The organism is Pseudomonas sp. XWY-1, from assembly GCF_002953115.1.
GTDB classification, from domain to species: Bacteria; Pseudomonadota; Gammaproteobacteria; order Pseudomonadales; family Pseudomonadaceae; genus Aquipseudomonas; species Aquipseudomonas alloputida.
In genome coordinates this window covers 3924582-3982252 of sequence record NZ_CP026332.1, presented here as the reverse complement: position 1 = coordinate 3982252, position 57671 = coordinate 3924582, and the positions used below count along the sequence as shown (strand labels likewise).

At 61.6% G+C, this 57671-nt stretch carries 45 protein-coding genes, 2 tRNA genes, 3 rRNA genes and 2 pseudogenes (2 of these 52 cut by a window edge); 29 read left to right on the top strand and 23 right to left on the bottom strand.

From position 1 onward, the window contains the following. The 3 genes from PRJ_RS18475 to yegQ all read right to left on the bottom strand — a co-directional run. Window positions 1-555, bottom strand: partial view of a copper resistance protein B gene (locus PRJ_RS18475; protein WP_104962176.1) — the 5' portion only. It extends 330 nt beyond the left edge of the window; only the first 555 of its 885 coding nucleotides appear in the window; it begins with the start codon at window positions 553-555; the stop codon falls past the left edge of the window. Then, the gene (locus PRJ_RS18470) at window positions 548-2245 is read right to left on the bottom strand and encodes a copper resistance system multicopper oxidase (RefSeq protein WP_371920363.1); all 1698 of its coding nucleotides are present in this window, start codon (window positions 2243-2245) and stop codon (window positions 548-550) included. The genes PRJ_RS18475 and PRJ_RS18470 overlap by 8 nt, the downstream gene beginning before the upstream one ends. Before the next feature lie 81 nt (window positions 2246-2326). Further along, a complete protein-coding gene (gene yegQ, locus PRJ_RS18465) occupies window positions 2327-3661 on the bottom strand; it encodes a tRNA 5-hydroxyuridine modification protein YegQ (RefSeq protein ID WP_049587511.1) in 1335 nt (444 codons plus the stop codon). Window positions 3662-3793: 132 nt separating this feature from the next. Between yegQ and PRJ_RS18460 the strand changes: the two genes are divergently transcribed. Then, entirely contained in the window at window positions 3794-4858 is a 1065-nt protein-coding gene (locus PRJ_RS18460; RefSeq protein ID WP_010953190.1) for an AI-2E family transporter, read from the top strand. A 785-nt stretch (window positions 4859-5643) separates the two neighbouring features. Here the strand turns inward: PRJ_RS18460 and phnX are convergent. After that, window positions 5644-6471 (bottom strand): phosphonoacetaldehyde hydrolase, encoded by an 828-nt coding sequence (phnX, locus tag PRJ_RS18440; protein ID WP_003250077.1) that lies wholly within the window; start codon window positions 6469-6471, stop codon window positions 5644-5646. A 34-nt stretch (window positions 6472-6505) separates the two neighbouring features. After that, window positions 6506-7612 (bottom strand): 2-aminoethylphosphonate--pyruvate transaminase, encoded by a 1107-nt coding sequence (locus PRJ_RS18435; RefSeq protein WP_014591727.1) that lies wholly within the window; start codon window positions 7610-7612, stop codon window positions 6506-6508. 112 nt (window positions 7613-7724) lie between these two features. Here PRJ_RS18435 and PRJ_RS18430 point away from each other — a divergent pair, with 112 nt between their 5' ends. The 13 genes from PRJ_RS18430 (at window position 7725) to PRJ_RS18370 (ending at window position 22968) form a co-directional block, all read left to right on the top strand. Beyond that, complete coding sequence (locus tag PRJ_RS18430) at window positions 7725-8588, top strand: LysR substrate-binding domain-containing protein (protein ID WP_010953192.1); 864 nt, start codon at window positions 7725-7727, stop codon at window positions 8586-8588. A gap of 200 nt (window positions 8589-8788) precedes the next feature. Further along, window positions 8789-9811, top strand: a complete 1023-nt coding sequence (locus tag PRJ_RS18425; RefSeq protein ID WP_104962171.1) for an AraC family transcriptional regulator — start codon at window positions 8789-8791, stop codon at window positions 9809-9811. Between the two features lie 145 nt (window positions 9812-9956). After that, complete coding sequence (locus tag PRJ_RS18420) at window positions 9957-14402, top strand: NEL-type E3 ubiquitin ligase domain-containing protein (protein WP_104962170.1); 4446 nt, start codon at window positions 9957-9959, stop codon at window positions 14400-14402. Window positions 14403-14524: 122 nt separating this feature from the next. Next, entirely contained in the window at window positions 14525-16171 is a 1647-nt protein-coding gene (locus PRJ_RS18415) for an acyl-CoA synthetase (RefSeq protein ID WP_104962169.1), read from the top strand. Between the two features lie 13 nt (window positions 16172-16184). Next, on the top strand, window positions 16185-16952 hold the full coding sequence (locus tag PRJ_RS18410; RefSeq protein WP_003250091.1) for an SDR family NAD(P)-dependent oxidoreductase: 768 nt from the start codon (window positions 16185-16187) through the stop codon (window positions 16950-16952). 11 nt (window positions 16953-16963) lie between these two features. After that, a complete protein-coding gene (locus tag PRJ_RS18405; RefSeq protein ID WP_010953196.1) occupies window positions 16964-18157 on the top strand; it encodes an acetyl-CoA C-acyltransferase in 1194 nt (397 codons plus the stop codon). A gap of 8 nt (window positions 18158-18165) precedes the next feature. Further along, complete coding sequence (locus PRJ_RS18400; RefSeq protein ID WP_104962168.1) at window positions 18166-19293, top strand: acyl-CoA dehydrogenase; 1128 nt, start codon at window positions 18166-18168, stop codon at window positions 19291-19293. Between the two features lie 13 nt (window positions 19294-19306). After that, window positions 19307-20080, top strand: a complete 774-nt coding sequence (locus PRJ_RS18395; RefSeq protein WP_003250095.1) for an enoyl-CoA hydratase — start codon at window positions 19307-19309, stop codon at window positions 20078-20080. A 701-nt stretch (window positions 20081-20781) separates the two neighbouring features. Continuing rightward, window positions 20782-20967, top strand: a complete 186-nt coding sequence (locus tag PRJ_RS29865) for a hypothetical protein (protein ID WP_158682568.1) — start codon at window positions 20782-20784, stop codon at window positions 20965-20967. Between the two features lie 198 nt (window positions 20968-21165). Next, window positions 21166-21570, top strand: coding sequence for a TraR/DksA family transcriptional regulator (locus PRJ_RS18385; RefSeq protein ID WP_003250099.1), 405 nt, complete (start codon window positions 21166-21168; stop codon window positions 21568-21570). Between the two features lie 178 nt (window positions 21571-21748). Next, entirely contained in the window at window positions 21749-21943 is a 195-nt protein-coding gene (locus PRJ_RS18380; protein ID WP_012271507.1) for a hypothetical protein, read from the top strand. Between the two features lie 345 nt (window positions 21944-22288). Further along, window positions 22289-22759, top strand: a complete 471-nt coding sequence (locus PRJ_RS18375; protein WP_014591718.1) for a hypothetical protein — start codon at window positions 22289-22291, stop codon at window positions 22757-22759. Next, window positions 22756-22968 carry a hypothetical protein gene (locus PRJ_RS18370; RefSeq protein ID WP_010953202.1) on the top strand — a complete coding sequence of 71 codons (213 nt, stop codon included), beginning with the start codon at window positions 22756-22758 and terminating at the stop codon, window positions 22966-22968. The genes PRJ_RS18375 and PRJ_RS18370 overlap by 4 nt, the downstream gene beginning before the upstream one ends. Window positions 22969-22980: 12 nt before the next feature. On the opposite strand, the gene PRJ_RS18365 is transcribed toward PRJ_RS18370, so the two are convergent. The 7 genes from PRJ_RS18365 to PRJ_RS18335 all read right to left on the bottom strand — a co-directional run bounded on the left by PRJ_RS18365 (window position 22981) and on the right by PRJ_RS18335 (window position 30139). Then, on the bottom strand, window positions 22981-23346 hold the full coding sequence (locus PRJ_RS18365) for a Na+/H+ antiporter subunit G (protein ID WP_003250107.1): 366 nt from the start codon (window positions 23344-23346) through the stop codon (window positions 22981-22983). Next, window positions 23343-23621, bottom strand: coding sequence for a K+/H+ antiporter subunit F (locus tag PRJ_RS18360; RefSeq protein WP_003250109.1), 279 nt, complete (start codon window positions 23619-23621; stop codon window positions 23343-23345). The genes PRJ_RS18365 and PRJ_RS18360 overlap by 4 nt, the downstream gene beginning before the upstream one ends. After that, the gene (locus PRJ_RS18355) at window positions 23618-24106 is read right to left on the bottom strand and encodes a Na+/H+ antiporter subunit E (protein WP_014591717.1); all 489 of its coding nucleotides are present in this window, start codon (window positions 24104-24106) and stop codon (window positions 23618-23620) included. The genes PRJ_RS18360 and PRJ_RS18355 overlap by 4 nt, the downstream gene beginning before the upstream one ends. Next, a complete protein-coding gene (locus PRJ_RS18350; protein WP_104962167.1) occupies window positions 24103-25782 on the bottom strand; it encodes a monovalent cation/H+ antiporter subunit D in 1680 nt (559 codons plus the stop codon). Before PRJ_RS18350 ends, PRJ_RS18355 begins: the two co-directional genes overlap by 4 nt. After that, a complete protein-coding gene (locus PRJ_RS18345; protein ID WP_003250128.1) occupies window positions 25779-26123 on the bottom strand; it encodes a Na+/H+ antiporter subunit C in 345 nt (114 codons plus the stop codon). The genes PRJ_RS18350 and PRJ_RS18345 overlap by 4 nt, the downstream gene beginning before the upstream one ends. Continuing rightward, a complete protein-coding gene (locus PRJ_RS18340) occupies window positions 26123-29038 on the bottom strand; it encodes a monovalent cation/H+ antiporter subunit A (RefSeq protein ID WP_104962166.1) in 2916 nt (971 codons plus the stop codon). The genes PRJ_RS18345 and PRJ_RS18340 overlap by 1 nt, the downstream gene beginning before the upstream one ends. A 150-nt stretch (window positions 29039-29188) precedes the next feature. Continuing rightward, window positions 29189-30139 (bottom strand): DMT family transporter, encoded by a 951-nt coding sequence (locus PRJ_RS18335; protein WP_020191580.1) that lies wholly within the window; start codon window positions 30137-30139, stop codon window positions 29189-29191. Window positions 30140-30223: 84 nt separating this feature from the next. Between PRJ_RS18335 and PRJ_RS18330 the strand changes: the two genes are divergently transcribed. Next, window positions 30224-30787 (top strand): helix-turn-helix domain-containing protein, encoded by a 564-nt coding sequence (locus PRJ_RS18330; protein WP_177413618.1) that lies wholly within the window; start codon window positions 30224-30226, stop codon window positions 30785-30787. Between the two features lie 48 nt (window positions 30788-30835). Here the strand turns inward: PRJ_RS18330 and PRJ_RS18325 are convergent, their stop codons facing one another. Beyond that, a complete protein-coding gene (locus tag PRJ_RS18325) occupies window positions 30836-31384 on the bottom strand; it encodes a cysteine hydrolase family protein (RefSeq protein ID WP_020191578.1) in 549 nt (182 codons plus the stop codon). Window positions 31385-31466: 82 nt separating this feature from the next. Here PRJ_RS18325 and PRJ_RS18320 point away from each other — a divergent pair, with 82 nt between their 5' ends. Next, window positions 31467-32459 (top strand): GlxA family transcriptional regulator, encoded by a 993-nt coding sequence (locus PRJ_RS18320; RefSeq protein ID WP_104962164.1) that lies wholly within the window; start codon window positions 31467-31469, stop codon window positions 32457-32459. Window positions 32460-32540: 81 nt separating this feature from the next. After that, window positions 32541-32921, top strand: coding sequence for an antibiotic biosynthesis monooxygenase (locus tag PRJ_RS18315; protein WP_010953211.1), 381 nt, complete (start codon window positions 32541-32543; stop codon window positions 32919-32921). Here PRJ_RS18315 and PRJ_RS18310 read toward each other — a convergent pair. Beyond that, window positions 32900-33670 (bottom strand): S9 family peptidase, encoded by a 771-nt coding sequence (locus PRJ_RS18310; RefSeq protein WP_104962163.1) that lies wholly within the window; start codon window positions 33668-33670, stop codon window positions 32900-32902. The two genes, PRJ_RS18315 and PRJ_RS18310, sit on opposite strands and share 22 nt — an antisense overlap. Further along, a complete protein-coding gene (locus PRJ_RS18305; protein ID WP_104962162.1) occupies window positions 33654-34772 on the bottom strand; it encodes a DUF3182 family protein in 1119 nt (372 codons plus the stop codon). The genes PRJ_RS18310 and PRJ_RS18305 overlap by 17 nt, the downstream gene beginning before the upstream one ends. Before the next feature lie 220 nt (window positions 34773-34992). On the opposite strand from PRJ_RS18305, the gene PRJ_RS18300 reads away from it, so the two are divergent. Next, window positions 34993-36801, top strand: coding sequence for an aminopeptidase P family protein (locus PRJ_RS18300; protein ID WP_104962161.1), 1809 nt, complete (start codon window positions 34993-34995; stop codon window positions 36799-36801). 39 nt (window positions 36802-36840) lie between these two features. On the opposite strand, the gene PRJ_RS18295 is transcribed toward PRJ_RS18300, so the two are convergent. Both PRJ_RS18295 and rhtA read right to left on the bottom strand, forming a co-directional pair. Beyond that, window positions 36841-37122, bottom strand: a complete 282-nt coding sequence (locus PRJ_RS18295; RefSeq protein ID WP_014591706.1) for a hypothetical protein — start codon at window positions 37120-37122, stop codon at window positions 36841-36843. A gap of 198 nt (window positions 37123-37320) precedes the next feature. Then, window positions 37321-38208 (bottom strand): threonine/homoserine exporter RhtA, encoded by an 888-nt coding sequence (gene rhtA, locus PRJ_RS18290; RefSeq protein ID WP_010953215.1) that lies wholly within the window; start codon window positions 38206-38208, stop codon window positions 37321-37323. Window positions 38209-38682: 474 nt separating this feature from the next. Between rhtA and PRJ_RS18285 the strand changes: the two genes are divergently transcribed. The 6 genes from PRJ_RS18285 to PRJ_RS18260 all read left to right on the top strand — a co-directional run bounded on the left by PRJ_RS18285 (window position 38683) and on the right by PRJ_RS18260 (window position 46034). Continuing rightward, window positions 38683-40219, top strand: a 16S ribosomal RNA gene (locus tag PRJ_RS18285). An 85-nt stretch (window positions 40220-40304) separates the two neighbouring features. Continuing rightward, window positions 40305-40381 (top strand) — tRNA-Ile (locus tag PRJ_RS18280). A gap of 24 nt (window positions 40382-40405) precedes the next feature. Beyond that, window positions 40406-40481: transfer RNA gene (locus tag PRJ_RS18275), tRNA-Ala, on the top strand. 243 nt (window positions 40482-40724) lie between these two features. Beyond that, a 23S ribosomal RNA gene (locus tag PRJ_RS18270) occupies window positions 40725-43617 on the top strand. Between the two features lie 131 nt (window positions 43618-43748). Continuing rightward, window positions 43749-43864: ribosomal RNA gene (rrf, locus tag PRJ_RS18265) — 5S ribosomal RNA — on the top strand. The 16S, 23S and 5S rRNA genes sit together here with 2 tRNA genes alongside, the layout of an rRNA operon. 361 nt (window positions 43865-44225) lie before the next feature. Next, window positions 44226-46034 (top strand): ABC transporter ATP-binding protein/permease, encoded by a 1809-nt coding sequence (locus PRJ_RS18260; protein ID WP_064491543.1) that lies wholly within the window; start codon window positions 44226-44228, stop codon window positions 46032-46034. Window positions 46035-46125: 91 nt separating this feature from the next. Here the strand turns inward: PRJ_RS18260 and PRJ_RS18255 are convergent, their stop codons facing one another. Then, on the bottom strand, window positions 46126-47325 hold the full coding sequence (locus tag PRJ_RS18255) for an MFS transporter (protein WP_104962160.1): 1200 nt from the start codon (window positions 47323-47325) through the stop codon (window positions 46126-46128). A gap of 430 nt (window positions 47326-47755) precedes the next feature. Between PRJ_RS18255 and PRJ_RS18250 the strand changes: the two genes are divergently transcribed. Both PRJ_RS18250 and PRJ_RS18245 read left to right on the top strand, forming a co-directional pair. Beyond that, window positions 47756-49990, top strand: a complete 2235-nt coding sequence (locus PRJ_RS18250; protein ID WP_104962159.1) for a TonB-dependent siderophore receptor — start codon at window positions 47756-47758, stop codon at window positions 49988-49990. A gap of 126 nt (window positions 49991-50116) precedes the next feature. After that, window positions 50117-50656, top strand: coding sequence for a histidine phosphatase family protein (locus PRJ_RS18245; protein WP_104962158.1), 540 nt, complete (start codon window positions 50117-50119; stop codon window positions 50654-50656). 3 nt (window positions 50657-50659) lie between these two features. Here PRJ_RS18245 and PRJ_RS18240 read toward each other — a convergent pair whose 3' ends face one another. Both PRJ_RS18240 and PRJ_RS18235 read right to left on the bottom strand, forming a co-directional pair. Then, window positions 50660-51445: a sulfite exporter TauE/SafE family protein gene (locus PRJ_RS18240; protein ID WP_104962157.1), complete on the bottom strand. Its 786-nt coding sequence runs from the start codon at window positions 51443-51445 to the stop codon at window positions 50660-50662. Between the two features lie 124 nt (window positions 51446-51569). Beyond that, window positions 51570-52163: a helix-turn-helix domain-containing protein gene (locus tag PRJ_RS18235; RefSeq protein ID WP_010953221.1), complete on the bottom strand. Its 594-nt coding sequence runs from the start codon at window positions 52161-52163 to the stop codon at window positions 51570-51572. Between the two features lie 115 nt (window positions 52164-52278). Between PRJ_RS18235 and PRJ_RS18230 the strand changes: the two genes are divergently transcribed. The 3 genes from PRJ_RS18230 to PRJ_RS18220 all read left to right on the top strand — a co-directional run bounded on the left by PRJ_RS18230 (window position 52279) and on the right by PRJ_RS18220 (window position 54982). After that, on the top strand, window positions 52279-53415 hold the full coding sequence (locus PRJ_RS18230) for an FAD-binding oxidoreductase (RefSeq protein ID WP_104962156.1): 1137 nt from the start codon (window positions 52279-52281) through the stop codon (window positions 53413-53415). 12 nt (window positions 53416-53427) lie between these two features. Further along, window positions 53428-53805, top strand: coding sequence for a RidA family protein (locus PRJ_RS18225; RefSeq protein ID WP_010953223.1), 378 nt, complete (start codon window positions 53428-53430; stop codon window positions 53803-53805). Between the two features lie 112 nt (window positions 53806-53917). After that, on the top strand, window positions 53918-54982 hold the full coding sequence (locus tag PRJ_RS18220; RefSeq protein WP_104962155.1) for a hypothetical protein: 1065 nt from the start codon (window positions 53918-53920) through the stop codon (window positions 54980-54982). A 53-nt stretch (window positions 54983-55035) separates the two neighbouring features. On the opposite strand, the pseudogene mcpA (PRJ_RS30730) reads toward PRJ_RS18220, so the two are convergent. The 3 genes and pseudogenes from mcpA (PRJ_RS30730) to PRJ_RS18210 all read right to left on the bottom strand — a co-directional run. Continuing rightward, window positions 55036-55632: pseudogene (gene mcpA / locus PRJ_RS30730) on the bottom strand (methyl-accepting chemotaxis protein McpA); the annotation flags it as partial. A 258-nt stretch (window positions 55633-55890) separates the two neighbouring features. After that, window positions 55891-56922 (bottom strand): annotated as a pseudogene (mcpA, locus tag PRJ_RS30725) (methyl-accepting chemotaxis protein McpA); the annotation flags it as partial. 142 nt (window positions 56923-57064) lie between these two features. After that, window positions 57065-57671, bottom strand: the 3' portion of a protein-coding gene (locus tag PRJ_RS18210; RefSeq protein WP_104962153.1) for a LysR family transcriptional regulator. Its footprint extends 272 nt past the window's final position; 607 of the gene's 879 nt are visible here — the last part of the coding sequence; the start codon falls outside the window, past its right edge; the stop codon is at window positions 57065-57067.

Below are 57671 nucleotides of genomic sequence, written 5' to 3'. Positions count from 1 at the left end.
CTCCAGGCCGTACAACGGTGTGCCCTGGATGCCGAAGGCGGCCCAGGTTTGGCCACTGGCAGGCTTGAAGTCCTGGCGTGCACCGGCCACCAGTTCCCACCACGGGCTCACGGCATGGCCCCACAGCGCCTGTAGCTCGGCCTTGTGGGTCTTGCCCTGTTCGCGTTCGCCTTCGGTGCGCAGCCACAAGCGGTCGATATCGCCACCGACCCAAGCGGTGGCGTTCCAGTTCAGGGCACTGCTGCTCTCGAAGTTCTGGTATTCGAGCTTGTCCACGATCACTGCCCAGTTCAGCGCCCGGTCATGCGCCTGGTGCCCTGGCAATGGCGGGAAGGCGGCGCGGCGGTCGGCGTCGGTGATGACAGGCAGGGGCGTGCGAGGCTGGCTGAGGGAAGGCTGGTCATGGCCCATGCTTTCATGGTCCATGGGCATGGCCTGATGGCTCATCTGGCCGTGGTTCGTGTGTTCGGAACCCGCGGCCATCGCCCGTTCACTGGCCAGCAAGGTCAGCAGCGCCACGCCTGTCACGATGCTGCGGTTGCGGGTGTCATTCATCGACGCGTACCTCGCGGAGCATGCCGGTCTCCATGTGGTAGAGCAAGTGGCAGTGGTAGGCCCAGCGGCCCAGCGCGTCGGCAGTCACCCGGTAGGAGCGTCGGCTGCCGGGCGGGATATCGACGGTGTGCTTGCGCACCAGGAACTGGCCATGCTCGTCTTCCAGGTCGCTCCACATGCCATGCAGGTGGATGGGGTGGGTCATCATGGTGTCGTTGACCAGGGTGATGCGCACGCGCTCACCGTAGGTCAGCCGCAGCGGTTCGGCGTCGCTGAACTTGATGCCGTCGAACGACCAGGCGAAGCGCTCCATATGGCCGGTCAGGTGCAGCTCAATGTCACGCGATGGCGGGCGGCCATCCGGGTCGGGGTAGGGGCTGCGCAGGTCGGCGTAGGTCAGCACGCGGCGACCATTGTCACGCAGGCCTATGCCAGGATCGGCCAGGTTGGGGCGCGGTGCCATGGTCTGCATGTCCACCAGCGGGTTGTCGGTTTCACTGACCGGGTGTTGCTGCATGGCCGACATCGCGGCGTGGCCCATGCCGGCCATGCTGCCGTGGTTCATGCCCGGCATGGCATCCATACCGCCGTGGCCCATGTCCTCCATGCTCAGCACCGGGCGCGGGTCGGGGGCAGGCACCGGTGCCTGCAGCCCGGCCGCACGGGCCAGGGTGCCGCGGGCGAAGCCGGTGCGGTCCATGCTCTGGGCGTACAGGGTGTAGGCGGGTTGGTCACCCACGGTCACCAGCACGTCGTAGGTCTCTGCTACGGCAATGCGCAGTTCATCCACGCTCACAGGGGTCACCGGCAAGCCGTCGGCGGCGATCACCGTCAGCTTCAGCCCGGGGATGCGGAAGTCGAAGTAAGTCATGGCTGAGGCATTGATCAGCCGCAGGCGCACGGTTTCGCCTGGCTGGAACAGGCAGGTGAAGTTGCCTTGTGGTGGTTGGCCGTTGAGCAGGTAAGTGTAGGTGGCGGCGCTGACATCGGCGAGGTCGGTTGGGCTCATGCGCATGCGCGCCCAGGCCGTGCGTTCGGCGACGGTGGGGCTCCAGCCGTTTTCGGCCACGTCATCGATGAAGTCGCCAACCGTGCGCTTGTGGAAGTTGTACGCGTCGGACTGCGTCTTCAGCGTCGCCATCAGTTGTTCCGGCGCCTGGTCTGACCAGTCGCTCAATAGCAGCACATGATCACGCTGGTAGCGGTGCGTTTCGGGCTCGCGTGGCTCGATCACGATTGCCCCGTATACCCCGGCTTGCTCTTGCAGGCCCGAATGGCTGTGGTACCAGTAGGTGCCGCTCTGGCGCAGTGTGAACTGGTACAGGTAGTCGCCGCCGGGCTCGATGCCAGCGAAGCTCAGGCCAGGCACGCCGTCCATGTTGGCCGGCAGGATGATGCCGTGCCAGTGGATCGAGGTGTCCTGCGCCAGTCGGTTGCGCACGCGCAACGTCACAGTGTCACCTTCGCGCCAGCGCAGCAGTGGGCCGGGCAGGCTGTTGTTGACGGTCAGTGCGGTACGCGGTCGGCCTGTGATGTTGACCGGAGTCTGGCCAATGAACAGCTCGAAATGCTGGCCGGCCAGATCTCGGCCTTCAGCGGCCTGGGCCAGCGGGCGCCACAGACCCAGGCCCGCCAGCGTGCTGGCGGCGCCCAGGCCTTTGACAAACATACGGCGGGAGGGGTTGCGCAACATGGCGTGGCCTCATGCGGAAGAGCCACGATGTTCGCTGCCGCCGGCTGTCAGGTAGCTGAGGTGCACATTACAGTGTTGTCAGCTTGCTGCTTCGTCGATGCGCAGATCGCGCATCAGCAGGCCGTAGTCGAGGGCAACCTGTTCCGGGATCGGCAGATACACCACATGGCCATCGCCCGGTGCGACCTCGATGGCGTGCTGCTGGCGGTTGCACAGGCGGTGCAGGTCGAAGTGGTAGTTACCGCGCGGGGTCATCAGTTCCAGATGGTCGCCCACGGCGAAGCGGTTCTTCACCTTGACCTCGGCCAGGCCGTCGACGCGCACGCCAGTCAGTTCGCCTACGAATTGCTGGCGCTCGGACACCGAGTTGCCGCGCTGGTAGTTCTGGTACTCGTCGTGCACGTGGCGGCGCAGGAAACCTTCGGTGTAACCGCGTTGCGCCAGGGATTCGAGGTTGCCCATCAGGGCGCGGTCGAATGGTCGCCCGGCCACCGCGTCGTCGATCGCCTGGCGATACGACTGTACCGCGCGGGCACAGTAGAAGTGCGATTTGGTGCGGCCCTCGATCTTCAGCGAATGCACGCCCATCAAGGCCAGGCGCTCGACGTGCTGGATGGCGCGCAGGTCCTTGGCGTTCATGATGTAGGTGCCGTGTTCGTCCTCGAACGCCGGCATTTCAGTGCCGGGGCGGTTGCTTTCCTGCAGCAGGAACACTTGGTCGGTGGGTGCACCCAGGCCCAGGGTGGGCTGCACTTGGCGCACGATGTCACCGGTGGCGTTCTCGGTGGCCGGCGTGGCGTCGTACTTCCAGCGGCAGGCATTGGTGCAGGTGCCCTGGTTGGCGTCACGCTTGTTGAGGTAGCCCGACAGCAGGCAACGGCCGGAATAGGCCATGCACAGGGCGCCGTGCACGAACACTTCCAGTTCCATGCCCGGCACCTGCTGGCGGATTTCCTCGATTTCGTCCAGCGACAGCTCCCGCGACAGGATCACCCGGCTCAGGCCAAGTTGCTGCCAGAACTGCACGCTGGCCCAGTTGACGGTGTTGGCCTGCACCGACAGGTGCACCGGCATCTGTGGGAAGTGCTGGCGCACCAGCATGATCAGGCCGGGGTCGGACATGATCAGCGCGTCCGGCGCCATCTCGATCACGGGTGCCAGGTCCTTGAGGAAGGTCTTGAGCTTGGCATTGTGCGGGGCGATGTTGACCACCACGTAGAAGCGCTTGCCCAAGGCGTGCGCCTCCTCGATCCCCAGTGCCAGGTTGGCGTGATCGAACTCGTTGTTGCGCACCCGCAAGCTGTAACGCGGCTGGCCGGCGTAGACCGCATCGGCGCCGTAGGCAAACGCGTAGCGCATGGTCTTGAGGGTGCCGGCGGGGGCCAGCAGTTCGGGCTTGGCAGTAGGGTTCATGTGCGCACCGGGGCAAAAGGCGGGGATGCTAGGGTCGATGGACAAGGTGCGTATTGATTTGCGTCAAGTGAGCACGGCACTTTTGTCCAGGCGCGGTGCACTAATCACTCATAAGCCATTTGAGGAACTGCGATGAACGAAACCGCGCTACAGAACAAGGCCCTGGCAGTACTCTTGGCGTTGGTGACCATTGCCTTCTTCTGGATTCTTCTGCCGTATTACGGCGCAATCTTCTGGGCGGTGATCCTCGGCATCCTGTTCGCCCCGCTGCAGCGTCACTTGCTGATCCGCTGCGGGCGGCGGCGTAACCTTGCCGCGGCCACGTCCACGCTGGTGTGCCTGCTTGTGGCGATCCTGCCGGTGATCATCATCAGCGCCCTGCTGGTGCAAGAGGGCGCCACGCTGTACCAGCGCATCGAAAGCGGGCAGCTGGACATTGCCGGTTACGTCGAGCGCGGCAAGGACATGCTCCCGGCATTCGCCCAGCGTGGGCTGGACAACATGGGCATGGGTAACCTTGACGGGTTGCGTGACAAGATCACCAAGTGGGCAACCCAGGGTAGCCAGGTATTGGCCAGCCAGGCGTTCAGCTTTGGCCAGGGCACATTCGAGTTTCTGATCAGTTTCGGCATCATGATGTACCTGCTGTTCTTTTTCCTGCGTGATGGCCCGGAAGTTGCGCGCCGGGTGCGGATGGCCGTCCCGCTGCCCGAGCACCAGAAGCGTCGTTTGCAGTTGAAGTTCAATCGTGTGGTGAGGGCGACGGTGAAGGGCAACGTGCTGGTGGCTATTACCCAAGGTGCGTTGGGAGGCTTTATTTTCTGGGTGCTGGATATCCCGAGTGCGTTGGTGTGGGCGGTGCTGATGGCGTTTCTGTCGCTGCTGCCGGCGGTGGGCGCGGGCATCATCTGGGCGCCGGTGGCGGCGTATTTCCTGCTGACCGGGGCGATCCTGCAAGGGGTGGTGCTTACCGCGTTCGGGGTGCTGGTGATCGGCCTGGTGGATAATGTGTTGCGGCCAATCCTGGTGGGCAAGGATACGCGCATGCCGGACTACCTGATCCTGGTGTCGACCCTTGGCGGGCTGGCGGTGTTCGGCCTCAACGGCTTCGTGATCGGCCCATTGATCGCGGCGCTGTTCGTTTCCAGCTGGGCGATCTTTGCCGCGACCAAACCGCGGGTGCAATTGCCACAATAGCGTTCTAGCTCAGGTTTGTCGGCCGTAGGAGCGGGTTTACCCGCGAAGAGGCCGGCCCTGCTGGCCAATTTCCACCAGGCGTTCACCGTTGCCGCCGCTACCGTATTCGCGGGTAAACCCGCTCCTACGCCGGATCGGGGGTGGACACGCATCGGTGGCTGGGCACAGGCACCGTCGTGTAGGAGCGGGTTTACCCGCGAAGAGGCCGGCCCTGTTGGCCAATTTCCACCAGGCGTTCACCGTTGACGCCGCTACCGTATTCGCGGGTAAACCCGCTCCTACGCCGGATCGAGGGTGGACACGCATCGATGGTTGGGCGCAGGCACCGTCGTGTAGGAGCGGGTTTACCCGCGAAGGGGCCGGCCCTGCTGGCCAATTACCACCCGCCATTCACCGTTGCCGCCGCTACCGTATTCGCGGGTAAACCCGCTCCTACGCCGGATCGGGGGTGGACACGCATCGGTGGCTGGGCACAGGCACCGTCGTGTAGGAGCGGGTTTACCCGCGAAGAGGCCGGCCCTGCTGGCGAATTTCCACCAGGCGTTCACCGTTGACGCCGCTACCGTATTCGCGGGTAAACCCGCTCCTACGCCGGATCGAGGGTGGACACGCATCGATGGTTGGGCGCAGGCACCGTCGTGTAGGAGCGGGTTTACCCGCGAAGGGGCCGGCCCTGCTGGCCAATTACCACCCGCCGTTCATCGTTGCTGCCGCCACCGTATTCGCGGGTAAACCCGCTCCTACACAGATTGGTGGCGGACACACATACAGCGAAACCGCAGGGGTCAGAAGGCTTGCGGCATCTCGCCCTTGGCCAGGCGCCGGTTGATGTCGGCAATCACTTCGGGCAGGTCGTTGATGGTGTCGATCAGGTAGTGCGGGCGGGAGCCGGCAAACAGTGCATGGATGCGCTGGCGCTCGCTTTCCAGTTTCTCGGCACTCAACGCCCGGAAGCCTTCCCAGGTCAGGCCCAAGGCATTACCCGAGCAGACCAGCGCCACGGTCCACATGCCGGCACGGCGGCCTTCAAGAATGCCAGGCACGGTGTCGTCCACCTTCACGCAGGCCGCTACATCGTCAATCCCCAGCGCAATCACGTTGGCCAAGGCCTGGGCCGGCCATGGGCGGCCGTTCGGGGTTTCATCGGTGGCCACTACATGGTCGGCTACGTAGCCGTTCTGCGCAGCCAGTTCCACCACCTTGTCCATCACCACTTTCGGGTAGCCCGAGCACGAGCCGATCTTCAGGCCGTCTTGGCGTAGACCGGTGAGGGTGTCCAGCGCACCGGGGATCAGTGCCGAGTGCACGGCGATCTTCTCGATCTGCAGCGGCATGAAGCGGTTGTAGATGGCGGTGACGTCATCATCGGTCGGGGTACGGCCGAACACCTTGCGGTAGCGCTCGGCAATTTCCGGTACGTCGCACAGGGTGCGGATATGGTCCCATTTGCCCATGCCCATCGGGCCTCGGGCTTCCTCGATCGACACCTGCACGTCGAACTCGGCAAAGGCCTCGACAAAGATCTGGGTGGGAGCGAATGAGCCGAAATCGACCACGGTACCAGCCCAGTCGAGGATGGCGGCTTGCAATTGGGTGGGGTTGTTGTAGTTCATGTGCGCAAATTCCTGAGTTCGGGTGGGCAAAGCGTCAGATGTCCAGCACTTCCATTTCCCGCAGCACGTCGGCCACAGCATTCACGGCGGCCTGCATGCCGTCCGCCCCGACCACACCGATACAGCCGACGCGGAAGGTTTCGACCTGGGTCAACTTGCCCGGGTAGAGAATGAAACCCTTGGCCTTGACCCGCTCGTAGAAGTCCTTGAACTGGTAGCGGGCATCGGTGGGGGCGTGGAAGGTGACGATGATCGGCGCCTGGATCTCGGCAGGCAGGAAACTGCGCAGGCCGATGGCTGCCATGCCATCGAGCAGCGTCTTGCAGTTGTCTGCGTAGCGCTGGTGGCGGGCCGGAAGGCCACCTTCCTCGTTGTATTGCTGCAGTGCTTCGTGCAGTGCAGCGACCACGTGGGTAGGCGGGGTGAAGCGCCATTGCCCGGTCTTGGCCATGTATGCGTGCTGGTCGTGCAGGTCCATGGCCAGCGAGTGGGCATTGCCTTCGGCGGCCGCCAGGGCGTTTTTTTCGGCGAAGACGAAGCCCATGCCGGGTACGCCTTCCAGGCACTTTCCGGAGGCCGCGATCAGTGCTTCGAAGGGGATTTCGCGGGCATCGATCGGCAGTGCACCGAACGAGCTCATGGCATCGATGATCAGGCGCTTGCCATGGCGTTTGATCACCTGGGCGATCTCGGGCAGCGGGTTGAGGATGCCGGTGCTGGTTTCGCAGTGGATCAGCGCCACATGGGTGATGGCCGGGTCTTCGGCCAGCAGCCGGTCGACGTCGGCGGCGGTGGTCGGCTGGTCTTCGGCCGTTTCGAAGGTGCTGTAGGTGCGACCCAGCACTTTGCAGATCTTCGCCAGGCGCTGGCCGTACGCGCCGTTGATCAGTACCAGAACCTTGCCATCGCGTGGCACCAAAGTGCCGATGGCCGCTTCCACGGCGAAGGTACCGCTGCCTTGCAGGGGCACGCAGTGGTGGCTGCTGGCGCCGTCGATGATGGCCAGCAGTTGTTCGCAGACGCTGGCAGTCAATTGGTTGAAGTCACGGTCCCAGGAGCCCCAGTCCACCAGCATGGCTTGGCGGGTGCGGATTGATGTGGTCAGGGGACCTGGGGTCAGCAGAATCGGGGCATTGCTCATTCCGTTATTCCTCACAAGCGGTGGGCTGAAACTACGGGGCCTAGGTTGCAATTCGCGCTGCCATCAATCAAATTGTTTGTTGTTATCCCAGCTATAAGTCAGGCCGATGAGTATGAACCTGTTCCAGCTACGCGCCTTCGACGCCGTGGCCCGTGAGGGCAGCTTTACCCGTGCTGCCGAGCGCCTGTTCATCAGCCAGCCGGCGGTGACCGGGCACGTCAAGGCCCTGGAGGAGCACTACCAGATCACCTTGTTGCGGCGTACTGCACGGCGCGTGGAACTGACCGAAGAGGGCACGCGCCTGGCGGCCATCACCCGCGCCATGTTCGGCCTGGCCGAAGAAGCGCAGGCCATGCTCGAGGCCAACCGCCAGTTGCTGACCGGGCGCCTGGAGGTAGCTGCCGACGGCCCGCACCGGGTCATGCCGATGCTGGCGCTGCTGCGTGAACGGTACCCAGGCGTCACCGTCAACTTGCGCCTGGGCAATGCTCAGGAGACCTTGGCTGCGCTGCTCGGCGAGCATGCCGACGTGGCGGTGCTGACCGAAATAGAGCCGCGCAAGGGGCTGCATCTGCAAAATCTCTGTGAGTCGCGCCTGTGTGCGCTGTTACCGGTGGGGCACGCCTGGGCCAGCGCGCGGGAGGACTTGCCGTTGGCCGCGCTGCACCAGCAGATCATGGTGCTGCGCGAACCCAGCTCCACCACCCGGCGCACCTTCGACAAGGCCTGCATCAAGGCGGGCGTGCAACCGCGTGTATTGCTGGAGCTGGACAGCCGGGAGGCGGTAACCGAGGCAGTGGCCTCGCAGCTGGGGATTGGCGTTGTTTCTTCCACTGAAGTGGCCAATGATCCCCGTGTGGTGGCACGACCGTTGGCCGGCGAGGGCCTTGTCAACCAACACGTGATCGGCTGCCTGGAGCGTCGTCGCGAACTGCGCCTGATTCAGGCATTCCTGAGCCTGGCAGCGGGGCTATGATGGCTGTTTGCTGCGGGGCACCCTAGGCTCTGTATGAAAAGCCTTGATACTCGGTGATGCTGCGTTGAAAACAGCCTCGGAATGCTCATTCACAACCCGTAAACTCCGCTTCCTCGGCTGTTCTCGCCTTGCCTGACCTTCGTCTCAAGGCTTTTCATACAGACCCTAATATGGCCGGCAATCAGCCGACAGGACCGTCGATGAGCGACAAAGACACCATTTCCATGCAGCTGGTGCGCGAAGCGCTGTTGCAGACCTGCCCTGCCGGTGAGCCTGACAGTGGCTTGCTGGCCAGGGCGGGCATCGCCGTTGAACAACTGCACCTGCCAGAGGCAAGGGTCAGTGCCGAGTCCTATGCCCGCCTGTGGCGCTTGCTGGCCCGGCGCTGCAACGACGAGTTTTTCGCGATGGACCCGCGCGGTCTGTGCAGTGGCAGCCTGGCGTTCATGTGCCGTGCCAGCATGGGCCAGCCGACCCTGGGCGCAGGCCTGGAAACCTCGCTGGCATTTCTGTCGCTGATGCTTCAAGACATGCAGCCCAGCCTGGTGCGCCAGCAAGGCCTGGCCGAAATTGTCATCAATGAGCCGCGTGACGAACCGCGCCGCGCGTTCACCTATTTCACCTTCTGGATGATCGTGCATGGGGTGGCCTGCTGGCTGGCCGGGCGGCGCATCCCGATTCTGAGCATTGATCTGCGTTGTGCCGAACCACCCTTTTGCGACGACTACCGGGTCATGTTTTCGGAGAACCTGCATTTTGAGCGTCCACGCACACGCATGATCATTGCTTCGCAATACCTCGACTTGCCCCTGCGGCGCAGCGAGGAGGAGCTGCAGCGTTTTCTGGCCGAAGCGCCGGGCAATATCCTGGTCAAGTACCGTGACCCGGCCAGCCTCGGGCGGCGTATCCGCACCGACCTGTTGCGCCTGGCCCCTGAGCAATGGCCCGATGCTGACCGCCTGGCCCGGCAGCTGTGCCTGTCGCCATCGACCCTGCGGCGGCGTCTGGCAGAAGAGGGGCAGAACTACCAGGGCTTGAAGGACAGCGTACGACGGGAGCTGGCGATCGCCTGGCTCAGCCAGGAAGACGTGGCCATGGGCGAGCTTGCCGAGCGTTTGGGGTTCGCCGACAGCAGCTCGTTCTATAAGGCATTTCGCAAGTGGTTCGGCTGCAACCCGGGGCATTATCGGGCATTGATCCAGGCGCGAGGGGCAGGGCACTGAAGGGCGAACGCTTCCCGCCGTAGTGCATTACCGCGCGGGCCCAGAAGGCTTACCGAGCAGGCGCCGATCGAACCCGTTCCCTCTGCATCCTGGGCCGGCATTTGAACAACATGGTTGGCTTCGTCAAATAGCTGTGGAGCCCACCATGATTATCAATGCGACTGACCATGACCCATTCATCGGTGCCCGATTACCTGAGTGGCTCAAACGCGCGTCAAGGGGCCAGATCAACACCCTGCGCACCAGCCTGAACGTGCACCACGCCAGCCAGGCACGCTTGAGTGGCCTGACGCTTGAGTTACTGCCGCTCCAGCAGTTTGCCGAGAAGCACCTGGCGGCGTTGCTGGATGCACCGTTGCCGGACGGGCAGGTATTTGCCCAGCTCGAGTGGCTGCGGGTGGCGCCACGCTTCGGCACACTGCCAGGTACCTTGCAACAGACATACGGGTACAGCCAGACGCGTGAGAACGGGTTACTGCGGCTGATGCGCAACTTTGCTGCGAATACCCGCTACTACGAGGGCACGGGGCTGGTTTTGCCAGGCAGCGATAAACCATTGAATGCATCGCTGGAAGCAATGATTACGGCCTGTCGCAATCTGGACGTTGGTCAGCGTTATCAGGACGCGTTGCAAAGGATCTTCCCGCCAGCTACCCAGGCGGTGCTGGCTGAAGACAAACGTTCGGGGTTGAAGCTGGCGACCGAGCTTGCGGCTTTGCAGGGAAACATAAGCGTCGATGTGCAGCTTGCCTTGCGTGAGGTGGTGGACCCCACTCAGGAACGGCGACAACAAGGCCTCGAAGGCAAGCCCATGCTGTTGAGGGCAATAGGGAGACCTGTGGTCGATGGCTTGCTGATCCACCTGCATGACAAGGCGGGAAATGAACGGGGCATCGTCCTTTACCTGCCTGGTGATCCCCGGCAGGCATTGCGGTTTTTCGACAATGCCGCCGCCATGAACAGTACCGTGGCGATGTTGTTGCAAGATCACGGTTACTGGCAGTACTTCACACAGCTCATCAGCCTTGAGCACCATGCAGCTTTTGTCAGTACCCTCGGCAAGCGCCTGAAAGACAAGCTGCCGGACCTGGAGCTTGAGGGTGAAACACCTGAAGGAGGGGTTTTCACGCAACTGGCGACTCGGCAAGTGCAACGGGTCAAGGAAGATGCCCGGTTGCTGCTGGTACCGACCGCTGACGCTGATAGCCGGGCGATTAGCGCCAGACACGCTGAGTGGAAGGCGGCAGGTCTGGACCTGGTAAACCTCGCCGGCCTTTTCATCCCGGCTGTGGGGGGCGTGCTGCTGGGGCAGGTGGTTGCCCAGACGTGCGCTGAAGTGTTCGAAGGGATGAGGGATTGGTCGAAGGGGCACCAACACGAGGCGCTGCAGCATCTGCTGGGGGTCGCCGAAACCTTGGCGGCTACCGCGGCGACGGTGGCGGGTGTCAGTTTTGTGCGCAGTGCGTTTGTCGCGGGCCTGGAGCCGGTAAGCCTTGGGAATGGGCGCGGTCGGCTGTGGCAGTTCAACGCCAGGAATTATCGATCATTGCCGGGCCCTATCGGTCTGCTCGAGGAGGAACGCAGTGGCGAGGCGGGCCGCCGCTGGGTCCGTATCGATGGACGTTACCTCGAAGTGCATCAGCCCGTCGCCGATGGCCCCTATCGCCTGCGCCATGCAGCGAGTGAGGGTGGCTACGGGCCGGTCGTGTTGCACAACGGTGAGCGTGGCTGGCAGCTGATGCGTGAACAACCCTTAAGCTGGCAGGCGCCTGCTCGCATGCTGGATGCATTATGGCCACAGCTTTCCCCTGTCGACGCGCATCAGGCCGAGCAGATAATGCGGGTGGCAGGTATCGATGCAGACTTGTTGCGCGGCGTTCTCGTGGAGAATCGCCCGGCGCCGGTGAGCCTTGGCCAAACCTTGCGCGCCTTCCAGGCGCATGCACGCATTCAAAGGTTTTTTGAGCGTGTTCGGCTGAAGGCGTTGATGCCATCGGACAGGGAGCTGCTGGCCTGGTGTGAAGCAAGGCCAGGCGTGGGCGCCGGACTGGAGCAGATGCGGGTGCATGAGGCCGGGTTGCGGCCGCAATTGTTTGCTCACCTGACAGAACAGTCAATGGCAGCAGACCCGCTGAGCATGTTGGTAAAACGGGACTTCCCGGGTTTGCCTTCGGCCTACATAAATGAAGTAACCGGCCAGGCGCATGAGCTTGAGCACCAAATGGCGCGGGTCGAGCGGCGGCTGCCATTGCCGTGCGCGAAGAACGCCCGTTCGCTCTTGCGTCTGGCTCGCCTGAGCCGGGGGCTGGCGGGGCTGTATCTGAGCACGGCGTACAGTGATGTCACCGGCGAGTTGGCCCTTGCGTTGCTGGATAGCTTCGAACTCGAGCAACTTGACCTCGACTTGCGCGACCGCGGGCTGGATGGGCGGTCTATCAGGCGCCTCGGTAGCGGCGGGCGAACCGAGGCAAGAAGAATAGTGGTCCGGCATGAAGGCAGGTTTCTGATCTACAACGGGTCAGGTGTGCCACACGTGCTTATCGCTGACGAGCCGGGATGTATCTTCGAGGCGCTTTTTGCCGCACTGACATCAGAGCAGCGGGCAGCGATGCAACTGGTGGGCAGTGCGGCGGCGAGCCAACTGCGTGAGAAGCTTCTGGCGCGGTTACCCGCTACCCATTGGGATATCGCGCGCATGCTCGGCTGGCCAGAGGAGCAGGCCTGGCTCAATCCAGGGCGTCGCATGGACGATGGGCGCGTGGGATACCCGCTCAGTGGCCGCCCTGGCGCTGCTCCCAGGGATGAGCGAGCGATCATTCGCGATCAGCTACGATCGCTTTATCCTGGCCTGGACGAGGCCGCGCTCGATGTGGAGCTGGCGCGTGTGCAACAAGGCCCGCAGCCAGTCTTCGAGCGCCTGGTAGAACTGCAGGAAGCACATGATCAGCTGGTGCTATACCTCAACCGCTGGGTCGGTGCAGAGTTGCAGGAGGGTCGACGCGCCGCCCGCAGGTTGACGGCCGACAGCATCCTGCGAGCCTGGCGACTGCAGGGCGAGCCTGTTTCGACCGGCGAGGGGCAAACGCAGGGGCAGCGCTTGTCGATGAGCGGTTTGAGTTTGCGCACACTGCCGGCACTGCCGCCGAACATCGATTTCCATCGCATTACCCTGCTGAGCGTGAACGACACCCGGATTACTGACATACCGGTTGACTTCCTTCGCCCCTTCACTGCCCTGACGCACCTTAACCTCAACAACAACGCGTTGATGCGTCTACCAACAGGCATTGCCCATTTACCGACTCTTCAATCGCTTCGGTTGGCGCATAACGAGATACGCCTCGACGCCCAGGCGATCAGCGTTCTGCATGGTTTGTCCAACCTTGTGCATCTTGATCTCAGTCATAACCGGCTGGAAGCGCTGGACATGAGTTTCCACCAACTTTCTCGGCTGACAAGCCTGAACCTGCGTCATTGTCGGCTGGGCAGCTGGCCGCGTCGCCTGGAGCTCTGTGGTCTACTTGAACGTGCTGACTTGCGCAACAACCAACTCCGCGAGGTGCCCACCGAGATCCAGCTGATGCCTTATGCATTTCGACAGGCCATTCTGATGGAGGACAACCCCTTGTCGGTCATGCAGCAACGAAGGTTGTATGCCCTCGATGTGATCGAAGAACACCGGCACTCACCTGAGCAGTTGGGGTCAGTTGACCTGGCCAGGGCCCGTACGCGTTGGGTAGGCCATACGGATGCGACGGTTCAGGCCGAGCGTGAGGCCGTGTGGCTGCGGTTGCTGGCGCAAGCGGGTAGCAGCGGGTTGTTCAGGTTGTTGGCTCGCCTGGAGATGACTGCGGACTACAGCCAAGCGGGTGAAGGGCGGGATGCGCTGGTTGACGGGGTATGGACACTGCTGGCTACGCTGGACGGCGACCCGGTGCTGTGCCGGCGGATCTTTGAGCGGGCCGGCCTGCCGCTGTCATGTTCGGACGCCGTTGCCAGCCATTTCAGTGCATTGCAGGTATTGGTGAGGCAGGCGCAGGCCGAAGCCGCCGCAGTCAACCCTGAACGCAGGGGCGAGTTGCTTGAACTGGGCAGGCAACTGTTCCGGCTGGATCAACTGGAAGGGATTGCCTACCAGGATGGCCGGCAGCGTCTGGCTGCCAGTGAACATATTGACCAGTTGGCATTGGGGCTGGCTTACAGGGTGCAACTTCGTAGCCGGTTGCGGCTGCCCAACCAGCCATATGCCATGCGCTATCCCGATGCTGTCGCGCTGACACAGGCCCAGGTAGAGGATGCATTTCTGCGGGTTACACGCGCGCAGACCATCGAGGGCCTGACCGATAGCCTGAGCCAGCGCGCGTTCTGGCGCCGTTACCTGCGCCAGCAACATGACCAAATGTTCGATGCCCTCAGTGCGGATTACACTCGGCGCACGCTTGAGCTGCAGGCTCAACGTCCTGTCTTGGCGCCGGCGGCCTTCGAGCAGCAACTACGCCGGCTGCAGGAACAGCAGGTCCTCGATATCGAGCGCCTGGTCGCAGGGCTCACCCAGTCCTACCTGCGTGCAGCCGAGCGCGCAGAGGGGTGATTAGCGGCGGCCAAACCAGTCATCCAGATTGACAGCTTTGGCCATTGCCGCCGCGCATGAGCGGCGCGAACATCGTCGGACCGATGCTTCAACTCCAAAAACAAGAAACCAGGAGTCCGATGATGCGCGATTACGCCGAGGCCGCTCGTACGTTCGACCATGACCAGGCCGTTGTGACGGCATTGCACGGCAACCTTGAAGCCCTTAATGCCTGTGTCGAATGCTGTGACCGGCATGCCGGTGACGGCAGGCTGGCACTGATTCATGAGGACCGCGATGGTAACAGCGCGCGCTATAGCTTCGATCAGCTTCAGGTGCAGGCTGCCCGGTTCGCCAATGTGTTAAAGGCGCAGGGGGTAGGCGCCGGAGACCGGGTTGCCGGCTTGATGCCGCGTACCCCTGAACTGCTGGTGACCATCCTCGCTACCTGGCGCCTCGGGGCGGTTTACCAGCCTTTGTTCACCGCGTTCGGCCCCAAGGCCATCGAGCACCGGCTTGAGCAATCCCATGCCCGAGTGGTGGTCACCGATAGCCACAACCGCGCCAAGCTGGACGACGTGCATGCCTGCCCGACCATCATCACCGTCAAGGCCCGCAGTGGTGAGCTGGACTTCCAGCAATGCCTGGAGCGCGCAGCGGACGTATGTGAGCCGGTGATGCGCTCAGGCAACGATCCATTCCTGCTGATGTTCACTTCTGGAACCACTGGCCCGGCAAAACCCCTGGAAGTGCCACTGCGTGCGATCGTCGCGTTTCAGGGCTACATGCGTGATGCCATCGAGCTGCTGCCCGAGGACAACTTCTGGAACCTGGCCGACCCGGGTTGGGCGTACGGCTTGTATTACGCCGTTACCGGCCCATTGTCGATGGGGCATGCCACCACGTTCTACGATGGCCCGTTCAGTGTCGAGAGCTGCGCCCGGGTGATCGACAAGCTGGGCATCACCAACCTGGCCGGCTCGCCCACCGCGTATCGCTTGCTGATTGCGGCGGGCAAAGATTTCTCGGCACCGATCAAGGGGCGTCTGCGGGTGGTCAGCAGTGCCGGCGAACCGCTTAACCCCGAGGTGATCCGCTGGTTCGCCGACGAGCTGGGCGTGACCATTCACGATCACTACGGCCAGACCGAACTGGGCATGGTGCTGTGCAACCACCATGGCCTGCAGCATCCGGTGCACCTGGGTTCTGCCGGCTATGCCATCCCCGGCCACCGCATCGTGGTGCTGGACGAGCAGGGCAACGAACTGCCAGCCGGCCAGCCAGGCATCCTCGCCGTTGACCGTAAGCAGTCGCCGCTGTGCTGGTTCGGCGGTTACCACGGCCTGCCGACCAAAGCCTTCGTCGGCAAGTACTACCTCAGCGGCGACACTGTCGAGCTGAACCCGGATGGCAGCATCAGCTTCGTTGGCCGTAGCGACGACGTGATCACCACCTCCGGTTACCGGGTGGGGCCGTTCGATGTGGAAAGCGCGTTGATCGAGCACCCGGCGGTGATCGAGGCAGCGGTGATCGGCAAGCCCGACCTGGAGCGCACCGAGCTGATCAAGGCGTTCGTGGTATTGGCCAGCGGCTACGCCGGCAGCGTCGAGCTGGAAGAAACCTTGCGCCAGCACGTGCGCCAGCGCCTCTACGCGCATGCCTACCCCAGGGAAATCGAATTCGTCAGCGAGCTGCCCAAGACCCCGAGCGGCAAGCTGCAACGCTTCATCCTGCGCAACCAGGAAGTCGCCAAACAACAAGCGCAACAGGCCACCCCTGCCAGCGTCTGAAAGGAAAGTACTCATGCACATAGCCAATAAACATTTCATCGTCAGCGGCGCCGCTTCCGGGCTGGGTGCCGCGACTGCACAGATGCTGGTCGAGGCTGGCGCCAAGGTCATGCTGGTCGACCTCAATGCCCAGGCTGTCGAAGCCAAGGCCCGCGAGCTGGGCGACAACGCCCGTTTCGCCGTGGCTGATATCAGTGACGAGCAGGCAGCCCAGTCGGCTGTCGATGCAGCTGTCAGTGCCTTTGGCAGCTTGCATGGGTTGGTCAATTGTGCCGGCATCGTCGGTGCCGAGAAGGTGCTGGGCAAGCAGGGCCCGCATGGCCTGGCCAGCTTCGCCAAGGTCATCAACGTCAACCTGATCGGCAGCTTCAACCTGTTGCGTCTGGCTGCGGCGGCCATGGCCGAAGGGGCTGCCGATGAGAGCGGCGAGCGTGGGGTCATCATCAACACGGCCTCTATTGCCGCCTATGACGGCCAGATTGGCCAGGCCGCCTACGCTGCCTCCAAGGGGGCCATTGCCAGCCTGACCTTGCCGGCCGCGCGCGAACTGGCACGCTTCGGCATCCGTGTGATGACCATCGCTCCGGGCATCTTTGAAACCCCTATGATGGCCGGCATGAGCGATGAGGTACGTGCTTCGCTGGCTGCCGGCGTGCCGTTCCCGCCCCGCTTGGGCCGCCCGCAGGAATACGCCGCGCTGGCCCGCCATATCATCGAGAACAGCATGCTCAACGGTGAGGTCATCCGCCTCGACGGTGCGCTGCGCATGGCTGCCAAGTAAGGAGAGCGAACATGACCCTCGCCAATGACCCCATCGTTATCGTCAGCGCCGTGCGCACGCCCATGGGCGGGTTGCAGGGCGACCTCAAGAGCCTGACTGCGCCGCAACTGGGCAGCGCCGCCATTCGTGCTGCCGTGGAACGTGCTGGCATCGATGCCGCCGGTGTCGAGCAGGTACTGTTCGGCTGCGTGCTGCCGGCCGGCCAGGGCCAGGCGCCGGCACGCCAGGCCGCGCTGGGCGCCGGGCTGGACAAGCACACCACCTGCACCACCCTGAACAAGATGTGCGGCTCGGGTATGCAAGCCGCGATCATGGCCCATGACCTGCTGCTGGCCGGCACCGCAGACGTGGTAGTGGCGGGTGGCATGGAAAGCATGACCAACGCGCCGTACCTGCTGGACAAAGCCCGTGGCGGCTACCGCATGGGCCACGGCAAGATCATCGACCACATGTTCATGGACGGCCTCGAAGACGCCTACGACAAAGGCCGCCTGATGGGTACCTTTGCCGAGGACTGTGCCCAGGCCAATGCCTTCAGCCGCGAGGCCCAGGACCAGTTCGCCATCGCCTCGCTGACCCGAGCGCAGGAAGCGATCAGCAGCGGCCGTTTTGCCGCCGAGATCGTGCCGGTGGAAGTCACCGAGGGCAAGGAAAAGCGCGTCATCAAGGATGACGAGCAGCCGCCCAAGGCGCGTCTGGACAAGATTGCGCAGCTCAAACCGGCGTTTCGTGAAGGCGGCACCGTGACGGCGGCCAACGCCAGTTCGATTTCCGACGGCGCTGCGGCGCTGGTACTGATGCGCCGCTCCGAGGCCGACAAACGTGGCCTCAAGCCATTGGCCGTCATCCACGGCCACGCCGCCTTTGCCGACACCCCGGCGCTGTTCCCGACCGCCCCGATCGGCGCTATCGACAAACTGATGAAACGCACCGGCTGGAACCTGGCCGAAGTCGACCTGTTCGAGATCAACGAGGCCTTCGCCGTGGTCACCCTGGCGGCCATGAAACACCTCGATCTGCCACACGACAAGGTCAATATCCACGGCGGCGCTTGCGCCCTCGGCCACCCGATCGGCGCTTCTGGCGCACGTATTCTGGTCACCCTGTTGTCGGCCTTGCGCCAGAACAATCTGCGTCGGGGTGTGGCGGCCATCTGCATCGGCGGTGGCGAGGCCACGGCCATGGCTGTTGAATGCCTGTACTGAGGTGAACCATGCTGGTAAATGACGAGCAACAACAGATCGCCGACGCGGTACGTGCCTTCGCTCAGGAGCGCCTGAGACCGTTTGCCGAGCAATGGGACAAGGAACATCGCTTCCCGAAAGAGGCCATCGACGAGATGGCCGAACTGGGCCTGTTCGGCATGCTGGTGCCGGAGCAGTGGGGTGGTAGCGACACCGGTTATGTGGCCTATGCCATGGCCTTGGAGGAAATCGCTGCGGGCGATGGCGCCTGCTCGACCATCATGAGCGTGCACAACTCGGTGGGTTGCGTGCCGATCCTGCGCTTCGGCAACGAGCAGCAGAAAGAACAGTTCCTCACCCCGCTGGCGACAGGTGCGATGCTCGGTGCTTTCGCCCTGACCGAGCCGCAGGCTGGCTCCGATGCCAGCAGCCTGAAGACCCGCGCCCGCCTGGAAGGCGACCACTACGTGCTCAATGGCAGCAAGCAGTTCATTACCTCGGGGCAGAACGCCGGCGTCGTGATCGTGTTTGCAGTCACCGACCCGGATGCCGGCAAGCGTGGCATCAGCGCCTTCATCGTGCCGACCGATTCGCCGGGCTATCAGGTTGCGCGGGTCGAGGACAAACTCGGCCAGCACGCCTCCGACACCTGCCAGATCGTTTTCGACAATGTGCACGTGCCAGTGGCCAACCGGCTGGGCGCGGAGGGTGAAGGCTACAAGATCGCCCTGGCCAACCTTGAAGGCGGCCGTATCGGCATCGCCTCGCAAGCGGTGGGTATGGCCCGCGCGGCGTTCGAAGTGGCGCGCGACTACGCCAACGAGCGCCAGAGCTTTGGCAAACCGCTGATCGAGCACCAGGCCGTGGCGTTTCGCCTGGCTGACATGGCAACGAAAATTTCCGTTGCCCGGCAGATGGTATTGCACGCCGCTGCCCTTCGTGATGCGGGGCGCCCGGCGCTGGTGGAAGCGTCGATGGCCAAGCTGTTTGCCTCGGAAATGGCCGAAAAGGTCTGTTCGGACGCCTTGCAGACCCTGGGCGGTTATGGCTATCTGAGTGACTTCCCGCTGGAGCGGATCTACCGCGACGTTCGGGTTTGCCAGATCTACGAAGGCACCAGCGACATTCAGCGCATGGTCATTGCGCGCAATCTTTGAAGGAGCAGACTGCATGGCATTCGAAACCATCCTGTTGGACATCCACGGCAAGGTTGGCCTGATCACCCTCAACCGCCCGCAGGCGCTCAATGCGCTGAACGCGCAGATTGTCGGCGAGATCAACCAGGCTCTGGACCAGCTCGAGCGCGACCCGAACATCGGCTGCGTGGTGCTGACAGGCTCGGCCAAAGCCTTTGCCGCTGGCGCGGACATCAAGGAAATGGCCGAGCTGCAATACCCGCAGATCTACGTCGACGACCTGTTCAGCGACGCCGACCGCATTGCCAATCGCCGTAAGCCGATCATTGCTGCTGTGTCTGGATTTGCCTTGGGCGGCGGCTGTGAGCTGGCGATGATGTGCGACTTTATCCTCGCTGCGGACAATGCCAAATTTGGTCAACCGGAAATCAACCTGGGCGTGCTGCCGGGCATGGGCGGTACCCAGCGCCTGACGCGTGCGGTGGGCAAGGCGAAGGCCATGGAGCTTTGCCTGACCGGCCGCCTGATGGGCGCGGAGGAAGCCGAGCGTGCAGGCCTGGTGGCGCGGATCGTGCCGCAGGCAGAGCTGGTGGAAGAGGCGCTGAAGGTGGCGGCGACCATTGCCAGCAAGTCGATTCCGGTGAGCATGATGGTCAAGGAGAGCGTCAACCGGGCATTTGAAGTCACCCTCAGCGAGGGGGTTCGCTTTGAGCGTCGGGTCTTCCATGCGGCTTTCTCCACCGAAGACCAGAAAGAAGGCATGGCCGCATTCATCGCCAAGCGCGAGGCACAGTTCAAGGACCGTTGATCAGACTCGGTTCGTTGCCGTTGCCGTTGCCGTTGCCGTTGCCGTTGCCGTTGCCGTTGCCGTTGCTGTGGCTTTTGCTTCTAAGTGCGCGATAGTTCAGGCGACGCAGATTGCGACTTCAGGAGGCCGAGCGTAGGGCTTGCGGAGGGAGGTGACGGGCATGGATGCCCGTCAAGCGCTGAGGCCCCATGGATGGGGCCTGCAGCGCGTACTCCCGGGAGCAAGACCGTAGCGAGGGAACCCCGGAGCGTAGCGCAGGGGCCGGATGATGGGAGCGCAGCGTTTTTTGGTTACTTTTTGTCGCGTTTGACAAAAAGTGACCCGCCGTAAGGGCGGAAAGGTGACTATGCGCCACCTGCGTGAATGAATACCTACTCGATGTGAATGCCCACATCCAAGAAGCAAGAAGCAAGAAGCAAGAAGCAAGAAGCAAGAAGCAAGAAGCAAGAAGCAAGAAGCAAGAAGCGAACTCGTCTGTTTTGGCTCAGCGAACAGTCCATTTGCGATGGCGACGCTGACTCACCTTTTCGCCCTTACGGCGAGTCACTTTTTGTCAAACGCGACAAAAAGTAACCAAAAAACGCTGCGCTCCCATCATCCGGCCCCTGCGCTGCGCTCCGGGGTCCCCTCACTCCGGCCTTGCTCCCGGCAGGACCGCGCCGAAGGCCCCATCCTGGGGCCTCAGCGCTTGACGGGCATCCATGCCCGTCACCTGCCTCCGCAAGGCCTGCGTTCGGCCTCCTGAAGTCGCGAAGATCAAGATCAAGATCAAGATCAAGATCAAGATCAAGATCAACGGCAACGGCAACGGCAACAGCAACAGCAACAGCAACAGCAGGCGGATGGGCACTGCCAGAATCACAGTTTACTACTGGCCCTTCAGCTGAGCTGGGGTGCCGACCGGCGGATTGTGAGCAGTGGAAGCAAATTCGCACCCATTTGCAGTTGCTCCACGCGGCGTGGCGCCTTAGACTGCCGCCCCCTGTAAAAGAGTGCCGGTTGGCGCTTGAAGAATTCCGCTGGCGATGCATAGGCATCGACGGCACATGAATCGCCCAAATGCACATTTTTTCATAGAGAAATCGATGACCAAGGAACAGTTGCTGGCCATGTCGGCCGATGACTACATGAACGCCGACCAGCTTGCCTTCTTTACTGAGCTGCTGCAGGCGATGAAAGTCGAAACCCATGAACGCATCGAACTCAGCCGCACCACCATCGAAGGCCTGGACACTCCGTCAGACCCTGCCGACGTGGCTTCGGTCGAAGAAGAACGTAGCTGGCTGGTAAATGCCATCGACCGCGACCAGCGCCTGCTGCCACAGCTTGAAATGGCCCTGGACCGTATTGCCGACGAAAGCTTCGGCTGGTGCGATGACAGTGGTGAGCCCATCGGCCTGAAGCGCTTGCTGATCAGCCCGACCACCAAGTACTGCATCGAAGCCCAGGAGCGCCACGAGCAGCTCGACCGCCACCAGCGCCAGGTATAAAACCGCGCGTGGTGCCAAGCCCCTCGGAGCTATCCCTGGGGCTTTTTGCGTTTCTCGACGAGACCGTTTTTGTTGCGCCTTACGAAACACTGCTGTACCGCGATGCGCTGTTTCCGCGTCGCTGTCAGGCGTATCATGGCTTTATCGTTAGGGTGCTAATTAAATTCCGGAGGGGATGATGAATAGCCGAGTCGATGTGGCTGTGATGATAGGGTCGGGTGTGCCGGCCACCTTGCAGGCGCTGGGCAAGCGTATTTGCTGGGTAGTGCTGGTCAATGGCGAGCGTCGCGGCACCGCCTTCGCCACGCGCGAAGAAGCGCTTGAGTGCCAGGCTGCCTGGCAGCAGCAGCTGAAGAAAGGGCTGGCTGCCTGAAAATGTTTATTGCCTCTCGACGGGTTTCGGTGTTTTCGGGCATATTTGTCCTACAGTAATGCGCACATGGATGCCAGGGCTTGTCTTCTAGCAGGCTCACGCCATTGGTTGCGTTTTCTGGCGAGTGATTTCAGGCATCACGCTTCCCAAGCCGGGAATGAGCCAAACGCCTTCGGTTGAAGGCGATTCTGGCAAACCAGAGTAAAGATTCCTGCGCGCTGCATCGTCAGCGAGCACAGACATTTCGCATATCGCTTTATTACTCTTTTTGCCTATCGATAAGAAATGGCCGTGCCTCCCCGAGCTTGGGTGAGGGCGGGTTGTAACCGGTTGAGGATTACTTCATTGGCAGTCAGCACACTTGATACACATGCGTTGTTCGCCCTGGGCGACTTGCGCGGTAAATTGGCCCAACTGTTTCAGGGCCGCTTCATCTATGTCACCGAACAGAGTCCCGAAGGCCTGTACATGGCCGAAATCGACACCGAGAGTGCACTGGTGGTCGATGACAAGCAGCGCCTTGAACTGAAAGTCGGTGACCACTTTCGTGCTGCCGTTTTGCCCAGCCGCGAAGGTGGCAAGCTGGAAATGCGCTTTCGCGACATCAAGTTGAATGTGTATGGCGTGGGTGATTACGCCTTCGTTTCTGTGCCGGAAGGCGAGGGCATCGTATTTCGTGAAGGTCATGGCGTGATGCTGGTATTCGCCGCGCAGCAGCAAGTGCAGGAAGGCCTGGGCAAGTTGCTTAAAGCAGTGACTGGCAAAGTCGCCAAATGGCGCAAGGGTGAACTGACCACCTTCAAGGCCAGTGAATGACCGACAGTCACGACTCACCAGCCTCGCGGGCCGAGTTTCATCGGCAGCACCAGGCAGATGCCGTAGCTGAGGCAGAACGTTTGCTGGCCGGGCGTGAGAAGCTGCAAGGCGCCTGGTTGACTTGGGTGGCGGCTGAGCTCTATCGCCTCAGCCCGCCACCGTATGCTGCCATGGTCCGGCGCGAGTTGCAGCGTCTCAGCCAAGGTTGAGACGGCAAACCTTCAATTGCCACGGTCCCGGCCGCTGCTGACCTCTTCAGGCACCGGCTCTTTCGACATGCGCTTGCGGAATAGCGCCGCCCGCGCCAGCAACAGCGTGGTTATCGGCACGGTGATCGACAGCAGGATCGGAATCAGCCACGCGTGGAGCACCGGGGTGCCCTTGAGCCACGAAAAGTAGATGATCGAGGCCAGTGCCACGCACCAGGCACCAAGGGTCGAGGCCAGCGCTGGCGGGTGCATGCGCTGGAAGTAGTCTTTCAGGCGTACCAGGCCTATAGCACCGACCAGGGCGAACAGGCTGCCGGTGAGCAGTAGCGCGGCAGTGACCAGCTCCAGCCAGAACGGCAGTACCAGGGCTTCAGTCATTCGATCACCTCACCGCGTAGCAGAAACTTGGCCAAGGCAAACGAGCCGACGAAACCAAACAGTGCAATCAGCAGGGCACCTTCGAAGTAGGTGTCACTGGCATAACGGATACCCAGCACCAGCATGGTGAGCATGGCCAGGATGTACAGGTAGTCCAGGGCCAGCACGCGGTCTTGGGCGGACGGGCCACGGAACAGCCGGATCAGCGCCAGGCCCATGGCCAGGGCGAAGATGAACAGGCTGGCGAGGACGGCATTGGCGAGCAGGCCTGTCATTGGAAAATCTCCATAAGCGGGCGTTCGTAAGTGTCCTTGAAGTGCTGTATGAAGGCCGCCTCATCGTCCAGCTCAAACACATGCAGCAACAGCACACTGCGGTCCAGTGCCAGTTCGGACCAGACTGTACCAGGCACCACGGTGGTGATCATCGACAGCGCTGCCAGGCCGTGGGGGTCACGCAATGCCAATGGTATGTGAACGAACGCAGAGCGCGGCGGCTGCTTGCCGGCCCGCAGTACACCACGGGCCACCAGCAGGTTGGAGGTGATCACATCGATGCCGACCCGGCAGATGAGGCGGGCGATGGCGAGGGGTCGCCGTACGTGTGCATGCTGCGGGCGCAGGGGCGCCATCAACAGTGGCGCCAGTATGCCAAGTGCGGCACCCAGCAGCAGGTTGCCGGGGCTGACCGAGAGGTTCAGCAGCAGCCACAGGCCAAACAGCGAGACCGATAACAGTGGAGCGGGGAACAGTCGGTTCATGGCTGCACCTGTACGTCGCGCGAGGTGGGGCCAGGAATCGGCTGGGCGGCCATCACGGCTTTGATATAAGCATCGGGGGCCTGCAGGCTGGCGGCAGTGTCCTGGGTGTAGCGCAGCAACGGCTCGGCCTTGAAGCTGAGGATGAGGCACAAGCCGAGCAGGATGACGATGGGCAGGCATTCATAGCGCCGCAGCACCGGTGACGGGCGCTCTTCGGGCTTCCAGAAACGCTGGATGCCGACGCGGCCGAAGGCGATCAGCGAGGCCATGCCGGACAGGATCAGCAACGCTACCAGGCCCCAGCCGGCGGCACTCAGCGGCTGCTCGGCCGGTACGCCGAGGCCCAGTGGATTGAACAGCGCGCTGATCAGGTTGAGCTTGCCGACAAAGCCCGACAGCGGCGGCATGCCGATGATCAGTAGTGCGCAGGCAATGAAGCTGAGGCCGAGGAAGGCCATGGTCCACGGGATGATCTGGCCGATTACCACCTGCTGTTCATCGTCGAGGTTGATGCCCTTGGGCGGGTGCAGCGATTCCAGTGGCGGTGGCATGGCGTCTTCTTCTTCGTCCAGCGGCGCTTCATTGGCCGAGCGTGAGCGTTCGACCAGTTCGGCGAGCAGGAACAGTGCGCACAGCGCAAGGGTCGAGTTGACCAGGTAGAACAGCGCAGCGCCGGTCAGGGCCGCCTGGGCAAAACCCACCGCACCCAGCAGCGTGCCGGCCGAAACCAGGATGCTGAGTGCCGCCATACGCTCCAGGCGCTGTGCTGCCAGGATCGATACCGCTGCCACCGCAAGGGTGACCAGGCCGCCGTAAACCAGCCATTCGCCGCCGAAGTAAGCCGAGGCCCCGGCCTGCCCGGAGAACAGCAGCGTCCACAGGCGCAGCACGGCGTACAGGCCGACTTTGGTCATGATGGCGAACAGTGCAGCCACCGGCGCGCTGGCTGACGCGTAAGCTGGCACCAGCCAGAAGTTCAGCGGCCAGATACCGGCCTTGACCAGGAAGGCCACGGCCAGGATTGCTGCGCCGGCATGCAGCAGGCCACGGTCGGCCTCCGGTACCAGTGGAACCTTCAGCGCCAGGTCGGCCATGTTCAGGGTGCCGGTCACGCCATACAGCATCGCTGCGCCGATCAGGAACAGCGACGAGGCAAACAGGTTGATAGCGATGTAGTGCAGGCCTGCGCGCACCCGCGCACGCCCCGAACCATGCAGCAGCAGGCCATAGGAGGCGGCCAGCAGCACTTCGAAGAAGACGAACAGGTTGAACAGGTCGGCGGTGAGGAAGGCGCCGTACAGCCCCATCAGCTGAATCTGGAACAGCGCATGGAAGCTGGCCCCTGCACCGTCCCAGCGGGCACGGGCAAATAGCAGCGCGCTGAAACCGATGACCCCGGTCAGGGTCAGCAAGAGCGCGGACAGGTGGTCCACCACCAGCACAATGCCGAATGGCGCCGGCCAGTTGCCCGGCAGGTACACGCCAATCGACGCTGCCTGGCCCTGGGTGCGCACCCACAGCAGCAGACAGACCGCGATTGCCAGGCCGGAGAAGGTAGACAGCAGGTTCAGCCTGGCCTTGATGTGCCTGTGCTTTTCACCCAGCAGCAACATTATCGCGGCCGTAATCAGCGGCAGCAGGATGGGGGCGACAATCAGTTGACTCAGATCACTCATTCGTCACGCTCCCGGCCATCCACGTGGTCGGTACCGGTCAGGCCGCGCGAGGCCAGCAGCACCACCAGGAACAGCGCGGTCATGGCGAAACTGATGACGATGGCGGTGAGCACCAGTGCCTGTGGCAGCGGGTCGGTGTAATGCAACAGGTCCTGGGTAACGCCATCCTTGATGATTGGCTCCTTGCCGATGAACAGGCTGCCCATGCTGAAGATGAACAGGTTGACCCCGTACGAAAGCAGGCACAGGCCCATGATCACCTGGTAGGTACGCGGGCGCAGGATCAGCCACACCCCGGAGGCAGCCAGCACGCCGATGGCGACTGCAATCACTTCTTCCATCAGGCGGCTCCTGCTTGGCTGGTTTTTGCCGGGTTGCCCGGGCGATAGGCGCGCACCGACTGGTGCGCCAGGGCCGTGAGGATCAGCAACGTCGAGCCGACCACGACGGTGTATACGCCGATATCGAAGAACAGCGCGCTGGCCACGTGCACATCACCCAGCAACGGCAGGTGCAAGTGGGCGGTATGGGTGGTGAGGAACGGGTAACCCAGCAGCATGGCGCCGACCCCGGTCAGGGTCGCGCACAGCAGCCCGGTACCCATCCAGCGCAGCGGCCGCAGGCTCATCTGCGCCTCGACCCACTGGGTGCCGGCCACCATGTACTGGAGGATGAACGCCACCGACATGACCAAGCCAGCGACAAACCCGCCACCGGGCTGGTTGTGCCCGCGCATGAACAGGTACATCGACACCAGCAAGGCGATCGGTAGCAGCAGGCGCACCAACGCTGCAGGCACCATCATGAAGCCCAGCGCGGTATCGGTGGCATGCCGCGGGTTGATCAGGTCGGTGACCACGTCTGGCGCCAACTGGCGTTGTTGCGCCGGCAGCTGCATGCTCTCTTTCGGAGGACGGAAGCGCCGTAGCAGGGCGAACACGGTCAATGCCACAGCCACCAATACGGTGATTTCACCGAGGGTATCGAAGCCGCGGAAGTCGACCAACATGACATTGACCACATTGGTGCCGCCGCCCTGAGGCAATGCGCGGCTCAAATAGAACGAGGAAATGTCGTTGGGCGTCGGCCGGGTCAGCATGGCGTACGACAGCAGCGCCATGCCGCCACCCACCAGCACGGCCAGCAGCAAGTCGCGCAGGCGGCGCAGGCGCGCGCGCTCCAGGCTACCAGGCAGCGGCGACACGCCTTCGATACGCCGTGGCAGCCAGCGCAGGCCAAGCAGGATCAGGACGGTGGTGACCACTTCCACCACCAACTGGGTCAGTGCCAGGTCGGGCGCAGAGAACCAGACGAAAGTGATGCAGGTCATCAGGCCGCAGACGCTGACCATGATCAGTGCCGCCAGGCGGTGGTACTTGGCCTGATAGGCGGCGCCGATGGCGCAGGCAATGGCGATCAGCCACAGGGCGACGAACACGCCCGAACCGGGAATCTTCGGGCGATCACCCCAGCTCAGGCCGCTATACAGCATAGGCGTGAGGCCCGCGAGGAACGCGGCGAATACCAGCATGAACAGCTGCGACTGCAGTCGGCGGGTGGTGAGCACGCGCTCGATGCGACGCGCCAGCAGCATCAGGTGAACCTGGCCGTGCTCGAACAGTCGCTTGCCATTGAAGCGCTCGATCACGGGCGGGTAGGGGAAGCGGCCCAGGCGCAGTTGCTTGCGCAGCAACAGGTACAGGACGATGCCGCCGCTCATGGCGACCAGGCTCATGATCATCGGCGCGTTCCAGCCATGCCAGATGGCCAGGCTGTATTCCGGCAGGGTACCGCCAACCACCGGCAGGGCCGCAGCGGCCAACAGGGGGCCGACCGACTGGGTGGGGAAGATGCCCACTACCAGGCACGTGAGCACCAGCAGCTCCACCGGAGCACGCATCCAGCGTGGCGGCTCGTGCGGGGTATGGGGCAGGTCCTGGGCTGTCGGCCCGAAGAACACATCGACGGTAAAACGCAGGGCATACGCCACGCTGAAGGTGCCGGCCAGGGTGGCGATTACCGGCAGCGTGGCCTCGACCCAGGCGGTGGAACTGATGAATACCGTTTCGGCGAAGAACATTTCCTTCGACAGGAAGCCGTTCATCAGCGGCACGCCGGCCATCGACGCGCTGGCGACCATGGCCAGGGTCGCGGTGTAGGGCACCAGGCGGATCAGGCCGCTGAGGCGGCGAATGTCACGGGTGCCGCTCTCGTGGTCGATGATGCCGGCGGCCATGAACAGCGAGGCCTTGAAGGTGGCATGGTTGAGAATGTGGAATACCGCGGCGACGGCAGCCAGCGGGCTGTTAAGGCCCAGCAGCAGGGTAATCAGGCCCAGGTGGCTGATGGTCGAATAGGCCAGCAGGCCCTTGAGGTCGTTCTGGAACATGGCGGCGAAAGCGCCGAGCAGCAGGGTGAGGGCGCCGGCACCGCCAACGATCCAGAACCACTCCTCGCTACCGGAAAGTACCGGCCACAGGCGTGCCAGCAGGAACACCCCGGCCTTGACCATGGTTGCAGAGTGCAAATAGGCCGACACCGGTGTGGGCGCTGCCATGGCGTGGGGCAGCCAGAACTGGAAGGGAAACTGTGCGCTCTTGGTCAGGGCGCCGATGAGTATCAGGGGCAGCAGCACCGGGTAAAGCGCATGCTGGCGGATGACATGCCCGGCAGCCAGGACCTTGTCCAGGTCATAGCTGCCGACCACATGGCCGAGCAGCAGGGCCCCTACCAGCAGGCACAAGCCGCCTGCACCGGTTACCATCAGCGCCATGTAGGCGCCGCGACGGGCGTCGGCGCGGTGGTGCCAGTAGCCGATCAGCAGGAAGGAGAACAGGCTGGTCAGTTCCCAGAAGAACACCAGTTGGATCAGGTTGCCGGAGATGACCAGGCCGAGCATGGCGCCCATGAAGGCCAGGAAGAACGCGAAGAAGCGTGGTACCGGATCTTGCGGTGACATGTAGTAGCGGGCATACAGCGATACCAGTGCGCCAATGCCCAGTACCAGCAACGAGAACAGCCAGGCAAAGCCGTCCATGCGCAACACCAGGTTCATTCCCAGGCTGGGCAGCCACAGGAACTCTTCGCGAATGACGCCACCATGGGCAACCTGAGGGTACAGAAGTGCTACCTGGACGGTGCCGACCAGGGCTACGAGCCCGGCAAGAATGGACTCGGCGTTACGTGCGTTGTGCGGCAGCACAGCTGCCAGGCAACTGCCCACGAACGGCAGAAGCAATAGCACTATCAAGGACATAGCGGCCTATTCTGGAGAAGTTTGCAAAGAATCATACGTGCCGAGGTGTTTATCACCAACACGCAAGCTGTCGCAGGATCCTACAAACCGGCTGTGACAAGCGGTTTTTTTATAACAGTTTTTTACAAAGAATAGCCGCTGGTGACCGTTTTACAGCCCCGCCTGGCGTTCGCCCGGGTTCTGCACATCGCGTGTTTCGACAGTTTCGCGAGGGCGCCGCACTTTGAGTTCACTGACCACCACGGCGACCACGATCAGCAGGCCGCCGAGCAGCGCCACGCCAGGCAGGCGCTCGCCCGCCAGACGCCCGACGATGCCGGCCCACACCGGTTCACCGGCATAAATGAGTGTGGCGCGGGTGGGCGAGACCGACTTCTGTGCCCAGTTCATCGCCACTTGGATCACTGCACTCATTGCGCCCAGGCCCACTGCACTGGCCAGCAACAGCCAGGAGAAGTCGGGGATGCGCTCCTGGGTCGGCACGATCATCAGGAACGCCAGCAGCGATGCAGTCGCCAGTTGCACCACAGTAACCCGGCGCACATCGACCTGACCGGCGTAGCGGCTGATCAGAATGATTTCACCGGCGATGGCCACGGCGCTGATCAGGGTGACCAGTTCGCCCTCGCTGAAACGCAGGCTGCCGCCTTCCGGCCCGGCCAGCAGCATCAGGCCGATGAATGCCAGGCAGATACCCATGCTGGGCATCAGGCCAGGGCGACGCCCCAGCACCAGCCACTGCAGCAGCGGCACGAACGGGACGTACAGCGCAGTGATGAACGCTGACTGGCTGCTGCTGATGGTCTGCAGGCCCATGGTCTGCAGGCCATAGCCGAGCATGATCGACACGCCGATCAGCATGCCGGCCTTCAGTTCGGTGAAGGTCAGACCGGGCAGCGCTCGCGCCGAGACCACACCAACGAACAGCGCGGCTGCCGCAAAGCGCAGGCCGACGAAGAACATCGGGCCGCTGACGGCCATCACGTTATGCACCAACAGGAACGTGCCGCCCCACAACATGGTGATGAATACCAGCACCAGTTCGGCCTTGCTCAGGCGGAAGGTGACGGCAGGGGTGGGCTTGTTGCTGGGCTGGTTCATGGTCTTGCACACTCGGAAAGGGCGGCGCACAATCGCCGCAAAAGTGGGCAGTATACTGCGCAATCTTGACCAGTGAGCAATATAGTGCACAAGGATTCTTCGCACCGGGCATCGGTGCTGCAACATGTCAGTCTCAATGTGCGCCGCCTGCGCAACGCCGCCGGCATGAGTCAGGCGGCACTGGCCGAGCGTTCAGGGGTCAGCCGGCGCATGCTGGTCGCGATCGAGGCGGGCGAGAAGAATGTCAGCCTGACCACATTGGACCTGATTGCCGAAGCCTTGGGCGTGGCTTTCAGTACCCTGATCCAGGCGCCTGAGCTGCGCGACCCCGGGCGCATTGAAGAGCTGGCGTGGGCTGGCGAACACCCGCACAGCCGAGCGGTGTTGCTGGGCACCAGCCCGGCAAGGCGCGAGGTGGAACTTTGGGAATGGACCCTGGCACCGGGGGAGTGCTATTGCAGTGAGGCCGATGCCGAAGGCTGGAGCGAGCAGATCTACGTGGTCGATGGGCAACTGACGCTGATCATCGAAGAGGTCGAGCATCGCTTGCGGGTGGGGCAGTTCCATGTGTTCCCCAGCAATTGCCGGTATGCCTACCGTAACGATGGCGTGGTGGCTGTTCGGTTTGTGCGCAATGTGGTGATTTGAGGCTGCAGGCTTTGGGGCTGCTGTGCGGCCCCAAAGGTCTCAAGCCGATCAGTTTTTCAGAAGCTCCTCGGTCTTCACCACATCGGCATAGGCAAACGCCAGCGCCGCCATCGCCGAATCGTGCACATGAGCCGCCGGCACCTGCTTGCCGTCGAAGGTCAGTGGCAGGGTTGCGCAGGCATCGTGCGCCACGGTCACTTGATAGCCCATATCGGCCGCAGCCCGGGTGGCAGCATCAATGCACATGTGGCTCATGCTGCCGACGATGGTCAGCGCCTCGACGCCATGCCGGTCCAGCGTGTGCTCAAGATCGGTACCGAGAAAGGCGTTGACCTTGTGCTTGAGCACCACCGGCTCGCCCGGCAATGGCTCGACCTTGGCGTGGATGGCCGCACCCTGCGAACCGGGGGCAAAGAAGGGGGCATCGGCAGTGTCGAACTCATGCCGCACATGCACCACCAGGTCGCCGCGCTGGCGTGCTGCTGCCAGCAGGCGGGCGGCGTTGTCGGCTGCCTGGTCGACGCCATCGAGGGGCCACTTGCCGCCCGGGAAGTAGTCGTTCTGGATGTCGATGATGATCAGTGCCTGCTTGCTCATGCTGCCTCCTGTGGCAGTAGTCGTCGAGAGACGTTAGTTATAGGCTGTGTTCACCCACCTGAGGATTGGCGCGAACGACACTATGCGGGCAAAAACTGACACCGGCGCTAACCTGGATATCGGCTTGCTGTTGTACCCCGGCGTGCAGCGCGCCGCTGTGCATGGCCTGGCCGACCTGTTCCTGGTGGCCAACCGGGTTGCGGCCGAACTGGGGGCCGTCGAGTTGCCACACATTCGCGTCAGTTGCTGGCAGGCAGATGAGACGGGGCAGTTGTTGCCTGCGTCGGATAACTCTGCTGTCACCGTACCGGGCCTGCGCGTCCTGATCATTCCGCCAAGCCTGGAGTCGGCCCCGCAAACCGAATTGCTCGAACGCCACCGCGCGCCGCTGTGCCTGCTGCACGGGCGTGGTACGGTGCTGGCGTCGGTATGCATCGGTGTATTTTTCATTGCCGCCAGCGGTTTGCTCGACGGGCGCCCGGCCTGCACGCACTGGAACTATGTGCAGGCGCTTGCCCAGCGCTTCCCCAGGGTGCGGGTGGAGGCCCAGCAGCCGTTGCTGGATGACGGCGACATCGTGACCTCGGCAGGGTTGATGGCCTGGACGGACCTCGGCTTGCGCTTGCTGGAGCGCTTTTTGGGGGCGACGGTGGCTCAGGAGACCGCTCGCTATCTGGCCGTCGATCCGGTCGCGGCGCCGCTGCCCGGCGCTGTGTTCAACCCGCGCCTGGACCACGGCGACGAGGCCGTGTTGAAGGTGCAGCACTGGTTGCAGGGCAATGGCGGGCAGGATGCCGACCTGGCCACGATGGCGGCCTGCGCGGGGCTCGAGGCGCGCACTTTCTTGCGGCGCTTTCGTGCCGCTACCGGGCTGCGCCCGACCGAGTATTGCCAGCAGGTGAGGGTGGGGCGGGCGTGCCGCTTGCTGGAGTTTACCCGGCGCACCGTCGAACAGATCGCGTGGGGTGTCGGTTACCAGGATCCGGGCGCGTTTCGCAAGGTGTTCCAGCGTGTCATCGGCCTTACCCCGAGTGACTATCGGCGGCGGTTTGCGGTATCCGGCCAGGGTCTGTAGAAACCACTTGACCTTGACTTTACTTGAGGTCTTACCCTGCTCGGCATCGCGCTGCATGCGTACGTAGCCAGGAGACTGTCGATGTTGGCAACACCTCATGCCTTGTGGTTCACCCAGATGATCGAATACGAAGTACCCAGTATGTACCAGCAAGCATTGGCTCAGGCCCTGGTGGAGCGTAGTGAAGCATTGGCTGCGCGTTGCGAAGGGCTGCAGGGTGTGAGCATCCAGGCCAGCGACGATGGCTGCCGGGTGTTGCAGTACCTGCAATGGCAGTCACGCCAGGCCTGGGCTGCGGCGGCCGTGCACTTCGTCGAGGAATCGTTTCTTGACCTGCTGGGCCAGCATCAGGCACGCGGTGTCAACTTCGCCGCCTACCAGGCCCTGCGCAGCCTGGTGCGCGGGGACGATGGCGTGCTGCATTGCCAGATGGGCGGTCCTCAGGCATACCAAGGTGCGTAGTGCGGGTAGCGATCCAGGCGGGCACCGATGACCATTTCGCTGATCCATGCCGCCAGGAGCGAGCTGTACGCTTTCTGGCTCTGTTCGCTGGACAGCGCGTGGTCGGCGCCGTCGACGATGCGATGGGTGAGCGAGTGGGCGTTGACGAACGCCGAGCGGTAATTCATCAAGGTACTGTGCGGCACGTAGTCATCCTGCTCGGACTCCACCAGCAACACATCCCCGCCGAATTCTGCGCACGCGGCCAGCGCGCGGTTGTCGGCCGGGCCCAAGGGACGCTGGCGATAGGCATTCAGGCGTTGACGGTCAAGGGTTTGCTTCGGGCTGCCCCATTCGTCATCCCAGTACATGGCAGGTACCCGCAGGGCCAGCCATCTGACCGGCCGTTCGCGGGTCAGCAGAGTCGCCAGGTAACCGCCATAGCTGCTGCCGATAACGGCGATGGCGCTGCTGTCGACCGCCGGGTGGCTGACCAGTCGATCGTAAGCCACCAGCAAGTCCTGCAGGTTTTGTTCACGGGTGACCGTGAGGCGCTGGCTTTCAGTTTTTTCGTGACCGCGCAGGTCAAAGGTCATGCACACGCATCCCAGTCCGGTGATATGCCGGGCGCGGGCCAGGTCACGTTGCTGGCTGCCGCCCCAGCCGTGTACGAAGAGAATGCCCGGCATTTTGGTGCCCGGGCTGACCAAAGTGCCGGCGATGCGGTCATTCTCGACCTGCAGTTCAACGGTTTCACTCTGAATGGCCATGGTCGCGAATCCGCGCAAATTTGCTGAGTTGTCCGAGTTCACTGTCGTTTCCTTGGTAAAAGAGGGTGGCGTCAGCGGGCAGGTCGGGGTTGCCGAATACTTCGTGGGTGGAAGCACGCACCCGTTGCAATGCGGGGTCATCGGCAAACGCCTGCAGGGCCAACAGTTCGGCACTGCTGGCACCACCCAGGCGCCAGGATTGTTCGAGCACCCCGCTGCACAGATGGCCCGAAGGGCTGATGCCGCGGGCGATGTCATAGTTGCGACGTGAGGCGACAAAGCCCGGGAAGTGCTGCTCGGCGGCTTGTTCGTAAACCATGGCCTGGTTGATGGCAAGGCGCAGGTGGTCGTCCAGTGGGAGCTGTAGCAACGCCTGATAGTCGCCGCGTACCACCACCAGGTCAGAACCGCCGTAGACCTCGGTACCCTGATGGTCACGTGTCAGTTGCTGGGTGCCGTGGTAGCTGCAGGTCAAGCCGGCGACGCGCACCTGGCCGACGCTGAAGGTTTGCACCTCGCTCAGGTCTTCTTCGAGCACCAGGCCCCACTGCGCCAACGTGTGGTCATCCATATCGGCCAGCAGAGGCTCCAGGGCATCTGCAGTGGTGATGACCTGTTGCCCGCGTCCCGCACAAGCCAGTACCGGTTTGACCCTCAGCGGGCCGTCGAGCAGCAGCAACTGTGCGGCAGTGCGAGCGTCGCCTTTGCTGAACACGGTGTAGCCGCGCAGCAGGGCATCGCTGGCCTGTCGGGCGAAGTCGTCGGTCCAGCCTGGCGGGAAGCTGGCTCCGGCGGGTAACGGGTGAGAGATCGCCTTGGTCGCCATGTAGGGGTACGGCACCATGCCGCCAAACAGGTCCTGTTCGCTGCAAATACCCAAGGCGGCATATCGTCTGGGGTCGATCAGGGTCTCGGTTGGCAGATAATAGTAGGCATCGGCTGCATCTGGCGGCCGCATGGGCTGTATAAGTGGGCAGCCCAGCAAACGTGCCAGGCCTTCGGCAAGCTTGAGATGAACGCCGTGCTCGTGTTCGGGCGTGTGGTCGCGGGTGTCAAGCAACACCACGCCGGCTTTCGGTTCGATGGCACTGGGCATGGTCATTTGCCTGTGTGCAATGAATGTACTGTGTGTGAAGCCGGTGTCCTGGGGAAGTTCAGGGAAACTTGATCGGTGGTCCTGGTCCTGTTGTAGGAAGTGTCCTATTGGCACAGGGCGTCGTGGGCAAGGCATGCCGTATCTTGGTCGTCGCGATTGCAGCGCCCTGGCGGCTGTTCCATTATCGGCCTATTGGATCAACCGTTATGAAGCCGCAGGAGAGCGCATGAACGTCCAGACCACCCTTGAGCAAAGCGTGCCGCAGCGACTGGTGCACGTGCGCCAAGCCATGGCGGCAGGGGGCATCGATGCCTTGCTGGTCCCCTCGGCCGACCCCCACCTTTCCGAATACCTGCCCGGTTACTGGCAGGGGCGCCAGTGGCTTTCGGGGTTCCATGGCTCGGTTGGTACGCTGGTGGTCACCCCCGGCTTTGCCGGGCTGTGGGTCGACAGCCGCTACTGGGAGCAGGCAGCTCAGGAGCTGAAGGGCAGCGGCATCGAACTGATGAAACTGTTGCCGGGCAAACCCGGGGCGTTGGAATGGTTGGGCGAAAATGTCGAGCCCAACGGTCGTGTGGCAGTGGATGGTGCGGTCATGGCCCTGGCTTCGGCGCGCCAGCTGGCTGAGCGGCTGAAGGCGCGTGGAGCGCAGCTGGTGACAGACATGGACCTGCTGGGTCAGGTCTGGGACGGGCGCCCGGCGCTGCCCGGTAACCCGGTGTACCAGCACCTGCCGCCCCACGCCACGGTGAGCCGGGCGGAAAAGCTCGCGCAATTGCGCCAGGGCATCCAGGCCAAGGGTGCCGACTGGCATTTCATCGCTACCCTGGATGACATTGCCTGGCTGTTCAACCTGCGCGGCAGCGATGTCTCCTACAATCCGGTTTTCCTGGCCTTTGCCCTGATCAATCAGCAGCAGGCCATCCTGTTCGTGGGCCAGGACAAGGTGGACGAGCACCTGCGTCATGTGCTGGAGGTCGACGGCATCGAGGTGCGCGACTACAGCGAAGCAGGCAAGGCGCTAGGCACCGTTCCTGCGGGGGCGCGGTTGCTGGTGGACCCGGCCCGGGTCACCTGCGGCCTGCTGGACAACCTGGCGGCAGAGGTGATTCTTGTCGAGGGGCTAAACCCCACCACGCTGAGCAAGTCCTGCAAGGGTGACGACGACCTGGTGCATATTCGCCAGGTCATGGAGCAGGACGGCGCAGCCTTGTGCGAGTTTTTCGCCTGGTTCGAGGCGAACCTCGGCCGGGAGGTCATTACCGAGCTGACGGTTGACGAGCAATTGAGTGCCGCGCGAGCTCGACGGCCGAATTTCGTGTCACTGAGTTTTTCTACCATTGCCGCCTTCAATGGCAATGGCGCGATGCCACACTACCGGGCCACCGAGCAGTCGCATGCGCTCATCGAGGGTAATGGCTTGCTGCTGATCGACTCGGGCGGTCAGTACCTGGGCGGCACTACCGACATCACCCGCATGGTGCCGGTCGGTAACCCCAGCCAGGCTCAGAAGCAGGACTGCACCCGTGTACTCAAGGGCATGATTGCCTTGTCGCGTGCCACGTTCCCGCGAGGGGTACTGTCGCCGTTGCTCGACGCCATTGCCCGGGCGCCGATCTGGGCTGACCAGGTCGACTATGGCCATGGTACCGGCCACGGCGTGGGCTACTTCATGAACGTGCATGAGGGACCTCAAGTGATCGCCTACCAGGCGGCACCTGCACCGCAGACGGCGATGCAAGTGGGCATGATCAGCTCGATCGAGCCGGGTACGTACCGCCCGGGGCTGTGGGGCGTTCGCATCGAGAACCTGGTGGTCAACCGAGAAGCGGGGAAGAGTGCCTTTGGTGACTTCCTGCAGTTCGAAACCTTGACGCTGTGCCCTATCGACACCCGCTGTCTGTTGCCCGAGTTGCTGACCAAGGAGGAGGTGGAGTGGCTGAACGGCTACCACGCCTGCGTACATGAGCGCCTGGCGCCCTTGCTCCAAGGGGATGCGCTAGCCTGGCTGGAGATGCGTACTGCACCGCTGTAACGCAGCGGAAAAAGGGCAGTTTGCGAACTGCCCTTTTCTCTATTTACAGATGATGATCATGCTCCGGCTGGTGTAACCCGCCGGGTTGATGCCGAACAAATAGTCACCGGCCTCTTCATCGCTATCGCCCGAGCGCGCAATGACCCGGTAGCCGCGCGTGCTGCAGGCGCTTGCGGCCTTGCTGTAGCAATTGTCCCACGAGGAAGAAAGACCGGAGCAATTGATATGCAGGCCCTTCTTGCCCCTTTTCACCTCGGTCTTGGCTGTGGCGGCACATCCAGCAATGGCCAAGATGGCCAGGATGAGAAAAATTCGTTTCATTCCTGTCCTTAATTGCAGGGCAAATCAGTTGTCACGACCCTGTCGTTGTCGTTGTCGCTTCGGTTCTTCCTGAACCTTCCCCCAGCGTCCGTGTTCGGCCCAGTAGATAGCGTAAAGATGATGATTCTGTGACAGCTTAATCAGCGAGACAGGCTGCTACAATCATTAATCCTTTCTCAAATGAAAATATTTCTCATATCAGTCTGCTGCGATGGCCGGGCTGGGCGCCTTGCGCATGGACAGGGTGGTGCCGACCGAAGCGGTAATGATTGCCAGAATCGCCAGCCATTGAGTGAGCGTCAGCACCTCGCCGAGGAAAAGCAGGCCGGACAATGCGCCAAATGCCGGTTCGATGCTCATCAGGGTGCCGAACGTGCGCGCCGGAATCCGCGTAAGGGCAACCATTTCCAGGCTGTATGGCAGGGCGGTGGACAGTATTGCAACGGCAAACGCCATGGGGATCACGGCAGGTGTGAGCAGAGCGCTACCGGCGTGGGCGATACCGATGGGGGCGACGAACAGGGCCGCGACCACCACCCCCAGGGCCGCGCTCTGGATGCCGTGCTCGGCCCCTGCACGTTGCCCGAACAGGATGTACAGCGCCCAGCACACACCCGCCCCCAGCGCATAGGCGGCGCCCACTGGGTCGAGTGCCTGGCCGCTGTGACCTGCCGGCAGCAACAGCAGCAGGCCTGCGATGGCCAGGGCAATCCACAGGAAATCGATCGCTCGGCGCGAGGAGAAGATCGCCACGGCCAACGGGCCGGTGAATTCCAGGGCGACGGCGATACCGATTGGTACCGTTTGCAGGGCCATATAGAAGAGGAAGTTCATGCCGCCCAGTGCCATGCCGTAGATGACCACATTGCGCAACGTGTTGGCGGTCATGCGTACCCGCCACGGGCGCAATATAAGGAGCATGATGATGCTGGCGAAGATCAGGCGCAGGGTGGTAGTGCCTTGTGCGCCGACGATCGGGAACATGCTTTTGGCCAGGGAGGCGCCGGACTGAATCGATGCCATGGCGATAAGCAGTAGGCCGATCGGGAAGAGAGTGGCGGCCAGGCTGCGGGGTTGGGTGTTCATTTAAATGCGGCAATCCTTGGGCGGGGGAGATGGTGAGCAATATAGTGCGCAATTGGTGGGGGAGGTGGTAGCCCTCAAGCGGCTTTGCCAGAAATATTTCAAATCATTGAAATTAAAGGTTGACCTTCTCGATGGCCTCCCTATAATGCGCACCACTCCAACGCGGTAGCGAAGCAAAGCTAGCCACTGTGTTGAGTCAAGTGTTTGAAGCTAAACGAGTTTCTCGCAAAAAACTTCAAAATAAACGCTTGACAGGTTCTGAGGAAAGCGTAGAATGCGCGCCTCGGTTGAGACGAAAAGCTCTTAACCAAACGCTCTTTAACAAATCGAATCAAGCAATTCGTGTGGGTGCTTGTGAGTATGGACTGATAGTCAAAAAGATTATCAGCATCACAAGTGACCATGCGAGAAATCACATAGTCATTTGAGATTGCTGAGCCAAGTTTAGGGTTTCTTAAAAACCCAAGCAGTATTGAACTGAAGAGTTTGATCATGGCTCAGATTGAACGCTGGCGGCAGGCCTAACACATGCAAGTCGAGCGGATGACGGGAGCTTGCTCCTTGATTCAGCGGCGGACGGGTGAGTAATGCCTAGGAATCTGCCTGGTAGTGGGGGACAACGTTTCGAAAGGAACGCTAATACCGCATACGTCCTACGGGAGAAAGCAGGGGACCTTCGGGCCTTGCGCTATCAGATGAGCCTAGGTCGGATTAGCTAGTTGGTGGGGTAATGGCTCACCAAGGCGACGATCCGTAACTGGTCTGAGAGGATGATCAGTCACACTGGAACTGAGACACGGTCCAGACTCCTACGGGAGGCAGCAGTGGGGAATATTGGACAATGGGCGAAAGCCTGATCCAGCCATGCCGCGTGTGTGAAGAAGGTCTTCGGATTGTAAAGCACTTTAAGTTGGGAGGAAGGGCAGTAAGTTAATACCTTGCTGTTTTGACGTTACCGACAGAATAAGCACCGGCTAACTCTGTGCCAGCAGCCGCGGTAATACAGAGGGTGCAAGCGTTAATCGGAATTACTGGGCGTAAAGCGCGCGTAGGTGGTTTGTTAAGTTGGATGTGAAAGCCCCGGGCTCAACCTGGGAACTGCATCCAAAACTGGCAAGCTAGAGTACGGTAGAGGGTGGTGGAATTTCCTGTGTAGCGGTGAAATGCGTAGATATAGGAAGGAACACCAGTGGCGAAGGCGACCACCTGGACTGATACTGACACTGAGGTGCGAAAGCGTGGGGAGCAAACAGGATTAGATACCCTGGTAGTCCACGCCGTAAACGATGTCAACTAGCCGTTGGAATCCTTGAGATTTTAGTGGCGCAGCTAACGCATTAAGTTGACCGCCTGGGGAGTACGGCCGCAAGGTTAAAACTCAAATGAATTGACGGGGGCCCGCACAAGCGGTGGAGCATGTGGTTTAATTCGAAGCAACGCGAAGAACCTTACCAGGCCTTGACATGCAGAGAACTTTCCAGAGATGGATTGGTGCCTTCGGGAACTCTGACACAGGTGCTGCATGGCTGTCGTCAGCTCGTGTCGTGAGATGTTGGGTTAAGTCCCGTAACGAGCGCAACCCTTGTCCTTAGTTACCAGCACGTTATGGTGGGCACTCTAAGGAGACTGCCGGTGACAAACCGGAGGAAGGTGGGGATGACGTCAAGTCATCATGGCCCTTACGGCCTGGGCTACACACGTGCTACAATGGTCGGTACAGAGGGTTGCCAAGCCGCGAGGTGGAGCTAATCTCACAAAACCGATCGTAGTCCGGATCGCAGTCTGCAACTCGACTGCGTGAAGTCGGAATCGCTAGTAATCGCGAATCAGAATGTCGCGGTGAATACGTTCCCGGGCCTTGTACACACCGCCCGTCACACCATGGGAGTGGGTTGCACCAGAAGTAGCTAGTCTAACCTTCGGGAGGACGGTTACCACGGTGTGATTCATGACTGGGGTGAAGTCGTAACAAGGTAGCCGTAGGGGAACCTGCGGCTGGATCACCTCCTTAATCGACGACATCAGCCTGCTGATGAGCTCCCACACGAATTGCTTGATTCATTGTAAAAGACGATGCTGTAACGCGACCCTGTTATAGGTCTGTAGCTCAGTTGGTTAGAGCGCACCCCTGATAAGGGTGAGGTCGGCAGTTCAAATCTGCCCAGACCTACCATTACATGGTTCAGCCGTAGAATACGGGGCCATAGCTCAGCTGGGAGAGCGCCTGCCTTGCACGCAGGAGGTCAGCGGTTCGATCCCGCTTGGCTCCACCACTTTCGCCGTACGCAGTTACTTGTCAGAACTTAGAAATGAACATTCAGCTCGAATGTTGATTTCTGGCTTTTGTCAGATCGTTCTTTAAAAATTCGGATATGTGATAGATATAGACTGAACACCAGTTTCACTGCTGGTGGATCAGGCTAAGGTAAAATTTGTGAGTTCTGCTCGAAAGAGCAACGTACGAATTTTCGGCGAATGTCGTCTTCACAGTATAACCAGATTGCTTGGGGTTATATGGTCAAGTGAAGAAGCGCATACGGTGGATGCCTTGGCAGTCAGAGGCGATGAAAGACGTGGTAGCCTGCGATAAGCTTTGGGGAGTCGGCAAACAGACTGTGATCCAGAGATCTCTGAATGGGGGAACCCAGCCAGCATAAGCTGGTTATCTTGTACTGAATACATAGGTGCAAGAGGCGAACCAGGGGAACTGAAACATCTAAGTACCCTGAGGAAAAGAAATCAACCGAGATTCCCTTAGTAGTGGCGAGCGAACGGGGACCAGCCCTTAAGTTGATTTGAGATTAGTGGAACGCTCTGGAAAGCGCGGCCATAGTGGGTGATAGCCCCGTACACGAAAATCTCTTGTCAATGAAATCGAGTAGGACGGAGCACGAGAAACTTTGTCTGAATATGGGGGGACCATCCTCCAAGGCTAAATACTACTGACTGACCGATAGTGAACCAGTACCGTGAGGGAAAGGCGAAAAGAACCCCGGAGAGGGGAGTGAAATAGAACCTGAAACCGTATGCGTACAAGCAGTGGGAGCCTACTTTGTTAGGTGACTGCGTACCTTTTGTATAATGGGTCAGCGACTTATATTCAGTGGCGAGCTTAACCGAATAGGGGAGGCGTAGCGAAAGCGAGTCTTAATAGGGCGTTTAGTCGCTGGGTATAGACCCGAAACCGGGCGATCTATCCATGGGCAGGTTGAAGGTTAGGTAACACTGACTGGAGGACCGAACCGACTACCGTTGAAAAGTTAGCGGATGACCTGTGGATCGGAGTGAAAGGCTAATCAAGCTCGGAGATAGCTGGTTCTCCTCGAAAGCTATTTAGGTAGCGCCTCATGTATCACTGTAGGGGGTAGAGCACTGTTTCGGCTAGGGGGTCATCCCGACTTACCAAACCGATGCAAACTCCGAATACCTACAAGTGCCGAGCATGGGAGACACACGGCGGGTGCTAACGTCCGTCGTGAAAAGGGAAACAACCCAGACCGTCAGCTAAGGTCCCAAAGTCATGGTTAAGTGGGAAACGATGTGGGAAGGCTTAGACAGCTAGGAGGTTGGCTTAGAAGCAGCCACCCTTTAAAGAAAGCGTAATAGCTCACTAGTCGAGTCGGCCTGCGCGGAAGATGTAACGGGGCTCAAACCATGCACCGAAGCTACGGGTATCATCTTACGATGATGCGGTAGAGGAGCGTTCTGTAAGCCTGTGAAGGTGAGTTGAGAAGCTTGCTGGAGGTATCAGAAGTGCGAATGCTGACATGAGTAACGACAATGCGAGTGAAAAACTCGCACGCCGAAAGACCAAGGTTTCCTGCGCAACGTTAATCGACGCAGGGTTAGTCGGTCCCTAAGGCGAGGCTGAAAAGCGTAGTCGATGGAAAACAGGTTAATATTCCTGTACTTCCAGTTATTGCGATGGAGGGACGGAGAAGGTTAGGCCAGCCTGGCGTTGGTTGTCCAGGTTTAAGGTGGTAGGCTGAAATCTTAGGCAAATCCGGGATTTCAAGGCCGAGAGCTGATGACGAGTTGCCTTTAGGCGACGAAGTGGTTGATACCATGCTTCCAAGAAAAGCTCCTAAGCTTCAGATAACTGGGAACCGTACCCCAAACCGACACAGGTGGTTAGGTAGAGAATACCAAGGCGCTTGAGAGAACTCGGGTGAAGGAACTAGGCAAAATGGCACCGTAACTTCGGGAGAAGGTGCGCCGGCGAGGGTGAAGGACTTGCTCCGTAAGCCCATGCCGGTCGAAGATACCAGGCCGCTGCGACTGTTTATTAAAAACACAGCACTCTGCAAACACGAAAGTGGACGTATAGGGTGTGACGCCTGCCCGGTGCCGGAAGGTTAATTGATGGGGTTAGCGCAAGCGAAGCTCTTGATCGAAGCCCCGGTAAACGGCGGCCGTAACTATAACGGTCCTAAGGTAGCGAAATTCCTTGTCGGGTAAGTTCCGACCTGCACGAATGGCGTAACGATGGCGGCGCTGTCTCCACCCGAGACTCAGTGAAATTGAAATCGCTGTGAAGATGCAGTGTATCCGCGGCTAGACGGAAAGACCCCGTGAACCTTTACTATAGCTTTGCACTGGACTTTGAATTTGCTTGTGTAGGATAGGTGGGAGGCTTTGAAGTGGGGACGCCAGTTCTCATGGAGCCATCCTTGAAATACCACCCTGGCAACTTTGAGGTTCTAACTCAGGTCCGTCATCCGGATCGAGGACAGTGTATGGTGGGTAGTTTGACTGGGGCGGTCTCCTCCCAAAGAGTAACGGAGGAGTACGAAGGTGCGCTCAGACCGGTCGGAAATCGGTCGTAGAGTATAAAGGCAAAAGCGCGCTTGACTGCGAGACAAACACGTCGAGCAGGTACGAAAGTAGGTCTTAGTGATCCGGTGGTTCTGTATGGAAGGGCCATCGCTCAACGGATAAAAGGTACTCCGGGGATAACAGGCTGATACCGCCCAAGAGTTCATATCGACGGCGGTGTTTGGCACCTCGATGTCGGCTCATCACATCCTGGGGCTGAAGCCGGTCCCAAGGGTATGGCTGTTCGCCATTTAAAGTGGTACGCGAGCTGGGTTTAGAACGTCGTGAGACAGTTCGGTCCCTATCTGCCGTGGACGTTTGAGATTTGAGAGGGGCTGCTCCTAGTACGAGAGGACCGGAGTGGACGAACCTCTGGTGTTCCGGTTGTCACGCCAGTGGCATTGCCGGGTAGCTATGTTCGGAAGAGATAACCGCTGAAAGCATCTAAGCGGGAAACTTGCCTCAAGATGAGATCTCACTGGGATCTTGAATCCCCTAAAGGGCCGTCGAAGACTACGACGTTGATAGGTTGGGTGTGTAAGCGCTGTGAGGCGTTGAGCTAACCAATACTAATTGCCCGTGAGGCTTGACCATATAACACCCAAGCAATTTGCTGACGCAGATTGCGGTGGTGAAGACGAAAGACCCGAAAATTCGTAAGACCACAAATATCGCATATCCGGATTCGCTGGGCTGTCCATCTGGACATTCTGGCAACAGAATTTCTTGACGACCATAGAGCATTGGAACCACCTGATCCCATCCCGAACTCAGTAGTGAAACGATGCATCGCCGATGGTAGTGTGGGGTTTCCCCATGTGAGAGTAGGTCATCGTCAAGATTCATTTCGCAAAACCCCTATCTGCGCATGCAGGTAGGGGTTTTGTCTTTGTGGGCAAAAAACTGGACCTGCTCGAGAGCGGAGATGGCACCGGCTTCGCCGGTGTTCGCGGGTAAACCCGCTCCTACAGCGGCCTGTGTCCACCCCCCGATGTGTGTCTACCACCAATCTGTGTAGGAGCGGGTTTACCCGCGAATACGGTGGCCGCGGCAACGGTGAACGGCGGGTGGAAATTGGCCCGCAGGCGCGGCCCATTCGCGGGTAAACCCGCTCCTACAAATCATGAAATGTGCGTCATTTATACCTGACGAATGACAGCGTAATGCTACGCTCGCGGAAATACTCAGCACGGATACTTACCATGGAAATGAACTGGCATCAGGCCCTGCAAGAGAGCCTAAGCTGGCTGGCAATCGCCTCGTTCATCACCCTTGTCAGCTTCACTGCAGCCGCAACTCTGGCCGTGCGTTTTACACGCTGGGGCAGCCAGTTCTGGCAGCTTGCCGGGCCCTATTTCAGTTTCAGGCGCAGTTGGCGGCCGTTGCTGGTGTTTGCCCTGCTGCTGGTCCTGACGCTGTTTTCGGTTCGCCTGAACGTGCTGTTTTCGTTTTGGTACAACGGCTTCTACAGCGCCTTGCAGGGCCTTGACCAGGCGGCGTTCTGGTACCTGCTCGGCGTCTTCGCGGTACTGGCCACCATCCATGTGCTGCGCTCGCTGTTCACCTTCTATGTCAGCCAGGCATTCAGTATCAAGTGGCGGGTCTGGCTGACCGAGCGCCTGACCCACGACTGGATGCAGGGCGATGCCTATTACCGTGGCCAGTTCCTTGCCGAGCCAGTGGACAACCCTGACCAGCGTATCGAACTCGACGTTAACGCTTTCGTCACCAACTCAGTCAGCCTTGCCTTGGGCGCAGTCAGTGCGCTGGTTTCACTGGTGGCGTTCACCGGCATCCTCTGGGGGCTGTCAGCACCGTTGACGGTGGCCGGCGTGGAGATCCCTCGGGCGATGGTATTTGCCGTTTACCTGTATGTCATCGTCGCCACCTGGGTCGCCTTCCGCCTCGGGCGCCCACTGATCCGGCTTAACTTCCTCAACGAGAAACTCACCGCCAACTTCCGTTACGCGTTGATGCGCCTGCGTGAGAACGCCGAGAACATTGCCTTCTACCAAGGTGCGCAAGTCGAGCGGGGCACGTTGCTCGGCCGTTTTGCTGCCTTGATCGTGAATGTCTGGGCATTGGTGTACCGGAACCTGAAGTTCAGTGGCTTCAACTTGGGTGTCAGTCAGGTTGCTGTTGTGTTTCCGTTCATTCTTCAGGCGCCGCGCTTCTTCAGTGGGGCGATCAAGCTGGGCGACGTTATGCAAACTTCCCAGGCCTTTGGGCAGGTGCAGGATTCTCTGTCGTTCTTCCGTGAGTCGTACGATGCGTTCGCGCAGTACCGCGCGACCCTTGACCGTCTCACCGGCTTTCTCGATGCCAACCAGCAGGCAAGTGCGTTGCCGCGCGTCACCACCGAAGACCAGGCGCATGCGCTGCAGATCGCGGGATTGCAGGTGCTGCGCCCGGACGGACATGCCCTTATCGCCGACCTGGACCTGAGCCTGCATGCCGGCCAGGCGTTGTTGATCAAAGGGCCATCGGGCAGTGGTAAAACCACGCTGCTGCGTGCCCTGGCGGGCCTTTGGCCGTATGCCGAAGGCAAGGTCAGGCGGCCAACGGGCCATCAGGCACTGTTCCTGTCGCAACGGCCGTACCTGCCGCTGGGTGACTTGCGTACCGTCATTGCCTACCCGGCAGCCAGCAACCCCAAGGATGAACTGCTCATGCAGCAGGCATTGCGCCAGGTCAACCTGGCCCACCTCGCCGAGCGTCTGGACGTAAGCTGTGACTGGTCACACATCCTCTCGGTGGGCGAGCAGCAACGCCTGGCGTTCGCCCGGGTGCTGTTCAACCGGCCACAGGTGGTGTTCCTCGACGAGTCCACCTCGGCGATGGATGAAGGGCTCGAGCATGCCCTGTATGCGTTGTTGCGTTCGGAGATGCCGAGTGCATTGCTGGTCAGTGTCGGCCACCGCAGCACACTGGCAGCGTTCCATACTCACCGGCTTGAGGTGGATGGACATGGCGGTTGGTCGTTGCTGGAGCAGGAGGCTGCGCTGGCCTAGTTCGGCTTGAGGGGGAGATCGCCATCCAGCATCTCGATGGAACTGTTCAACCTGCGTACGCCGCAGCCGTGAACCGCCAGGCTAGCCAGGTTCAGCGCAGCAGCGTCAGTCCTGCAAGGGTGGTGACGGCAAAACCCGCACCCACCAGGAAGGTGGCCTGGAACCCTGCACGCTCCCACAGCAATCCGGCTACCACGCTGGCTATCAGCAGCGCCGCACCGGTCAGCAGGTTGAACAGGCCGAAGGCGGTACCGCGCAAGTTGGCGGGGGCGCTGTCGGCGATCATGGCAGAGAAAATGCCCTGGCTGAAGCCCAGGTGCAGGCCCCAGGCCGTTACCCCAAAGGCAAGCCCGACCCATCCTGGCAACAGGGCCAGCAGCAGGTCGGCAGTGATCAGCAGGCCTAGCCCGGCCATCAGCACGCCACGGCGCCCCACTCGGTCCGACAACACGCCGGCAGGGTAGGCCGACAGTGAGTAGGCCATCGCCATCAATACCAGTACCGCCGGCGCCCATAGCGGTGTCAGGCCTATGTTCTGAGCCCGCAGCAGCAAGAACGCCTCGCTGAAACGGGCGAGGGTGAACAACGTGGCCAGACCGATCAGGCGCCAATAGACCGGCCCGAGGCGCCGCAGCTCGTGCAGTGCCAACGGTGAGCGCACCGGATGCCCCATCGCTGGGGCCGCAGGTTCGTGAACGAAGGCAATTAGGATATACACCGCCACGAACGCCGGGATAATAGCTACCCAGAACACGGTCTGGAAATGGCTCGCTGTCAACCACATCAATACGATCGCCAGCAATGGCCCGAGGATAGCGCCTATGGTATCGAGCGCCTGACGCAGGCCGAACGCCGCGCCGCGCAGCTCGACCGGCGTAACATCGGCCACCAGCGCATCGCGTGGTGCCCCCCGAATACCTTTGCCGACGCGGTCGACGAAGCGTGCCGCAGTCAGCCACTCAAGTCCGGGAGCCATGGGAAATACCGGCTTCATCAGCGCACTGAGGCCGTAGCCGAGGACTGTCAGCAGCTTGCGTTTACCCAGTCGGTCGCTGAGAGCACCAGAGAACACCTTGGTGAACGATGCGGTCGACTCGGCGATTCCTTCGATAAGCCCCACCGCTATCACCGAAGCGCCGAGCACACTGACCATGTACAGGGGCAGTAGGGCGTGGATCATCTCCGAGGAAATGTCCATCAACATCGACACGAAGCCCAGCGCCCAGATACTGCGGGGCATCTTCGGCGGGCTTTTGGCAGTGTTCGCGCAGCTGTTGTCATCGCCACGCATCTGGTCTCTCCGCAGCGTTGTACGTCGAAACTGTAGATGCCTGCACACAGGATGCAAACTGGATAGGTGGATAGCAGCAACAGCCTGTGGAGATGACGAAACTTTCCATAAATGCAGGGGTGGTTATTCCGTCAGAGAGTGTCTTCGCCCGTTTCGCGGGTAAACCCGCTCCTACACGCGACCGCGAAGGCTTATCAAATTTAGGGGGCAGTCCGGCGTGGCTCACAAGCTTCGCTGTGCCAAAGATCACGGTTCAGCAAAGTTCAGTTACAAACATGTAAACTTCGTAAATAAGATTTACTCGCATTTACGATTCTCTATATTTACCACCCCTGTTGGCCGCCAAACTGAGTGTGGGGCCGGTGGGCGAGGGCTCCCGGTTTCCGACAGGGATGTGCCTTTTCGCTCATGAATCGCAGGAGATGTACCCATGCAGTGCAGAACTTCACCCAACAGCCTGGCCCTGGCGTTCGTTGCGCTGGCATCGCCGTCCATGCTGGCGACCGCAGCAGAGTCCGAGGAGCGGCGTGCGGGTGAGGTACTGGAAGTGCCCGTCGCCGACAACGCTCTGGTGATCCAGGACACCCTGATCACCGCCGAGCGCGAGGCGCGACAGGCCCTGGGCACGTCGATCATCACGGCCGAAGACATCAAGCGCCACCCGCCAGCCAATGACCTGTCCGACATCATCCGCCGCGAGCCTGGGGTTAACCTGACCGGCAACAGTGCCAGTGGGGCACGCGGAAACAACCGGCAGATCGACCTGCGCGGCATGGGCCCGGAAAACACCTTGATCCTCATCGACGGCAAGCCATCCAGCGCGCGCAACGCCGTACGCTATGGCTGGAACGGTGACCGTGATACTCGGGGTGAAACCAACTGGGTGCCGGCCGAAGCGGTCGAGCGCATCGAGATCTTGCGTGGCCCGGCCGCCGCACGCTATGGCTCCGGCGCCATGGGCGGGGTGGTCAACATCATCACCAAGCGCCCTTCCGACGAGCTGAAAGGCAGCGTCAGCCTGTACACGCAGCTGCCGGAAGACAGCGCAGAGGGCGCCAGCCGCCGAGCCAACTTCAACCTCGGTGGCGGCCTGACCGATAACCTGGGTTTCCGCCTGTACGGCGGCCTGGCCAAGACTGACGCCGACGATCTGGACATCAACGCCGGGCATGCCACCAGCGCCCTGGTAGCGGGGCGGGAAGGCGTTCGCAACAAGGACATCAACGGCCTGCTGAGCTGGAAACTGAACGACGAGCACCGCCTCGAAGCCAGTGCCGGCTACAGCCGTCAGGGCAACATTTTTGCCGGCGACACCATGAACAGCAACGGCGGCGGAGATGTCGACTTCGTCTCCAGCCTCTACGGCCACGAAACCAACGTGATGCAGCGCAGTACTTATGACCTGACCCACCTCGGTGATTTCACCTGGGGTACCAGCAAGACCACGCTGGCCTACGAATACGTACGCAACTGGCGGCTTAACGAGGGCTTGGCTGGCCGCACCGAAGGTGCCCCAAGCAACGAAGGTGGGGCCATGTCACGTTTGCGCAACACACGCCTGAGCAGTGAGGTGAACCTGCCGTTCGCCATGGGCAGCACAGAACATGTGCTTACCTTGGGCGGCGAGTACCTGTACGAAACCCTAAACGACCAAGGTTCGTTGCGCCCGCAAAGCTCCGACCCCACCAACAATGACGGCCTTGTCGGCTTCGATCGCAGCAGCTCGAAGATGACCGCACGCAGCTATGCGCTGTTTGTCGAAGACAACATCATCGTTGGCGACACCACCCTTACGCCGGGCCTGCGTTTCGACCACCACGAAACCTTCGGTGACAACTTCAGCCCCAGCCTGAACCTGTCGCACAAGCTCACCGAAGCGCTGTCGGTAAAAGGCGGCATCGCCCGTGCCTACAAGGTTCCGAACCTGTACCAGTCCAACCCCAACTACCTGCTGTACAGCCGCGGTAATGGCTGCAGCGTGCAACAGACCAACAATGGTGGCTGTTACCTGCAGGGCAACGCCGACCTCAAGCCCGAGATCAGCGTCAACAAGGAAATCGGCCTGCTGTACGACCGTGGTACCTGGCGCACCAGTGCCACCTACTTCCGCAACGACTACAAGAACAAGATCATCGGTGATACCGATGTGCTTTACACCATAGGTACCGGCAGCCGCGTGACGCAGTGGGACAACGCTGGCAAGGCGCGGGTGGAAGGTGTCGAAGGCAACTTCTTCATCGAGTTGGCCCCGACCCTGGACTGGAACACCAACCTGACCTGGATGCTCGATAACGATAATCGCGAAACGGGCGAGCCGCTGTCGGTGATCCCGGAATACACCGTCAACACCAGCCTCGACTGGCGCGCCACCGAGCAACTGTCATTCCAGCTGGCGGGTACATACTTCGGCAAGCAGAAATCGCCGACCTACGATTACCGCACCCAGCAGGACTACGACAAGACCGCCCAGCAGGACGTCGAGGCCTATGGCCTGGTGGACGTGAGTGCCGGGTACAAGTTCAATGCCAACTACGACGTGCGGGTAGGCGTGAACAACGTCTTCGACAAGCAGATCCTGCGCGGCGGTAACGCCAGCAGCTCGGGGGCAAACACGTATAACCAGCCGGGCAGGGCGGTGTTTGCTGCGCTGAATATCAACTTCTGATCCCAAGGGCCGCCCTGCGGCCCAATCGCGGTTCAATCGGGTCGCGCATGGCCGACGACATTGTTGCAGCCAAACGTCTCGCAGCGTGCTAAACCATGCACCCCAGCCCGCTGCGAGAAATGCCTGGTGAAAGCCATCCGCCTGACCCTGATCTGCCATGCCCTGACCCAGGCCCAGAAGAACGGGCGCCTGCACCATACGGATGACGGCATCCTGCCGCTAGCCCGTCAGTCAGACGCCGACCGTTCAGGCGTGCAACTGCTGAGTGCGCCAGAGCGGCGGGCTTGCGAGACGGCAGCGTGGTTAACGGGGGCAGTACAGATCGAGCCAGGTTTGGCCGACTGCGACCTTGGGCGCTGGCAAGGTGTGTCGTTGAAGCAGCTACAAGCCGAGCAACCGCAGGCGTTGGCCGAATGGCTGCAGGATCCGGCCAGTGCCGTGCATGGTGGCGAGTCGTTCGCTGCGCTATGCCAGCGCCTGGCCGCCTGGCTGGCGGCCTTCGACAAGCCGGGTGACTGGCTGGCGGTGACCCACCCGATGGTCATACGCGCCATGCTGGTACAGGTGCTTGGGTGCCCGATGAGTGCCGGGCAGCGAATCGACGTGCTGCCGCTGTCACGTCTGCAACTGAGCTTTACCGGGCAGTGGCGGTTGCGCCTGGGCTAAGGCTCAGAACGCCAGCTTGTAACCGATCATCAGCAGCATGGCTGCCAGGCAAGGGCGCAGCACGCGGTCGGAGATCCGCCCGGTGAGGTGGCTACCCAGGTAGATGCCTGGCAGCGAGCCCAGCAGCAGGTAGCCCAGCAGCGACCAATCCATGTTGCCCATGCCCGCGTGGCCCAGGCCCGCTACCAAGGTCAGTGGCACGGCGTGGGCAATTTCGGTACCGACCAGGCGACGGGTGACCAGGAACGGGTACAGCAGGAACAGCGCCACCGTACCCAGGGCGCCAGCACCGATGGAGGTGAGGGTGACCATTATTCCAAGCACCACGCCGGTCAGCACTGTGAGGATGTTCAGGCTGCGGTCGCTGAGGTGGTAGTGATCACCGGCATGGCGGCTGGCGAAGGCCTGCAGGCGCGATTTGAACAGGATGGCCAGGGCGGTCAGGATCAGCACCACCGCCAGGCCTTGCTTGATGATGGCGTTGAGCGCCGAGGTATCGGTGTGCAGGGTGCTGAGGAACCACAGGGTCAGCGCCGCTGCGGGCACGCTGCCCAGGCTGAGCAGGCCGGTGATCTTCCAGTCGATGTTCTTGTTGCGCGCATGCACCCAGACGCCACTGGCCTTGGTGATCGCTGCATACAGCAGGTCGGTGCCGACAGCGGTCGCCGGGTGGATGCCAAACCACAAAAGGATCGGGGTCATCAGCGAGCCGCCACCGACGCCGGTCATACCGACGATGAAGCCCACGACCAGGCCAGCAATGGTGAAACCGAAAGAACCTACATCCATACGCTACTCGACTGCCCAACTTTGCCCGTTATCGGATGCCAGTCAGCATATAGATTTTTTTATAGCCAAATAGACTTGTTCGTTATTAGGTTATAACCAGCCTTTCCTTGGCAGGCGCAGCGGATCAACGATCGGTCATCACCACCATGACATGGGCATCACCACCGTCATCGCTTTCTGACAGGTAGATGTGCCCCACCTGGCTGTCGAAATACGCAGTCTCCTGCGGCCCGATGCTGACCGCTTCTCCGGTCTCGAACTCGATGCGCACGCGCCCGCTCAGCACCAGCGCGAACTCTTGCCCGGGGTGGCGGATAAAATCGTCGAACTGGCCGCGTTCCCGGGCAATGATGCGGGCATAGGCCGGTGTCATGCGTCGTGCGGGGAAATCCCCGGCAATCGGATAATAGTCGTAGGTGCCGGTCGAATAACCCGCCGCTGCGGGCAGTGAGTCGACCACCACGGTCACCGGCACCGGGGCGCTGACCGTGCCGCTGGCGCGGAACAGCTGGGCAATATCGACATTCAGAGCCCGCGCAGCAGCGGCCAGTTTTTCATAGCTGACCGACACCTGTGCCAGTTCCATCTTCGACAACGTGGACAGCGGCACGCCACTGGCTTCGGACAGTTGCTTGAGGGTCATCTGGCGCGCCTTGCGCACCTGGCGCAGGCGCTGGCCGACGACGGCACGGTCAAGCTGGGGTAGAGCTGCGGGCATTCAGGGATCTCGGCATGCGGCGGTGGTCGGGCATCTTACCTTGGACCCTTGCGCATTTCTAAATTCTCATATATTAGAATTCTCATAAATGATAATTTGCCTGGCAGGAGCGTGCATGACCCCGACCTACGACACCCTGATCATCGGTGCTGGCATCGCCGGCGCCTCGCTGGGCTACCGCCTGGCCGGCCAGCAGCGTGTGCTGCTGGTCGAGCGTGAATCGCAGCCTGGCTACCATTCCACCGGGCGTTCGGCGGCCATGTTCATGGAGGCTTACGGCACCCCACAGATCCAGGCACTGACCCGCGCCAGCCGGGCCTTCTACGAAGCGCCACCGCAGGGCTTCTGCGAGCACCCGCTGCTGGAGCCGCGAGGCTGTCTGTATGTGGCCAGCCTGGAGCAGCGGGAACTGCTTGAGCAAACTTACGCGCAGAACCTGGCCAATGGCACAGAAGTCAGCCTGTTGGACCGGGACGCGGCCTTGGCACTGATACCCAGCCTGCGTGGCGAAACCCTGGCCGGCGCGGTGCTTGAGCCAGGTGCGATGGACCTTGACGTACATGCCTTGCACCAAGGCTTCTTGCGTGGATATCGCACTGCCGGCGGTGAACTGCGCTGCAACGCCGAGCTGATCCAGGCCTGGTACCTGGACGACGTGTGGCAGGTGGAGTTGGCTGATGGCAGCCGCCTGCAGGCCCGATGTCTGGTCAATGCTGCAGGTGCCTGGGCGGACCGTGTGGCCGAGCAGTGCGGGGTGGCGGGCATCGGTTTGCAACCGTGCCGTCGTAGCGCCTTCACCTTCCCAGGTCCGGCAGAGCAGGACTTTACTCGCTGGCCTGCGGTGATTGGCGTCGATGAAAGCTTCTACTTCAAGCCTGATGCCGGCCAACTGTTGGGGTCGCCAGCCAATGCCGACCCGGTTGAGCCACAGGATGCCGCGCCCGAGGAGTTCGACGTGGCCTTGGGTATTTACAACATTGAAGCCATGACCACCCTGGCGATCCGCCGCCCGAGCCACACCTGGGCCGGGTTGCGTTCGTTCGTTGCCGACGGCGACCTGGTGATCGGTTTCGATGCGCATGCCCCCGCGTTTTTCTGGCTGGCGGCCCAGGGGGGCTATGGCATCCAGTCGGCAGCGGGCGCCTCGCGCCTGGCCGCCGACCTGCTACTGGGCCAGCCGTTGTGTGCCAGCCTTGTCAGCCAGGGCGTGGCGCCCGAGCGCCTGTCCCCGGCCCGTTTCCAGCAACCCTGAAAGGAGCATCCCATGAGCAATGACATTCAGCGTTTCCCCAGCAGCTTGCCGTTCCCGTTTTCCCGCGCGGTAAAGGCCGGTGGCTTTCTGTTCCTCTCCGGGCAGGTGCCGATGAGCGCCGGCGGCGAAGTGGTGCGCGGTGATATCCAGACCCAGACCCGTGCTGCCTGCGAGCGTATCGCCGAAAGCCTGGCGGCCTGTGGCGCGCGTTTCGACCAGGTGGTGAAGGTCACGGTCTGGCTGTCGGACATGCGCCATTTCGCCGGCTTCAACGAGGTGTACAAGGCGTTCTTCGGCGCGGCGCTACCGGTGCGTTCCACCGTGGCTTCGGCGTTGGCCCTGGGCGTGGATGTGGAGATCGAAGTGCAGGCGTTCGTCGGCGACGCCTGACCGGGCAAAGAGCCCGTGTAGAGGCGGCCTTGTGTCGCGATGGGCTGCAAGGCCGCCCCTACGACCGGTATGCGACGGCGATGACAAAACAACAATAAATCCAGAGGTTCACATGCAAGAGCAGCTGAAGATCGCCGGCGCATTTGTCGGCGTGATCGTGGGGGCGGGGTTCGCTTCAGGGCGGGAACTGTTGTTGTTCTTTGTCGATTTCGGCGTGTGGGGGTTGGCTGGCGCGTTGGTCAGCGCCGCCTTGTTCACCTTCCTCGGCATGGCGCTGGCGGGGCTGGGCAATCGCCAACAGGCCACCTCGCACAAGGATGTGATCCTGGCCATCTGCGGCCGTCACCTGGGCATGTTCGTCGACTGGTTGATCACCTTTTTCATGTTCGCCGTCACCGTGGTCATGCTGGCCGGCGGTGGTGCATTGCTGGAGCAGCAGTTCGGCATCCCGGCCCTGACCGGCAGCGTGCTGGTGACGCTGGTGGTGGTCGGTATCGTGTGCCTGGACGTGCGCAAGATGATGCTTGCAATTGGCGCCATCACACCCTTGCTGATCCTGGTGGCTTCGGCGATAGCGCTGTATGCCGTGATCACCCGCGAGCAGAGCTTTGCTGCGCTCGATCAGGTGGCCAGCCAGCAACAGGCCGGCACCCGCCATTGGCTGCTGGGGGCGTTCTTGTATGTGTCGTATAACATCGTCGCGGGTGCGCCGATCCTGGCTATTCTGGGCGGTTCGGCCAAGGGTGAGAAAGCCGCGGTGTGGGGAGGCCTGCTCGGTGGCGCGGCGCTAGGCGGCCTGATGCTGGTGATGAGTGCCGGGCTGCTGTCGCGCCTGGACAGTGTGGCCGACCAGCCGATGCCGATGCTGTCGATTGCCAACGAAGTGTCACCACTGCTGGGGCTGGTGATGTGCCTGATCATCTTCGGCATGATCGTCAACACCGCGGTGGGCACGCTGTTTTCCTTCCTCTCGCGGCTGTTGCCGGCGGGCACGACGAAGTTCCGCTGGGGCTCGGTGGTGACCGGGGTGGTGGCGCTCGGCTGTAGCCTGGTGGGGTTCATCAGCCTGGTGGGTGAGGTGTACCCGTTCTTCGGTTACCTGGGCTTTGTGCTGATGACGGCGGTATTGCTGGCCTGGCTACGGCGGGGCAGGGCTGCGAAGGCGGTGGCTGCATAAGGGGCTGGTACAGGCGACAACAGGCATAGGCCGTTGCCGCCTGAACCCGGCGTTTAAATCCGGAAGCTGCCCACCAACTGCTTCAAACGCCCAGCCTGCTGGGCCAGCTGGTCGCAATGACGCAGTGTCTCGTTGAGGTTCTCCACCCCCTGCTGGTTCAGGGCGTTGATCTGGGTGATGTCCAGGTTGAGGCTCTCGACCACGGCGGTCTGTTCTTCGGTCGCTGTCGCCACCGACTGGTTCATGCCATCGATTTCGCCAATGCGCTGGGTCACGCTGGCCAGGCGTTCGCCGGCCTGGTTGGCCACCTGCACGGTCTGCTCGCTGGAAACCTGGCTGGTGTTCATGGTGTGCACCGCTTCGCGCGAGCCCACCTGCAGGCTGGTGATCATGCGGTGGATTTCTTCCGCCGACTCCTGGGTACGGTGCGCCAGGTTGCGCACCTCGTCGGCCACCACGGCAAAGCCACGGCCGGCTTCACCGGCACGGGCCGCTTCGATGGCGGCGTTCAGTGCCAGCAGGTTGGTCTGCTGAGAAATGCCCTTGATCACGTCGAGGATCTTGCCGATTTCGTCGGTGCTGGCGTTGAGCGTTTCGATCTGCGCGCACGACTCGCTGATCCGTTGCGACAGGGCAGTCATGGCGCTGATGGCTTCTTCAACCACTTCACGGCCACCGTGCGCCTGTTCGCTGGCACCGCTGGCATGTTGTGAAGCATCCGCGGCGTTGCGGGCGATTTCCTGGGTGGCGGCGCCCAGTTCGTTGATGGCCGCAGCGACGCTGTTGGTGCGCATGCTCTGTTCTTCAGACCCGATGATCGACGCATTGGACGCGCTGACCACTTTCTCCGAAAGGTCATGCACCAGGCGGGTGGCCGAGGACACTTCGCTGATCGAGGCATGGATACGCTCGACAAAGCGGTTGAACGAGGTAGCCAGTTCGCCGAACTCGTCCTTGTTCTGCACGGCCAGGCGGCGGGTAAGGTCACCTTCACCCTCGGCGATGTCGCGCATGGCGCGGCCCATGGTGGTCAGCGGGCTCATCAGCACCGGAATCAGCAGGCCGAGCAGGCCGGCGATGGCGGCCACGGCAATCAGCATGGCAATGATCGCCGAGGTGCGGAACTGGCTGAGCGCGGCATAGGCCTTGTCCCTGTCGATCGACAGCCCGATGTACCACTGCGCCGAAGGCAGGCCGGCCACCGGGGCGAACGAGATGATGCGATCCTGGCCGTTGAGGGTGACATCCTGCATGCCGGCGGCAACCCGCAGGTTGCTGCCTGGGTAGATGTCCTTGAGGTTCTTCATCACCTGGTCTTTATTGGGGCTGACGATCACCTGGCCATTGGCGTCGGCCAGGAAGGCGTGACCGATGCCGCCGAAGTCGACCGAGTTGATGATCTCGACGAGGGTGTCGAGGGTAACGTCACCGCCGACCACACCGATCAGTTCGCCATTGCGCTTGCTCTTCACCGGCGTGGCGATGGTCACCATCAGGCCACCGACTGCCCCCTGGTACGGGGCGGTCAGCACGGTCTGCCCGGCGTTGGCGGCGGCGCCATACCAAGGGCGCTGGCGCGGGTCGTAACCGGCGGGCATCTGGGCATCCGGGCGCTGGGTAAATTCGCCGTTGGCCTGGCCCAGGTAGGTGAACAGGAAATTACGCGTGTAGGACGGCTGCTCGATCAGCCCTGCCAAGGTGTCGCCGGCGCCTTGCTGGCCGATGTCCTGGGCCAGGTTCTCCAGCACCAGAATGCGCCCGCTCATCCAGTTCTGCACACTGCTGGCGGTCAGTGCACCGGACTGCTGCACCGAGGCTTCGATATTCTGGCGGATGGTATTGCGTTGCAGGTAGTCGTTGTAGAGCGTGAACAGGGCAAATGCCAATACCACGACGCCGCAGGCGCTGAGCAGGATCTTGTGGCGAAATTTCAGGTTCATGTTTCGAGACCTTGAGCCAATGAGGGGAGGGCGCAGCGCGCTCATGACGCGATGCGGGGCCTATCGACCGAGATATCGGCTTGAGGGGTAAAAGATTGAAGTGCTTAGGGAAAATTCTTACAGACGTTTCGACGGACGGCAGTCACGGGTCAGCCAGCTGCTCGATCAGCAGGCGTGCAGCCTGCTGCAGCGGCTGTTGTTTGCGCCACAGGATATGCACGGGCAGTTGCAATTCGTTGCGTGTATTGCGGAATTCCAGGCGCACCAGACGCCCGCTGGCCAGCAGCGGGGCGACCCGCGACAACGGCAGATCGCCCCAGCCCAAGCCAGCTTCAACCATTTGCAAAGCCAGATCGAAACTGTCGGTGGACCAGTGTGTTGCACCGATCAGTGGGCGAGGGTCCGCCAGTGGCAGGTCGCGGCTGCGCACCAGAATCTGACGCACCTGGGTCAGATCCTCGAGGTCGTGGATACGCCCCTCACGCAAGGCCGGGTGGGCCGGCGACAGGGTGGCTACCAGAGTCTCCATGCCGATGTGCTGGAAGCCGCGGCGGGCATCGACCTGCAGGCCGGCAAAGGCTACGCAGAGGTCGGCACGGCCGCTGTCCAGCAAGTGCAGGGCTTCTTCCTGCGGGGCGCTGAGCAGGGCAATGTCCAGCAACGGGTGGCGCTTACCTAGGTTGGCGATGGCCGCCAGCAGCGGGCGGTGATCGATGTCGGGTACCACTGCCAGGGTCAGGCTGCTCTCC

Excerpts from the sequence above, each read along its gene's own strand:
- PRJ_RS18380 (WP_012271507.1), top strand. The coding sequence starts at position 21,749 with ATGAATAGCCGAGTCGATGTGGCTGTGATGATAGGGTCGGGTGTGCCG.
- PRJ_RS18325 (WP_020191578.1), bottom strand. The coding sequence starts at position 31,384 with ATGAGCAAGCAGGCACTGATCATCATCGACATCCAGAACGACTACTTC.
- PRJ_RS18340 (WP_104962166.1), bottom strand. The coding sequence starts at position 29,038 with ATGTCCTTGATAGTGCTATTGCTTCTGCCGTTCGTGGGCAGTTGCCTG.
- PRJ_RS18420 (WP_104962170.1), top strand. The coding sequence starts at position 9,957 with ATGATTATCAATGCGACTGACCATGACCCATTCATCGGTGCCCGATTA.
- PRJ_RS18310 (WP_104962163.1), bottom strand. The coding sequence starts at position 33,670 with ATGGCCATTCAGAGTGAAACCGTTGAACTGCAGGTCGAGAATGACCGC.
- PRJ_RS18315 (WP_010953211.1), top strand. The coding sequence starts at position 32,541 with ATGTTGGCAACACCTCATGCCTTGTGGTTCACCCAGATGATCGAATAC.
- PRJ_RS18365 (WP_003250107.1), bottom strand. The coding sequence starts at position 23,346 with ATGACTGAAGCCCTGGTACTGCCGTTCTGGCTGGAGCTGGTCACTGCC.
- PRJ_RS18370 (WP_010953202.1), top strand. The coding sequence starts at position 22,756 with ATGACCGACAGTCACGACTCACCAGCCTCGCGGGCCGAGTTTCATCGG.
- PRJ_RS18400 (WP_104962168.1), top strand. The coding sequence starts at position 18,166 with ATGCTGGTAAATGACGAGCAACAACAGATCGCCGACGCGGTACGTGCC.
- PRJ_RS18425 (WP_104962171.1), top strand. The coding sequence starts at position 8,789 with ATGAGCGACAAAGACACCATTTCCATGCAGCTGGTGCGCGAAGCGCTG.
- rhtA (WP_010953215.1), bottom strand. The coding sequence starts at position 38,208 with ATGAACACCCAACCCCGCAGCCTGGCCGCCACTCTCTTCCCGATCGGC.
- PRJ_RS18250 (WP_104962159.1), top strand. The coding sequence starts at position 47,756 with ATGCAGTGCAGAACTTCACCCAACAGCCTGGCCCTGGCGTTCGTTGCG.
- PRJ_RS18385 (WP_003250099.1), top strand. The coding sequence starts at position 21,166 with ATGACCAAGGAACAGTTGCTGGCCATGTCGGCCGATGACTACATGAAC.
- yegQ (WP_049587511.1), bottom strand. The coding sequence starts at position 3,661 with ATGAACCCTACTGCCAAGCCCGAACTGCTGGCCCCCGCCGGCACCCTC.
- PRJ_RS18335 (WP_020191580.1), bottom strand. The coding sequence starts at position 30,139 with ATGAACCAGCCCAGCAACAAGCCCACCCCTGCCGTCACCTTCCGCCTG.
- PRJ_RS18415 (WP_104962169.1), top strand. The coding sequence starts at position 14,525 with ATGCGCGATTACGCCGAGGCCGCTCGTACGTTCGACCATGACCAGGCC.
- PRJ_RS29865 (WP_158682568.1), top strand. The coding sequence starts at position 20,782 with ATGCCCGTCACCTGCCTCCGCAAGGCCTGCGTTCGGCCTCCTGAAGTC.
- PRJ_RS18300 (WP_104962161.1), top strand. The coding sequence starts at position 34,993 with ATGAACGTCCAGACCACCCTTGAGCAAAGCGTGCCGCAGCGACTGGTG.
- PRJ_RS18360 (WP_003250109.1), bottom strand. The coding sequence starts at position 23,621 with ATGACAGGCCTGCTCGCCAATGCCGTCCTCGCCAGCCTGTTCATCTTC.
- PRJ_RS18235 (WP_010953221.1), bottom strand. The coding sequence starts at position 52,163 with ATGCCCGCAGCTCTACCCCAGCTTGACCGTGCCGTCGTCGGCCAGCGC.
- PRJ_RS18260 (WP_064491543.1), top strand. The coding sequence starts at position 44,226 with ATGGAAATGAACTGGCATCAGGCCCTGCAAGAGAGCCTAAGCTGGCTG.
- PRJ_RS18240 (WP_104962157.1), bottom strand. The coding sequence starts at position 51,445 with ATGGATGTAGGTTCTTTCGGTTTCACCATTGCTGGCCTGGTCGTGGGC.
- PRJ_RS18355 (WP_014591717.1), bottom strand. The coding sequence starts at position 24,106 with ATGAACCGACTGTTCCCCGCTCCACTGTTATCGGTCTCGCTGTTTGGC.
- PRJ_RS18220 (WP_104962155.1), top strand. The coding sequence starts at position 53,918 with ATGCAAGAGCAGCTGAAGATCGCCGGCGCATTTGTCGGCGTGATCGTG.
- PRJ_RS18320 (WP_104962164.1), top strand. The coding sequence starts at position 31,467 with ATGCGGGCAAAAACTGACACCGGCGCTAACCTGGATATCGGCTTGCTG.
- PRJ_RS18395 (WP_003250095.1), top strand. The coding sequence starts at position 19,307 with ATGGCATTCGAAACCATCCTGTTGGACATCCACGGCAAGGTTGGCCTG.
- PRJ_RS18255 (WP_104962160.1), bottom strand. The coding sequence starts at position 47,325 with ATGCGTGGCGATGACAACAGCTGCGCGAACACTGCCAAAAGCCCGCCG.
- PRJ_RS18435 (WP_014591727.1), bottom strand. The coding sequence starts at position 7,612 with ATGAGCAATGCCCCGATTCTGCTGACCCCAGGTCCCCTGACCACATCA.
- PRJ_RS18430 (WP_010953192.1), top strand. The coding sequence starts at position 7,725 with ATGAACCTGTTCCAGCTACGCGCCTTCGACGCCGTGGCCCGTGAGGGC.
- PRJ_RS18405 (WP_010953196.1), top strand. The coding sequence starts at position 16,964 with ATGACCCTCGCCAATGACCCCATCGTTATCGTCAGCGCCGTGCGCACG.
- PRJ_RS18410 (WP_003250091.1), top strand. The coding sequence starts at position 16,185 with ATGCACATAGCCAATAAACATTTCATCGTCAGCGGCGCCGCTTCCGGG.
- PRJ_RS18350 (WP_104962167.1), bottom strand. The coding sequence starts at position 25,782 with ATGAGTGATCTGAGTCAACTGATTGTCGCCCCCATCCTGCTGCCGCTG.
- PRJ_RS18305 (WP_104962162.1), bottom strand. The coding sequence starts at position 34,772 with ATGACCATGCCCAGTGCCATCGAACCGAAAGCCGGCGTGGTGTTGCTT.
- PRJ_RS18345 (WP_003250128.1), bottom strand. The coding sequence starts at position 26,123 with ATGGAAGAAGTGATTGCAGTCGCCATCGGCGTGCTGGCTGCCTCCGGG.
- phnX (WP_003250077.1), bottom strand. The coding sequence starts at position 6,471 with ATGAACTACAACAACCCCACCCAATTGCAAGCCGCCATCCTCGACTGG.
- PRJ_RS18225 (WP_010953223.1), top strand. The coding sequence starts at position 53,428 with ATGAGCAATGACATTCAGCGTTTCCCCAGCAGCTTGCCGTTCCCGTTT.
- PRJ_RS18295 (WP_014591706.1), bottom strand. The coding sequence starts at position 37,122 with ATGAAACGAATTTTTCTCATCCTGGCCATCTTGGCCATTGCTGGATGT.
- PRJ_RS18230 (WP_104962156.1), top strand. The coding sequence starts at position 52,279 with ATGACCCCGACCTACGACACCCTGATCATCGGTGCTGGCATCGCCGGC.
- PRJ_RS18460 (WP_010953190.1), top strand. The coding sequence starts at position 3,794 with ATGAACGAAACCGCGCTACAGAACAAGGCCCTGGCAGTACTCTTGGCG.